Consider the following 56937-nt stretch of genomic DNA (forward strand, 5'->3'; position numbering starts at 1 on the left):
TATGTCGTGTTCCAGGACGCGACGCTGCGCGAGATCGCCAAGGTCAAGCCGGCCTCGCTCGAGCAGCTGCGCGGCGTGTCGGGTGTCGGCGAGAAGAAGCTGGTGTCGTATGGCGCCGAGATTGTCGCCATCATCAACGAGATGGTGTAAGGGCCGCGTTGTCCGTAGGGTAGGCGGCTCCACCCGACAATTGGCATCGACGCAACGCCAACGCCGCCTACGCGTTCAACCGGTACATGCACCACGCCGTCGCGGTTTGCAAACGCTCGTTCATGCACCACGCCTTCGCGATTTGCAAACGTTCGTTGAACGCGTGGGCGGCGCCAGCACCACAGTGCATCCAATCGCGCGGTGTTAGCCGCCCACCCTACGGAACACCAGATCCCACACCCCGTGCCCCAATTTGAGGCCACGGTTCTCGAACTTGGTCAGCGGCCGGTAGGCCGGCTGCGGTGCATAGCCCTCGGCCGTATTGACCAGCATCGGCTCGGCACCGAGCACTTCCAGCATCTGCACCGCGTAATCTTCCCAGTCGGTCGCCAGGTGGATATAGCCACCCGCCTTCAGCTTCCGGCACAGCAGCTGCACGAAGGGCGTCTGGATCAGGCGGCGCTTGTTGTGGCGCGCCTTGTGCCAGGGGTCGGGGAAGAAGATGTGCACGCCGTCGAGCGAGCCGTCGGCGATCATGTGGTTCAGCACCTCGAAGGCATCGTGCTGGATCAGGCGCAAATTCGTGATGCCCTGTTCGCCGATCTGCTTGAGCAGGCTGCCCACGCCCGGCGTGTGCACCTCGACGCCGATAAAGTCTTTCTCCGGCATCTGGCGCGCGATGTGCGCGGTGGTGTCGCCCATGCCGAAACCGATTTCCAGGATGACGGGCGCGGTGCGGCCGAAGGCAGCCGGGTAGTCGAGCATCTCTTTCTTGTACTCGACCAGGAACTGCGGCCCGAATTCCTCGAGCGCGCGCGCCTGCCCGGTCGACAGCCGGCCTGCGCGCGTGACGAAACTGCGGATGCGATGTTCGGTAGGGTCGTACAGCATCGTACGGGCTGGGCCGTTGGTTGGCTTCTCTTCGGACATGGAATCGGGGTGGAGGAAAGAACGGCGGCCATTATAGCCTAGCCCTTCCCCCCATGAGCCTGTTGGAGGGGCGCCGCCGTTGCAGGAAAGCACCGGTGTGTGATCAGAAAAGCAATTGCGCGATAATCGATCCATCCCAGCTTGACCCTGCCGAGGCGCTTCGAATGCATGCAACCAAACACCCGATCGCGATCGAAGACAATGTCGCGACCTTTCAATTGACTTCCTACCACTACGGCCAGCCCGGCAGGGGCAAGAAAGTGTATATCCAGGCCTCCCTGCACGCCGACGAGGTGCCGGCCATGCTGGTCGCGCACTTCCTGCGCCAGGAGCTCGAGCGGCTCGACGCCGAAGGCCGCGTCAAGGGAGAAATCATCCTGGTGCCGGCGGCCAACCCGATCGGCCTGTCGCAAACCATCCACGGTACCCCCTTCGGCCGCTACGATTTATCGAGCGGCGTGAACTTCAACCGCGCCTATAAACACGTGGCCGAAGACCTCAAACAATCGCTCGAAGGCAAGCTGGGGGAGGATGCCGCGGCGAACGTCGCCCTGATTCGCGCCCACGCCCGCCGCTCGCTGGAAACCTGGGAGCCGAAGACGAGTGGCGGTATTCTGAAGAAAACCCTGCTGTCGATGGCGATCGACGCCGACATCATGCTCGACCTGCATTGCGATAACGAAGCGGTGCTGCACATGTACGCCGGCGAGCCGCTGGCCGAACAGGTCGGGCCGCTGGCGGCGCTGCTGCAATCGCACGTGGTACTGCTGGCGCGCGAGTCGGGCGGCGAACCCTTCGACGAGGCCTGCAGCCGTCTGTGGTGGGACCTGGCCGAACACTTCGGACAGGGCGTGGCCATTCCTCCGGCCTGCGTTGCGGTGACGGTGGAACTGCGTGGCGAAAACGATGTCGACTATGGCCTGGCGCGGCCGGATGCCGGCGCCCTGCTGCAATACCTGGCGCGCGAAGGCGTGCTCGACCTGCCGCTGGAACCCCTGCCGGCACCCTTGTGCGCGCCGACGCCGCTGGAAGCGGTGGAACCCTTGTCGGCGCCCCACTCCGGCGTGCTGGTCTTCCTCAAGCGGCTGGGAGACCGGGTCGCGGCCGGTGAAGCGGTGGCCGAGATCGTCAATCCGGTGTCGGGCCAGGTGACGCCGGTCTGCCCGGAACACGCCGGCATCTTCTTCGCCAGCACCGCCCACCGCCACCTGCTGCGCGGCATGCACGTCTGCAAGATTGCGGGCGACACGGCATTCCGGGCCGGCAGTTTATTGAGTGCCCGTTAGCGCGGTGCCGCAGGCCGGCGATGCTGGCTTGCGGAATGCTCAGCCGACATGCTGCGATTCCACGTTCCGTGCGATCTCGGCGGCGCGAAGGCGCGCCAGCGCTTCCCGTTCGGCCAGCTCGGCCTGGCGCTGCTCGCGCGCATCCTTGCGGCGCATGTAGGCCACGTTCGCTATACAACTGACGAGCGCAGTCACGATGCCCGCCAGCACACTCCACTCCGCCAGGGTAAAGGAAGCCATGAGCGATCCGAGGGCGTCGATGGTGCGCGTCATATCAATATCAGGCAGCTTGCTCATGGTTTCCTCTCGCGTTGGCCCGTCAATACCCCCTGTGGGTGTTGACATAAGTTAAACTTAGTATAGTTATTCTATACATTGCGGTCAAGTTTTTCTATACTTTTGCGCTAGCTCCAAGTATGCTTGCGCCATGGAACTTAAGACGATGATTGCCAACTGGCTGAAAGAGGCCAGGAAAGAGGCCGGCCTGTCCGGGGAAGCGTTGGGCTCGAAGCTGGCCTTCGAGCTCGGCACGGCGCGCGGCCATACCAAGGCGAATATTTCCCATTGGGAGACGGAGAAGCACAGCCCCAACCTGCAGCAGTTGCTGGCCATTGCCAGGGTGACCGGCAAAAGCCTGCCGCCCGCCATCATCGCCGGCCTGCAGGGCGCGGACCCGGCCGCCCTCGCCCCTGGCGCGATGCGCGTGGTGGTACTCGATGCGAACGACGAGGCATTCGTGCAGGTGCCGATGGTGAAATTGCGCCTGTCCGCCGGCGTCACCGGCTTCCAGACCGAGCCCGAGCACCACGACGGCGGCACCGTCGGCATGCGCCGCGACTGGATCGAGCGTAAACGCCTCAACCCGACGCACCTGATCGCGATTCTCGTCAAGGGCGCCAGCATGGAGCCGACGCTGTACGAGGACGATATCGTCGTCATCAATACGGCCGACCGCAAGCCGGTGCAGGGCGAAGTGTTCGCCGTGAATTTCAACGGCGAACCGGTCGTCAAGCGCATGCAGAAGGATGGCGGCCGCTGGTGGCTGGCCTCGGACAACCCGGACCAGCGCACCTATTACCGCCGCGCCTGCGAAGGCGACAGCTGCCTCATCATCGGGCGTGTGGTGCGCAAGGAAAGCGACCGTATCTGATGAAAGTGCAGGTTACCGAATTCCCCTTCCATGGATCGTCCGCTGTCGTTGCCATCGTCGAATCGCGCTATACCCTGGGTGAGAACGGCAAGCCGGTATTGCGCCAAGTCGCCGCGCACTTCCCCGGGCGGCCCGTGATGCTGGTGTCGGTCGAGCCGAACGGCTTTCGCGCCTATGCGCCCTTCCAGACCGGGCAGCTGCTGGCCTTGCTGCAGCTGGAGGAGCTGAGGCTGCGCGAGATTGACCTGGCCGAGCCGCCGTCCGGAGACGATACGCCGCTGCCGTTCTGAAGTTTCTGCTGATAGCGGGATGCCAGGGTCGATTGTTTAACGTGAGGAAACTGCTAGACTTGTCATTTTTTTAACACCTCAGACACCATGCCCTTCGCCCGTACACTTGTCCGCTTCGTACCCGCGCTTCCGCTCTTTACAGCGAGCGCGAAGGCACGATTCCGGCCATGGACTGTTCTCGTCCTGGCCAACGCATTCTTCATTCCCCTTGCCAGCGGCGCCGCTGACCTGAAATGGGATCTGTCTTACCAGTCGGCCCTGCGTACGCATCCGATTGCCGAGAAGGAGTTCATGCATCACTGGCCGGCGCAACATCCGCAGCGCCCCATTCACCAGCGGCTGGCCGACTACAGCGGCGAAGCGATCGAGGCCTCCCTGCTCATCGAGAGTCCGGATAGCCATACCGGCGACGCCGTGGCGACCTGGTTCGTCAAGACGAAAACGACTGCCCAAAGCTGCCGGCTCTACAAGCAGCGCAACTGGCCATGCGAGCCGCTCGACCCGGCACGCACGGAAGCATTCATCCGCAAGGTCATGGATTTCGCGCCGCTGCGTTTGCCCGCCTCGATCGACAGCGCGCCCAGGTACGACAACGGCGAACTCCTCTCGTTCAATTACACAGGCTTCCTCAGCATTTACCTGCGCGGCCGAGTACTGCAAAGGCCACTCGCCGCACTGGAAATGAGCGAGACCGTGCTCGCGCCCGATGGCATGCGACAGGCCGATATCGGACGCCTCACCCATGCCATGGCCGAAGTGCTGCTGACCCCGGCCGAGTCCCGGAAACGGCAGGCCGAGATCGACCAGCATCTGCGCAGCATGGCCTATGTCGCGGCAATCCGCGCGGGCGATATCGACAAGGTCCGCCGCTTCCTCAGCCAGGGCGAGCCAATCGAGGACCGCGGGAACAGCGATTCGCCATCGATCGCCATCGCGGCCGAGAGCGGACACAGGGCCCTGGTCGACCTGTTCCTGCAGCGGGGAGCGCGGATCGACGCCAGCGAAAGCGCCGCGCTGAAAGGGGCAATCCGTGCGCGCAATGCCGAGATGGTCGAGTATCTGCTGTCCAGGGGTGCCAAACTCGAGCCGCCCAGGGATTCGCTCAACAGCTACGGCAGCGTGTACGAGACGCCGCTCGCGGTTGCGGTGGGTGTTGGGGACACGCGCATGGCGCAATTGCTGATCGACCGGGGCGCCAACGTGAATCCGCCCGAGGGCAGCAATCCGCTTGCCAAGGCCGCGTTGGGGTTCGACCTGCCGATGCTGGACCTGTTGGTCGCCAAAGGGGCGAAAGTAGACACCGTCCAGCCGGGGCTGGTACCGAGGGACAGCCTCCTGATGCAGTTGATGAGGTACAGCGGCGCGCTAGGCCGCTGGCCCGACGACGAGCAGCGACGGCAAGAGATTCTGGAAAAGGAAGCCAAGCTGGCGCCCGTCGTGCGCAAACTGGTCGCTGCCGGTGCCGATGTCAATTACACGGGGCCCGCCTGCCGCACCGCCTATGAGGAGGCGCGCTTTCGCAACAGCGAAAACATCATGCGCCTGTTGGGGGAGCTGGGTGCGGATCCGAAGATGCAGCAGGAATGCCTGGCCAAGCGCCGCAAGCAGCCTGATGGCGGGTAAGCTGGGGAAGAAGAGATAGCTGCCGTGTGCGGCAAAGGTGTGGAGCGGGTGAAGGGAATCGAACCCTCGTCGTAAGCTTGGGAAGCTTCTGCTCTACCATTGAGCTACACCCGCGACTCGTCGCATTCTACGCGAGTTTTCCCGGCATTGACAACCTTGCATCGGCCTTTGAGGGAGTGCAGGCCGCCCCGCCGGGAAGGCCCTCAGCAGGCCAGTTTCGCGTCGATGACCGGCTTGAAACCCTTCTTGTAGGCCACTTGCAGGATGTCGATGTCGTAGCGCCAGTTGGCCTCCACGATCACCGGGCCGTCCTCCAGCACGGCCACGTCCCAGCCCACCGTATGCAGCCCCTCGATCGAGGTGTGCGCCTTCTTCACCAGCTCGAGCACCTGCGGCCAGTGCGGCACCTGCACGCCGACGATCGAGGCGCCCGACTGCGGGTGGATCGGCACGTCCTTCATCGCCGGCCAGGTGCGCGACCTGGAGCCGATCGCCGTGATCATCTTGCCGGTCTCGACATCGACGCCGGCCACCAGGTTGCCGCTGGCGCCATGCGAGAAATTGTCGACATCGGATTCGCCGACGACGATGCGCACGGCGCCCGCAATGACTTCGATTTGCTCGGCCTTGCGGATGGTGACGACGCGGATGGTCGACAGCCCCTTCGACTGGGTGATGTTCTTGATGATGCCGTGGTTCACCAGCTTGGGCTGCACGATCAGGGCGCGCGTAAATTGCAGCGCCGCTTCGCAATAGCGCGCCAGGTCCTCGAAGGAACCGCTGTTGCCGCCGCTCCAGCGCACACCCGAGGGGGTGACGCTCAGCGAAAAGGTGCCCTTGCCGTGCGAGCCGTGGCTGGGCTTGACGAAGTATTCGCCGGGCACGAGCAGGCGCGCCAGGTCGCCTGGTGCCAGGATGTGGGGGATGCTGCTGCCTTCCGGCGCCGCCTTGGTGATCAGGGCAACGATGTGCGCCGTGGCGATGCCGTGGCCGGTGCAATGCTCGAAGAACTTGATCTTGTCGTCGGCCAGCTGGCGTGCTTCGACCGAAGTAACGGCGGCATAGCGTTTCTTGAGCGGCTCGTTATCGAGATAGTCGGACCAGGTGCGCTTCGGCACCTCGGCCAGGCTGTAGAGGGAAAAGAACTTGGCGCCCAGGCCGAGGTTGCGCCGCGCGTACATCGGGCCCCACAGCAGGTGCACGTCGGACAGGCGCCGGATCGATGAAATGGCATACAACTCCGCGCGCATGTACTGCGAGGCGACATCCAACACGTGTGACAGCTTCATCGTAATCCTTCCATTTCCTTGCATGCGGCGCTTTCCGCCTGATGATTGCTTGCGAGAACTTCGCAGCAGATTCGACGATGATGATAACGCATCAACCCGCTTTCACGTCGCGCGAAATGTTTTTTTGGCAAGGATTGCTAGTGGACGGTGGTGAGGCGGCATGCTGGCCGGGGCGGGCCAGCATGCGCGGTCGTTCGAACGGTGACAATCCGCCCCGGGCAGCATGGCTGCCCGGCCTTATTTCGGCGGCTCGACCGTATAGCCGCGCGCCTGCAGTGTTGCTATGACGCCATGCGGGTGCAGGATTTCCTTGATGTGTACGACCGTGAAGGTGCTGGCGTTCGTGGCGAGCGCCTTTTCCGCAGCCGCCACCCACTGCTCGGCGGCGCGCGCGTGCATGTCCTTCAGCTCGGGTTGCAAGGTCGCGACCGAACTGGTTCCGAGGGCATTGCTGCAGGCCGCAGTGCGGTCGGCAAAGCTCAGCTTGCGGATCTCGTCGAGGTCGCCGACCGCCCAGGCGTTGGCACGGGTACGCATCACGTCGACGTCCGTGTCCAGGCTGTCGATGGTCCTGGCCAGGCAAGGCACGTCGTCCATGCTGGACTTCTTGAACTCGCGCAGCGCCTTGACCGGCTGCTTGATCGTCACGTGGTAGCTGGCATCGGTGAATTTCAGGTGGTGTTTTTCGGCCAGCTCGCCGATTCGTTTGCGTACTTCATCCCCGCGCGACAGGCCGGCGTGGCGCAATGCGCGGCTGTACAGTTCGTCGGCGACAAAGGAAGGCCGTTCACGCTCGACGCCCTGATCGCCCGCGAAATATTTTTCCTTCAGGGGCAGCCAGCGCGCATACAACTCGGGCGGCAGGATGTCCCTGAGCTCGCGGCCATCGGGATTTTTCTTGGCGCCGATCAGGAAAGGCAAGGCCGCCACCCCGCTCCAGCCGACGTCGACGCTCACCTCCGGCGGCTTCAGGTATTCCTGGGAGTGCGCGATGATCCTTTCGACCGCGCGCGATTGCCATTCCATCTTGGCCGGCAAGGGCGAATAGGTGCCGAACACCCATAGCACATGCTCGCCCTTCGACACCTTCCACAAGCCCGGACCCGGGCGGCTGCCCGAGACGAGCACGGTCTGGGGCAGGGCCTCGCCGTTCTCGAGGGTCGGGGCGGCGGCCGGGCTTGCCTGGTTTGCCGCAGGTGCCAGCGCCGCCGGCGTACTGCCGGCCTCGCTCTGCGCCCGGGCCGGCAGGGCCAGCAAGCACAGGACCAGTACGGCCGAGGTGCGTTTCGCCATCGCGGGCCTCATTTCGGCGCCTCCACCGTATAGCCTTTCGCCTGGAGTGTCGCGATGATGCCCTTTGGATCGAGGATATCCTTGATGTGCACCATGGCGAACGTGCTGGTATTGGCCGCCAGCGCTTTCTCGGCGGCGGCAAGCCAGGAGTCCGATGCCTGTTGCGTCAGGGTGTGCAATTCGGGCTGATTCTTTGCCAGGGAACTGCTGAGGACGGCCTGCTTGCAGGCTGCCCGGTCGCCATAGTTCAGCTTGCGAATGTTTTCGATCTCACCCGTCGCCCAGGCATTGGCCAGCTCGCGCGTAGCGCCGAGTTCGCTTTCAAGGCGCTCCATGGTCTTGGCCAGGCAGGGCACGTCGTCCATCGCCGACTTCTTGAAGTCGCGCACGGCCTTGCCCGGATCCTTGATCTTGATTTCGACCGTCGGGTCGCTCACTTTCAGCTTGTGCTTCTTGACGAGCCCCTCGATGGTCTTTTCCACCTCGGTGCCGCGGGTCAGGCCCGCCTCCTTGAGCGCACGGTTCGACAACTCGAAGGCCACGAACGAAGGGCGTTCACGCTCGATGCCGCTGTCGTTGCCAAAATACTTTTGTTTCAGCGGTTGCCAGCGGGCATAGACGTCGGGCGGCAGCAAATCCTTCAGCTCGGCGCCATCGGGATTTTTCTTGACGCCGATCAGGAAGGGCAAGGCCGTGATGGCGCCCCAGCCGACACCGATCTGCGCCAATGGCGGCTTCAGGTATTCCTGGGAACCGGCGATGGCTTTCTCGACATTGCGCGAGCGCCACTCCATTTTCTCGGGCAAGGGCGTGTAGACGCCGAATACCCACATCATGTGATCGCCCTTCGACACCTTCCACAGGCCCGGACCCGGTCGCGCGCCGGAAACGAGCACGGTCTGGGGCGCCTCCTCGACAATCTCGGTCACCGCTGCCGGCGCGGCCCCTACTGGCTCGGGCGCGGCCGTTGCCGTCTGGGGCGCAGTCTCGGCCGTGGCCTGCGACCATGCCGGCAGGCTCAGGGAACAGAGAATCAATGCGGGCAAAACGCGTTGCAACATCGTGACATCCCTTCTGGTAATCGTTGTTGAAGCTATTAGGGGGATTGTCTTTGCATTAAGCAAGATAAGCAAGAAACAAGATGTTACAAGAGCCATATGCATGCCGGGCATCTGCGGAGATCACGGGCGTGCGGGATGCCTGTTGCGTGTCGCCCAAGCGTGTCGCCGCCGCAGAAGCAGCCCTGGGGCAGGTTTGCGATCATGAAGGACCCCGAGGCAATCAGTTCGTGCTGTCCTCGTCCTGACTTGCTGAGCTTGATTCGCGGCAGGCGATGACAGGACGGCCACCAGCGTGATCGAACAGGCATCGCCGGCGTGATGGAGCCGGCAAGAAGCTTGCGATTTTACTGCTTTGCGGCAAAATATTTCCGTACGTCCATCAAGATCCGGCGCAGCCGACCGTTATTCAGACTGATACCGCGCTCATCGCGCCTGCATTTTCCCACCGGATCCGTCATGAAAATCGTCGCTGTCCTCGCCCTCGCCTGCGCTTCGCTGCTGTCCGCCTGCGGCACCCTGCCTTCCATGGCGCACCAGGCGCCCGCTCACCAACCTGTCCTCGTCACGCTGCACGCAACCGGCTACGGCGCCGTCAACACGGCCGCCTGCGAAGGCCAGTGCGACCGTGTGTCGCCGGCCCAGCGCAAGCTGCTGGCCATGCGCGCCGCGCGCCTGGACGCCTACCGCGCCATGGCCGAACAGGTCTATGGCCTGCGCATCGAAGGCGGCAGCACGGTTGGCTCGATGGCGCTCAAGGACGATAGTTTCAAGGTGTATATTGACGCCTTCATCCGTGGCGCGCGCGTGACCAAGGTTACCCAGCGCGAAGACGGCAGCTACGAGACGAGCGTGGAGATGGATTTCGACACCAATGCGGCCCCCTCCCAAGCCCAGGTTGCCAGCCCCGCTCCGGCGGTGGCCAAGGCCGCCCGCACCATGGTGGGAGGCGCCGGCCCCGGCGCCGCCTATGGCGCGTCGTTCTACCATGCCCAGTAAGGCCTTCGCCTTCTTTCGCGCCGCGCTGGCGGCAATCCTCGTGCCCCTGCTGCTGGCCGCGAGCGCACTGCCCGCTTTCTCCGCCCCGATCGAAGCCGAAGGCGTCGCCGCCATCGCCGAAGGCGGCGTGGCGAAAGCTCGCCAGAATGCCATTCGCGACGCCCTCGAGCAGCTCGGGCTGCGCAGTGCCGCGCGCGTGGAAGTCGCCGCCGGCGCCAGCAGCCGCGGCACCTCGTTCGACAGCAGCCGCGTCCAGCCGGCCGCGGAATTCGACCGCTACAGCGTCCTGCGCGAGTGGCAGACGGGCCAGCTGCTGCACGTGCGCATCGCGGTGAAGGAAGAAGACGCGCCCGCGCGGCAGCGTCAACCTCGCCTACAGGAAGAAACTCGTCGTCACGCCCTTCCACTTGCGCAGCTCACCCCAGCTCGACGACATCGACGGCATCGCCACCCGCCTGCCCCAGAGCTGCTGCGCCGCATGACGGCATCGGGCAGGTTCCTCGGCAAGGCCAGTCCCTATGTCGTGTCGCCCGGCGCCAGCGGCCCGGCTGCCGACACGGCGGCGGTGCGCCGCATCGCGACCATGCACGAGAGCCAGTTCGTCATCTCGGGCGAGATCGTCGACGCCAGCCGTTTCGAGCAGCCGGCCTATTACGGCCTGTGGAAGCGCCGCGCGCGCCGCATCGAGATCGCCTTCTTCGTGCACGACGGCCTGACCGGCACCCTGCTGGCGCGCCATACGGCGGTGGTCGAGCAGCCCGGCGAAGGGACGGTCGGGCGCGACAAGCCGTTCGGCAGCGCCAGCTTCGCCGCCACGCCGTTTGGCGGCGCCATCCTGCGCGCGCTCGACGAAGGCATCGCCGCCATCGCCGCCGACCTCGCTCCCCCTGCCCTTCATGGCCAAGGTGGTGCAGGTGCAGGGCGAGCGCATCTTCATCGACGCCGGCAGCACCTCGTCGGTGGCGCCGGGCGACCAGTTGGTCGTCTATCGTGCCGACACGCGCCAGCAGGTGTACGGCGCCGATCCCCTGGTGCCGCTCGGGACCGTGGAAACGCCGGTCGGCACCGTGACGATCGTGCAGGTGCAGCCGGGGTTTGCGATCGGGACGGTGACGCCGCCGGCGGCAGCCAGGCAGGTCAGCGCGGGGGATATGGTGCGCTTCGATGTGGCGGTGATGCCGGGGCGGTAAGCGGTTGCGATGTCTGCCAAACCGCAACGCCGGCTTGACGTAGGGTGGGGTCTTGACCCCACGCGGTATAGCACGCCTGCCCGTCGAAACGGCGGTAACACTGATTCGATCGAACCGACATCACATCTATGCGGCTCGCGATGCGTTCAGGTGGACGCAACCGTGCTATACCGCGTGGGCACAGAGTGCCCACCCTGCGAAGATCGCCAGTGCCATACCGCGTGGGGTCAGGACCCTCGCCGGGCGCCCCCTGTAGGGTGGGCACCTGTGCCCGCGCGGAATGGCACCTTCGCATATCGAGATGCAAGCCCTGGGATGCAACCGTGCCATAGCGGGGGAATCAAGACCCACCCTGGGCCGCCGGCTCTTCCGGCTGCCGCTCCAGCAACTGCTGCGCCAGTTTTAAGCCCTCGACCATCACGTTGAACGCCTGGTGCCGGGTTTCCTCGTCCGGCACGCGCAGGATGTACGAGGGGTGGTAGACCGTGACGACCCAGCGCCCCTCGTGCTCGATTGCCTTGCCGAGCATGTCTCCCAGCTTCGCCTTGCCATCGCGCAGGACCGATTTCAGGGCCGTGGCACCCAGGGCCACGATCACCTTCGGCTTGACGGCCGCCAGTTCCTTCTCCAGCCAGTAATGGCAGGCCTCGACTTCGCGCTGGGCGGGCGTCTTGTGCAGGCGCCGCTTGCCGCGCGGTTCCCACTTGAAGTGTTTCACCGCATTGGTCAGATAAATCGTGCGGCGCTCGAGTTGCGCCGCCTCGAACACACGGTCGAGCAGCTTGCCGGCCGGGCCGACAAAGGCTTCGCCGGCCAGGTCTTCCTGGTCGCCGGGCTGCTCGCCCACCAGCATGATGGGCGCCTTCTTCGGCCCGGCTCCCGGCACGGCCTGGTAGCGAACTGCCACAGCTCGCAGCGCCGGCATTCGTCCAGTTTCGATGGCTGCTGGCGCTCCGGTTGCGCGTCGAGTGGCGCGATCGGGATGGTGGCGCCGCTCTTGCGGCCCACCGCCTGCGCCTGGCCCGTGCTGCGCGCACCCAGTTCGGCATTACTCACCATGGCAGGCACGATCGCGCCCTCCGGCAGGTTCTTCCAGAAACGCGACGGGATATGGCTTTGCAGCAGCTGCGCATTCACGCGCGCGGGATTGAAGATGCTGCGGTAATAGGTGAGCCAGAGCGCTTCGCCGGTATCAATCAGGTCGGCCGCGCTGCTCATCAAGGGACCGGTGTGGTGCAGCGTGGCGCCATCCCACATCACGCTGGCGTCGGGGGTACCGATCATCCAGGTGACGCCGCCCATGCGGTTTTTGAAATGCTCGGCAACCCGCGGCAGGACGTCGTGGCGCGGTTCGAACCAGGCGGCAAATTGCGGCGGGCCCGCATCCAGGGGCCGTTCGCGGAATCGGATGTAAGCATGCATGTCGTGCTCCTCGCGGCGCACCGCCTTTACCATGCCATGCAGGCGTGCGCCGTCGGCATCGGCCGGCGACTGCACGTCGTGCTCGCCGTGGGTCCAGCGCCAGATGACCCGGTACAGGAAGGCCCAGCGGTCGGGCACGCGGCAGCAGGCGGCCGACCCAGCATGTCCATGAAGGCGCGCGGGATGCGTGGTTGATGGGGCGGTGCCGGTTTCGGGGACTGTCCCCGGCAGGAACATTATCGGCAGAAGCGGCCGCGTCCGGCGCACCCGAGGCGTCGTCGCCAGGAAGGTCGGCAAAGAGGTCGGCGGCCGCGCCGCCGGGTTCGCTCCAGGTGACCAGTTCCGGTGCCACGCCGTGCATCAACAGGTCGCGCGCGGCGGCGCGCCATTCGGCAAAATTAGCGACGGTCAGCGGCCGCCCGGCGCTCACCGCGGCAAGCCTTGCAGCTGCGGCGGCGCCCGCCGGGTTCATGCCGCCTGCAGTTCCGGCCACAGGTTCATCTGCTCCTGCGGCGCGCCCAGGTGGCGCCCGCAGCAGGTCGGAACTGGCGAGACCCTGCGCCGGCTTGTAGTCGGCCGTGACGACGAAGGGCGCGATCTTCTTCATGCTGCAACGCAGGCGCGACAGATCTTCCCAGCGCACCCGGCGCAGGCGCCGCAGTTCGACGATGCGCTTGGCGTTGCGCAGGCCGATGCCGGGCACGCGCGCGATCATCTCGGCCTCGGCGCGGTTCAGGTCCATCGGAAAGTGGTCGCGGTTCGACAATGCCCAGGCCAGTTTCGGATCAACATCCAGCGCAAGGTTGCCGGCCTGCGGCATCAACTCGCCGGCGGTAAAGCCATAGCTGCGCAGCAGGAAGTCGGCCTGGTACAGGCGGTGCTCGCGCAAGAGCGGCGGCGGCGCCAGCGGCACGCTTTTCGGGCTCTGCGGGATCGGGCTGAAAGCCGAGTAGTACACGCGTTTCAGTTTATAACTGCCGTACAGGGTTTCGGCCGTGTTCAGGATGGTTTGATCGTCGCTGGCGTCGGCGCCGACGATCATCTGCGTGCTCTGCCCGGCCGGCGCGAACGATGGCGCTTTCGGCTCCTCGGCCTTTTCGTCGAGCTTGCGGCGGATGGAACCCATCGCCAGCTTGATGGTATGCACGTTCTTTTCTGGCGCGAGGCGGGTGACGCTGTCGTGGGTGGGCAGCTCGATGTTCACCGACAGGCGGTCGGCATAGCGGCCGGCCTCGGCGATGAGCAGCGGGTCGGCATCTGGAATGGTTTTCAGGTGAATATAGCCCCTGAAATTGTGCACCTCGCGCAACTGGCGCGCCACGGCGACGAGCTGCTCCATCGTGTAGTCGCTCGACTGGATGATGCCGGAACTGAGGAACAAGCCGTCGATGTAGTTGCGCAGGTAAAAGTCGTGGGTGAGCTTCACCACTTCCTCGACCGAAAAGCGCGCACGCGGCACGTTCGAGGTACGGCGGTTGACGCAGTACTGGCAGTCGTAGATGCAGAAATTGGTGAGCAGGATCTTCAGCAGCGACACGCAGCGGCCATCCGGCGTGTAGCTGTGACAGATGCCCATGCCGGTGGTGGCGCCGATACCGCCGTCGCTGCCGTCGGATGCACGTTTCGGGGCACCGCTGCTGGCGCAGGAGGCGTCGTACTTGGCGGCGTCCGCCAGGATTTCGAGCTTGTCGGAAAGTTTCATCGGAGTGGAGAAACTGTATGGGCGTACAGTATATACCACTCGCTGTACCGACGTCGCGCGGGTGCTTGCAGGTGTTGCGGGGCAGGTACGCGATCGAATTTCCAGACGCCAGCTTTTATTCGCACAGGGTAGCGCGCTCTTTTTCCGGTGATCGTGTTGCAAAAATGAAATTTATAGAAAATAAGCTGCCAATTTGCAATAAAATAACAATAACGAAGTGCAACACGGTTCAAGGACACACATGCACCTTAGGCAAGTTCACCTATTATTTTCGGAGATTCCATGTTTTCAATTCCACGCACCCTGGCCTTCCTTGCTGCGCTGACGATGGCCACGGGCTGCTCGGTCATGCATCCGGTGGCTGACGACTACAGCCAATACCTCGCCAAGAACGCGGGCGAGAGCAAGTTCCAGACGGTCAAGGCGGCCGATCAATACTACCTGCCGCCGGCCACCCAGAACCACCACTACGAGTTCCGCGCGGCGACGACCGGTTATGCCAATGTCTGGGTGATGGAATTCGGCAAGGTGCTCGACGCAACGATGCAATCGAAGGATGCCACCGCCGCCTTCGGCAGCCTGGCCAAGGCCAGCACGGAAACCCAGGGTAGCGGCAACACGCTCGTTTTCGAGCTGCAGAACTACACTTTCGACGACTTCGCCGCCCACGTCACGCTGGCCATCAGCGTAAAGAACGCGCAAGGCGAAGTCTTCAAGCAGACCTATACGGCCCACGGCAAGTCGCAGGGTGGAAAAATGTTCCTGGCCGGCGCCTTCGGCATGAAGAATGCCGTCCAGCAGTCGACCAAGCTGGCGACGGACGAGATCATCGGCAAGTTCATCCGCGACCTGAAGGCATCGGGCAAGCTGGCTGCGGCCACGCAGGGCTGAGCCAAAGACCCGGGAAGGCCGGCCACCCGGCCTTCCCGCACGCACGCCGCACACACGCCTCGCCGGCGGCAGATCCCCAACCTATATCGACGTCAACCATGACATCGAATCAGGCAGCAATTCGACAGGCCAGCACATGATGATCGTCCCCGATTACTGGGCCGAAGCAAGCGCCCACTATCGCCGCAAAGGCAAGCAGGTCACGATCAGGCGTTTCGGCTGGTCCGACGCCAGCTTGGCAGACGCACAACGGAACGCGCAGGCGCGCGTAGCCGAAGCACTTGCCCGCGCCGTCTCCGGCGAACCGTTGCCGCGGCGCGAGCGCAAAGTGCCTTACAACGGCGGCAACGGGCTGCCGATCCGGGAGGAAGTGGTTGAGCGCTTCGGCGAGACCGTCATTACCCGCAATTCGTATGGCGCCCGCTGCCTCAATACCCCCGGAGTACTGTTTGCCGATATCGATTTCTCCGACGCTCCCGGAGGGCGCACGATCAAGGGCACTGCGCTGTTCCTGCTTGCAGCCATTGCCGTCGGGGTGGGACTGCTGGCAGCGGCCGGCAAGAGCCTCGGCACCCTCTGCGCAGCGGGTGTGCTCGGTGCGCTGCTGGCCCTGTTGCTTGCGTACCCGGTTGCGCAGCTTATCCACCGCACAGTGGTTCGGGCCAAGGGGGGACCGGAGGCAATCGCCCGCGCGAATGTCGTGCGCTTCCTGGGCACGCGTCCCGACTGGCTGGTGCATCTCTACCGCACGCCCGCCGGCTTGCGCCTGCTCGCCACCCACCGGCTGTTCGATCCGCTGGAAGCCGAAGTCGCCGAATGCTTTCGGGCATTGGGCACCGACCCGGTGTACGTGTCCATGTGTCTGAACCAGCACTGCTTCCGGGCACGTGTATCGGCCAAACCATGGCGCATCGGCATCGGGGGCCATCTCAAGCCACGGCCCGGCACCTGGCCGGTCGCGCCCGAGCGGCTGCCGCAGCGACGCGAATGGCTGGAACGCTACGACCGCGCCGCCGCGGGCTTTGCCGCCTGCCGCTTCATCGAGTCGATCGGCAAGGGCGTGAGCCTACCTGCCGCGCAAGCGGTGCAAGCGCTGCACGATGAACTGTGCCAGGCCCGTTCCAAGCTGCCCATTGCCTGAACCGGGCTATTGCATCGGCTGGCGCAACAGGTGCCGGAGGCGGCCGGACTGACGCTGCCGCCCAGGCGCTTCTGCCGCCCCCGTGCCGCATGCGGCTTCCCTTCTTCGCATCCACAGGTTCGCCACCGGGCGCGGCATCGTTCCAGGCTAGCCGGCCTGCCCCAGGCGCTCCTGTACCCGCTCCCACTCCTGCACAGCCATCCGCGCCACGACCCGCTTCAGGTAGGCTCCCGCCCCGGCACGCCTGCATCAGCCGCACTTGCCAGCCAGCCGTAAGCCTCGACCGGGTCGCGCGCCGTGCCCTGCCCCGTCGCACACATCACCCCGACATTGAACCGGGCACGCGCATGGCCCGGCGCGCGGCGCATGCGTACCAGTGAAAGGCGGCCACGTAATCGCGCGCCACGCCATGGGCGCTGTCGTAACGCAGGCCAAGCGCGAACTGGGCCGGCGCATGGCCGCCCTCGGCCGCGCGCAGGTACCAGCGCACCGCCTCGAACGGATCGGCGGTCCCGTCGCGTTCGAGCAGCACGCCCACCATGTGCTGCGCCGGCGCGTAGTCCTGCTCGGCCGCGCGCCGGTACCAGTGCAAGGCCTGCACCGCGTCCACGGGCACGCCGCTGCCGGATTCGAAACGCAGGCCGAGGTCGAACTGGGCGCGCAGGTGGCCCTGTTCGGCCGCGCGCAGGTAGCAGGCGGCCGCCTGGGCCGGATCGTGCGCGACGCCCTTGCCGGCATCGTGGAGCTGGCCCGGTGGTAATGCGCGGCCGGCAAATCCTGGGCCGCGGCCCGGCGATACCAGTGCGCTGCCTGCGCCGCGTCGCGTTCGACGCCCTGCCCGTGCTCGTAGCGCAGGCCCAGGTTGTCCCGGGCCGCCGCATGGCCCTGTTCGGCCGCGCGCCGGTACCAGCGCAGCGCCGCCGCCTCGTCGCGTGGCACGCCGCTGCCGCTGTCGTGGATCAGCGCAAGGTTGAACTGCGAGCTGGCATGTCCCTGTTCGGCGGCGCGTTCGTACCAATGAATCGCCTGCAGGCTGTCCTGCGCCAGGTCTTGCCCCTTGTCGTAGCGCAGCGCGAGGTTGAACTGGGCCGGGGCATGGCCCTGGCCGGCGGCGCGGCGCAGCCATTCGATCGCCTGGGCGGGATCCCGGGCCATGCCCTGGCCGCTGTCGTAGCGCAGCGCCAGCGCGAACTGCGCACGCGCATAACCCTGCTCGGCGGCGCGCCGGTACCAGCCCAGTGCCACATCGAGGTCCTGGGCCACGCCCTTGCCGCCTTCGTACATCATGCCCGGGTTGTGCTGGGCGCCGGCGTCGCCGCGCGCGGCCGCCTGGCCGAACCAGTGCAGCGCCTGCTGGATGTCGACGCGGGTGCCCTGGCCCTTGGCGTGCATCCAGCCCAGGTTGTACTGGGCCTGCACATAGCCCTGCTCGGCCGCGCAGCCATACCAGTAGCGCGCCTGCTCCAGGTCCTGCGGCACGCCCTGTCCCTTCTGGTACATGAGGCCGAGGTTGTACTGGGCCTGCTCGAAGCCCGCGCTGGCCGCCATGCGGTACCAGGCGACCGCCAGTTCGTCGCTCCGCTCGACGCCCTGGCCATTCACGTACATGAAGCCCAGGCTGTGCTGGGCGCTGGCGACGCCGCGTTCGGCCAGGGCCTTCAGGCGTGCGAACTCGGCGCGCTGGAAGGCGGCCTTGTCACGGTTCCCGGCGCCTGTGTCAGGCACGGTGGCGGCGTCCATCGACGGCTCAGGCGCTCAGTGCGCGGACTTCCGCGGCGCCGGCGTTCGCCCCTTGCGCGCGCAGCACGCCGATGAAACTGGTCAGCGAGATCGGGCGGTGGAACAGGTAGCCCTGCATGGTCTCGCAGCCGTTGGCGCGCAGGTAGTCGGCCTGGATTTCGGTCTCGACGCCCTCGGCGATCAGGTGCAGGCCGAGCCCGCGCGCGATCGAGATGATCGCCAGGATCACCGGATAGTGGCCGTCCGCGTCATGGATCTCCTTGACGAAGGACTGGTCGATCTTCATCGTGTGGATCGGGAAGCGGTGCAGGTAGGACAGCGAGGAATATCCCGTGCCGAAGTCGTCGATCGCCACCGACACGCCCAGCTGGCACAGTTTGTTCAGCTGCTCGATCGCGTACTGCGGGTTGCGGATGCAGATGTTCTCGGTGATCTCGACCTCGATCTGGCCAGGGGAAATCCCGTAGCGCACCAGCGCATCGCGCATCTTCTCGAAAAAGTCGCCGCGATCGAGGTATTGCGGCGACAGGTTCAGCGACAGGCGCACCGCCTGGCCACTCACCAGATTCCATTGCAGCATGTCGCGGCACAGGGCGACGATCATCCAGTCCGAGATCGGCAGCATCAGGCCGTTCTCTTCGGCGAAGGGTAAAAATTCGCCGGCCGACAGCAGGCCGCGGGTCGGGTGGTTCCAGCGCATCAGCGCCTCGGCGCCGATGATGCGGCCGCTGCCCGAGTCGATCTGCGGCTGGTAGTACATCTCCAGTTCGCCATGCTCGAGCGCGCGGCGCAGCGACTGCTCGAGCGCGATCTTCTGGTGCGACACGTCGAGCATCGAGTCGTGATAGAAGCTGTGACCGTTCTTGCCCAGCGCCTTGACCTGGTACATGGCGATGTCGGCGTGGCGCAGCAGCTCGTCGATCGATTCGCCGTCGCCGGGATAGATGGCGATGCCGATCGAGGCCGAGATGTGCACCTCGTGGCCATCGAGATCGAACGGACGCTGCAGGCTTTCCAGGAATTTGTCGGCGATGATGCGGGCGTCGTCGCGGTCGCGCAGTTCCGGCAGCACGATGGTGAATTCGTCGCCGCCCTGGCGCGCGATGGTATCGCCCTTGCGCAGGCATCCCTTCAGGCGCAGCGCGGCCTGCTGCAGCAGCTCGTCGCCTTTGACATGGCCGAGGGTGTCGTTCACCAGCTTGAAGCGGTCGAGGTCGATGAACATGACCGCGAGCTCGGTCTGCTTGCGCTTGGCCTGGATTACGGCCAGGCCCAGGCGGTCCTTGAACAGGATGCGGTTCGGCAGGTCGGTCAGGATGTCGTGGTAGGCCTGGTAGGAGATGACTTCCTCGGCGCGCTTCCTGTCGGTGATGTCGCGCGCCACGCCATAGGTGCCGAAGAACTCGAGCTTCTTCACCTCGCTGTCGGGCACGTGCATGCCGATCGAGTTCAGCGAGATCGTCATCAGCGTGTTGTTGAAGGTGCGGTCACCGCCGCTACTGCGGGCACCGCGGCACTTCAGGCGCAGCTCGACGTTGCGCGAGGCGCGTTCGTCGACCCTTCTCTCGTTGAACACGTAGCGCGCGCGCTCCAGGTCTTCCTCGTGCACCAGGATCGAGTAGTGCTTGCCGATCAGTTCATCGCGCGTAAAGCCCAGCAGCTGGTAGGCGCGGTCGTTCACGAAGGTGAAGCGGCCTTCGTGGTTCAGCGTGTAGATGATGTCCGGCGAGCTGTCCACCAGGTAGCGGTACATCTTTTCGGAGTTCTCGAGCTGCTGCGCGATGCGGGTGTTGTCAAGGGCCAGGCGGCGCTGCCGCAGCGCGTTGCCGACCGTTTTGAGCAGTTCCTCGCGGCTGTAGGGCTTGCGCAGGTAGTCGTAGGCACCGCGTTTCAGGGCGCCGATGGCAGCGTCGATGCCGACTTCGCCGCTCATGACGATGACGTCGGCGCCGACGCCGCGCTCGTTCATGAAGTCCATGATCTCGTGGCCGCCGATGTCGGGCAGGCGCAGGTCGAGCAGGACCAGGTCGAAACGGCTGCGCGACAGGTGGGCGATCGCCTCGGTACCGGAGCCGGCGGTCGTCAGGTGGAAGCCGCGGCCCTTCAGCAGTTCGTGGAGCGAGGCGAGCAGGCGCGGCTCGTCGTCGACCAGCAGCAGGCGTGCTTCGTTTCCGGAATCAAGCTGCCCGCTGGCGCTACCCGGGTCGCCGCTGGCGGAATAAACGTTCATCATGACCTTATACAGAACCCAGCGCGCGCGTGGACAGGGCCGGCGCGCCGCTTGCGCCGGACGGTGCCGGCAGCAGAATGTCAAATGCAGTGCCGTTCCTGCCGCTGCGGCAGGCAATATGGCCGTTCAGTTTCGTGACCAGGCCGTGCACGATCGCCAGGCCGCGGCCGCGGTGCGCGCCCTCCTTGGTGCTTTGCACCGCCGAGAACAGCTTGGCCATCACCTCGGGCGGCAAGCCCGGCCCCGTGTCGGTGACGGCCAGTTCCACGTACAGCTTGCGCTCGCGGTGCACCTGGCCGCGGTTGACGATGGCGATGCGTCCGCCGCCGGGCGCCAGCGCCTCGACCGCGTTCTTCACCAGGTTCACCAGATCTGCTTGAGCAGGTCGGGATCGCCCTCGGCCAGGCGCGCGCCTTCATCCAACTCGGTGGCGATATCGACATTGGCCGGCACGAACTGGCCGGCACGGAACAGGCGCACGACATCGCCGGCGACGGTCGCCACGTCGATGACGCGCGTTGGCCGCTTGCGGCTTCAGTTCCGCCAGGCCCTGGACCAGCTGGTCGACGCGGTCGATTTCCTCGTTCAGCACCGACATCTCGGTGGCTACCGGTTCTGGCGTTCCAGCTTGCTGTCGAGGACACTGAGGTAGTTCTTGATGATCGCCAGCGGGTTGTTCACCTCGTGCAGCAGGCGGCGCGAGGCTTCGCGGTATTCCTCGGCCACGCTGGCCAGCTGGCGCCGCGCCTGGCCGTGTTCCAGCAGCGCCGTCTCGAGCGCGCTGGCGGCCTGCACGCCGAAGGACTGCAGGAAGCGTTCGCGCTTCTGGCAGACCGGCACCTGCCAGGCGGCCACGCCGCCCACCATCACGCCCAGGCAGCGCCCTCCCGCCACCAGCGGCAGGCACACCATGCTGTCGGTGCCGAGCATGCGCAGCAGCTGTTCCTCGGCCAGGCCGAGCGGCGCGCCCTCGCGTCCGATGTACGCGATGCGGCGTGCCTGCGCCGCCGCGGCGATCTGGCCGCCCTTGGCCAGCGCCAGCGGAATGGCGAATTCGGCGATGCGCGCATTGTGGCCGCCTGGCGCGCCGACCAGCATCTGCCCGGTCGGATCCTGCAGCAGGACGACGGTATTGTCGAAGTCGAACAGGACGCGCGCCGAACGCACCATCGCCTCCAGCAGGCCCGCCTCGCTTTCCTGGCGCGCCAGGGTCCGGCCCACTTCCGACACCAGCATCATGCTCTGCATCTCGTCAAGCAGGCGCTGCTGGACCGGGTCCGGCGCCGGCGCCAGCGCCTGCGGCGCGGGAATATCGTCGGCGCCAAGCAGGTCGATGCCCGGGTGGGCGGCCGCCTTGTCGACCTGGCGCGCGGCGGTGGCCAGCACCTCGTCGATCTCGCCGGCAGGAAGGCCGCACAGCGCCGCGCCATCGCGCAGCGCCTCGAGGTCGTCCGGATGGCTCGACATCAGGTGCGCCAGGCGCACGATGCGGATCAGGGGATGGGCCGCTTCCAGGCGCTCGCTCGACTCGTGGTGGTACAGCACGGCGTCGGCCAGGAAGGAATCGAGCTGCCAGCGTTCGATCAGCCAGGCGCCGGCTTCGGCATGGGTGATCTGCAGCGTGCGCTGCTCGACGGCGCACAGGTCTTCGTCGTCGAGCGCGGTGAAGTTGAAAGCGTATTCCCTGGGCGCCGTGGCCAGCAGGGCCAGGCGGCCGACGTTGTGCAGCAGGCCGCCAAGATAGGCTTCTTCCAGGTGGGGGTAGCCGATGCGGCGCGCGAGCTCGCGCGCGATCACCGCCGCGCCCAGCGAGCGCTTCCAGAAGGCGCGCAGGTCGGTGCTGTCCGAATGCGGGAAACTGCCGAAGGTCTGGAACACGGAATCGCTGATCACCAGCGTCTTGATCATGTCGGTGCCGAGCGCGGCCAGCGCCTGCTCCAGGCTGGCCCCGCGCCCGTTGCGTTGATAGGCAGAGCTGCCGGCGACGGCCAGCAGCTTGGCGGTCATGCCGGCGTCATTCGCGATCAGGGCCGCCAGTTCCTGCATGCCCAGGTCGTCGGCCTGCAGATGCTCGATCAGCTTGATGAGTATCTGCGGCATGGCCGGCAGCCGGGCAATCAGCAGGCGATTGCGGATATCCTGGTCTGGTTGGTGCATTGTCTGAGCAGGCCACTGAACGGGTTTCGGGGTGGCGCTCCCGGACGGGGCGACCACGACATGACATGGGTGCATCCTCGGAGCAGTGTGCTGTGCGCGCAGCTACTCCCGAGCTGAAGGGTCCTTAGCATATATACATTTCTGCTTGGGAACAATACTTTCCATGAAAAGTGTCTTTTTTTGCGTGGCAAATGATGCAATTTAAGGCGTTTTGTTTTCGCCTTGACAAGAGATATGCATGCCAGGGCGGTAGCGGCCTGTTTCGCCTCTGGAGGCACAGACGCATCCCGCCTTTTACGCGGGCGGGACGTTCTCAGACAGGGCTATGTCCGCGCAGGCGGCGGTAGCGCTGCGCCGTCATCCAGCAAGTCAGCGAGAGCAGGACGAAGCCGGCCTGGCCGAGTGCGAGCGTCAGCACCGAGTGCGACAGCATCGGCGAAATCACGCCCGCCACGACGGCCCCGAGCAGGGTCGAAATAAACGACTGGCAGGACGCGACGGTGCCGCGGATGTGCGGGAACAGGTCGAGCGCGAGCAGGGTCGCGCCGGGGGCGATCAGGGAACTGCCGAAGGTGAAGAAGAACATCGGCAGCACGGTCCAGGGCAGCGCCGGCGGCAGCAACAGGTGGTAGCCGACATTGAACGCCACCGCACTGAGCATGAAGCCGAAGCCGATCCAGATCTGGCGCGAAAAACTCCTCTTGCCGGCCATGCGGTTGGCCGCCATCGAACCCAGGAAAATGCCGCTCACGGTCGGCACGAACAGCCAGGCGAATTCCGAGGGCCCGAGGTGCAGGTGCACGGGAATGAGCACCGGCGCGGCCGAGATGTAAAGGAACAGCCCGGCGAAGTTCAGGGCCGCGATACCGGCCTTCATGTGGAACAGGAAGGAGCTGAAGATGGCGCCGTAGCTTTGTGCCAGGAAGCGCGGGTTGAAGGGCTGGCGCTGCGTGCGCGGCACGGTTTCCGGCAAGTGCTGCCAGCACACCCAGCCCAGGATCACGGTATAGCCGCACAGCGCGAGGAAGATCGCGCGCCAGTCGAACCAGGTCACGATCCAGCCGCCCATCACGGGCGCCATGGCCGGTGCGATCGAGAAGATCATCGTCACCATCGACAGCAAGCGCGCGGCCGGCGCATCCGAATACAGGTCGCGGATGATGGCACGCCCGACCACGACGCCGGCCCCGGCCGACACCCCCTGCAGGATGCGGAAGACCCACAGGTAGTGCACGGTGGACGCCGCCGCGCAGCCGAAGGTGCCGATTGCGAACACGACCAGCGCCACCAGGATCACGTTGCGCCGGCCAAAGGCATCCGACAGCGCGCCATGCCAGAGCACCATGCCGGCAAAGGCCAGCATGTAGGCCGTCAGCGTCTGCTGGACCTCGATGGCGGATGCGTGCAGGTCGGCGCGGATCAGCGGAAAGGCCGGCAAATAGGCGTCGATCGAGAACGGTCCCAGCATCGACAACGCGGCCAGCAGCGTGGCCAGGCCGCCGGCCGAGAGCATGACGATCTTGTGCGGCGTCGGCAATGGCACCGGGATGACCGGATCCTTGGGCAGTTGGTCGGGGTCGGTCGGTGGCAGCATTGCTTCTTCTCGCTTGTCTTGTCGCTTGTTACTCGTCTATTGCGCGTTGGCGTCCGGCTTCGGCTTGGCTTCTTCGCGGCGGTTGTAGCCGGCCACCATGTCGAAGCGGAACAGGCGGCATTCGAGGGCGCCGTTGAAGAACGGGGTCTTGCGCGCTTCCTTCAGGCGCAGCAGCTTGGGCAGCGACAGGTCGGCCGTGAACAGGAACACGGTCCAGCCGGCGAAGCGCTGCTTGAGCGTGGTGCCGAGCGCGGAATAGAAACTCACCGCCATCTCGTCCGGCGCCATGGTGGAGTCGCCGCGCACGCCGATCCGTTCGCCGTAGGGCGGGTTGGTCAGCAGGATGCCGGGGCCATCGACCGGCGGGCTGACATGCTGGGCCTCGATCTGCTTCAGTGGCACGTCGAACAGGATGCCGGCAATCTTGAGGTTATGGCGCGTCATTTCCACCATGTCGCCCGAGATGTCGGAGCCGAAGATGGTGGGTTCCGTCGGCAGTGGATTGGCCTTGATGGCCGCTTTCATCTCTTGCCAGGCCGCGCGGTCGAAGTCGGCGAATTTCTCGAAGGCGAAGCGGCGGCGCGCACCGGCCGGGATGCCCTGCACCATCTGCGCCGCTTCGATGAGGATGGTGCCGGAGCCGCACATCGGGTCGAACAGGGGCACGCCCGGCTTCCAGCCCGACACGCGCAGCATGCCGGCGGCCAGGTTCTCGCGCAGGGGCGCATCGCCCGTTTCTTCGCGCCAGCCGCGCTTGAACAGCGCCTCGCCCGAGGTGTCGAGGTAGATGATGAAATTGCGCTGGTCGAGGAAACCGACGATACGCATGTCCGGCTCGCGCGTGTCGACCGAAGGACGCTTGTTGAACATGTCGCGGAAGCGGTCGCAGATCGCGTCCTTGATTTTCAGCGTCGTGAATTCCAGGCTTTTCAGGGGCGACTTCACGGCCGTGACGTCGACGCGGATCGTGTGGTCGACGCCGAACCAGTCTTCCCAGGGCTGCTCGAGCACGAGGTCGTAGATGTCGTTTTCGTTGTTGTAGCTGCGCTGTCCCATGCGCATCAAGACGCGCGAAGCGATGCGCGAATGCAGGTTGACGCGGTAGGAGTCGACCAGCGTACCCGAGCAGTGCACGCCGCCGGGGACCTGGTTATGGACTTTCAGCGTCGGGCTGTGGGCCTGGGCGATCTCGAGGAGTTCTTCGGCCAGCGCCGCTTCCATGCCGCGGGGGCAGGGGCAAAAATAGGAGGTCATGGGGGTACCCTTTGTCCGTTGAGTGAAAAATGATGTGGTGGCAGCGCCGCCGCTGCCGGCCACCAAAATGCCTGTGTTTGCGGCTTCCGGTCGAGCCGCCGATGATCAGCCGATGATACCGCGTGGGCAGAGCCCACCCTACGTTACTGGTTGTTCATGTTGTCGATTCTTCGGTCGAGCCGCCGATGATCAGCTGGTGAGACCGCGTGGGCAGAGCCCACCCTACGGTGCACAGCAGATCGTAGGGTGGGCTCCGCCCACGCGGTCGTACCGCGGAATACCGCAAAGCTGGTTCAAACCACGACAATCAGTTCGTAGGGTGGGCACGTCCTTGAAGTCCTCGACTTCAAGGACCCCACGCGGTCGTGCTTACGCAAACCGCAAAGCCCGCGCTCGCCTAAAAGTCAGAACGGCTTGACCACCACCAGAATCACGATCAGCGCCAGCAACACCACCGGCACCTCATTGAAGTACCGGAACCAGGTATGGCTGCGCTTGTTGGTACCGGCCTCGAATTTCTTCAGGATCGATCCACAGGCATGATGGTAGCCGATCGTCAGCACCACCAGCGCCAGTTTCGCGTGCAGCCAGCCATGCTTGAAGCCGAACTCCCAGCCCAGCCACAGCCCCAGCAGCACCGCCGGCACCGACAGGATCAGGCTGAAACGGTAGAGCCGGCGCGCCATGCCGAGCAGGCGGGTGGTGGCGGCCGGGTCGGTTTCCTGTGCCAGGTTCACGAAGATGCGCGGCAGGTAGAACAGGCCGGCGAACCAGGAGGCGATGAAGACGATGTGAAAGGCTTTGATCCAGAGGTACATGCGGGTCCTTGTTATTAGTATGTCAGCTGCGTACTTCGCCGTGGCCGAACACCACGTATTTGAGGGAAGTCAGCCCTTCCAGCCCGACCGGTCCGCGCGCATGCAGCTTGTCGTTCGAGATGCCGATCTCGGCGCCGAGGCCATATTCAAAACCATCGGCAAAACGCGTCGAGGCGTTGACCATCACCGAGCTCGAATCGACTTCGCGCAAGAAGCGCAGCGCGGCGCTGTAGTCCTCGGTGACGATGGCTTCCGTGTGCTTGGACGAGTAGCGGTCGATGTGGTCCATCGCTTCCTCGATGCCGGCGACGATCTTCACTGCCAGGACAGGCGCCAGGTATTCAAGACTCCAGTCTTCCTCGGTCGCCTCGACCAGGTGCGGATAGCCGGCCAGGATCGCAAGCGCTTCAGGGTCGGCGCGCAGCTCGACTTCCTTCGCCTTGTAGCGCTGGGCCAGTTGCGGCAGCACGCTTGGGGCGATCGCGCGTGCCACCAGCAGGGTTTCCATGGTGTTGCAGGTACCGTAGCGGTGGCATTTCGCATTGAAGGCGATCGCGAGCGCTTTGTCGACGTCGGCCTTGTCGTCGATGTAGACGTGGCAGATGCCGTCCAGGTGCTTGATCATCGGGACCGTCGCTTCCTCGATCAGGCGCGCGATCAGGCCCTTGCCGCCGCGCGGGACGATCACGTCGACGTATTGCGGCATGGTGATGAGCGTCCCGACGGCGGCGCGGTCGACCGTATCGACCACCTGCACGGCGTCCTGCGGCAGCCCGGCTTTCTGCACGCCCTCCGTGACCAGCCTGGCCAGCGCGCGGTTGCAGTGGATCGCTTCCGAGCCGCCGCGCAGGATGGCCGCGTTGCCGCTCTTGATGCACAGGCCGGCCGCATCGACCGTCACGTTGGGGCGCGCTTCGTAGATGATGCCGATCACGCCCAGCGGCACGCGCATCTGGCCGACCTGGATGCCCGACGGACGCGACTTCATGTTCGAGATCTCGCCGATCGGGTCGGGCAGCGCGGCGATCTGGCGCAGGCCTTCGACCATGGTAGCGATCGCGTTCGGCGACAGCACCAGGCGCTCCAGCAGCGCCGGCGCCAGGCCCGCGGCACGCGCCGCGTCGAGGTCGCGTTCGTTCGCGGCGGTGAGCACGGCCGCCTCGCGTTCGATCGCCTCGGCGATCAGGAGCAGCGCGCGATTGCGGGTAGCGCCATCGGCCCGCGCCATCGCGCGCGACGCAGCGCGGGCATTGCGGCCCAGCGTGTGCATGTAGTCGGTGATGTCCATGGTTGATTCCAGTGTGCGTTGAGCGGCCAAAACGATGTTGATGGAAGTGCCGGGGTGACGAGGCGTAGGTGATGTGGTCAGCGTCGCACCGCGTAGGCACGGAGTGCCCACCCTACGAAATTCGATACAGTGCACGGGCCAAGCGGAGAGCATCCGGTGCACGCGAATCGTTGACGCGTCCCGTAGGGTGGGCTCTTGAGCCCACGCGGATCGTGAACATCGATAACGGCGCACCTGCAGGTCCATGGCAGGGCGCACACCACAAACGGCCAACGATCGAAACTACCTGGCCACCTTCAACGCCAGCTGCAGCATCGCATCCCACGCATCCCCCGCGAACGCCTTGGCCCGTAAACCCTTGACCATCCTGTCGACCTGCGCCGCCTCCTGCAGCGCGCCTTCCAGCACGGGCAGCGACACGCGCCGCAGCGCCGGCTCCATCATGCGTTCGCGCGGGCCCCAGATGCGGTATTCCTTCAGCAGCGCGCCCAGCGGACGCCCCTGCGCCATCCCGGCTTTCAATTTTAACAGCGTGCGGATTTCTTCGGAGACGGCCCACAAGACCAGCGGCAGCGCCTCGCCCTCGCCCTTCAAGCCCTCGAGCATGCGGGCGAGGCGTGCCGGGTCGCCCGCCAGCATCGCCTCGGACAACTTGAACACGTCGTAGCGCGCCACGTTCAGGACGGCGTCCATCACCTGCTCGTAGGTCAGCTTGCCCGGCTCGTGCAGCAGTCCCAGCTTCTGGATTTCCTGGTGCGCCGCGAGCAGGTTGCCCTCGACGCGGTCGGCGATGAAATCCAGGCTCTGGCGGTCGGCGCTCTGGCCCTGGCTGGACAGGCGCATGCCGATCCAGGCGGGCAGCTGGGCGCGTTCCACGTTCGGGATCTCGATGTAGATGGCGGCCTGCTGCAGGCTCGCCACCCAGGACGCCTTCGCCGTCTGCCAGTCGAGCTTCGGCAGCGTGATCAGGGTCAGGTTGTCCGGACTGAGGTCTTTCGCATAGGCCTGCAGCGCCGCACTGCCGTCCTTGCCGGGTTTACCCGTGGGGATGCGCAGTTCGATTAGCTTCTTGTCGCCGAACAGCGACATGGCCTGGTTCGCGGCCAGCAGTTCGCCCCACTTGAAGCTGCGCTCGACGGTGAGCACGTCGCGTTCGGTGTGGCCGGCCGCGCGCGCGGCGCGGCGGATCTTGTCGGCCGCCTCCAGCGCCAGCAGGTGCTCGTCGCTGGTGATGACGTACAGCGGCGCCAGGCCTTTGGCGAGGTGGGCGTCGAGCGCGTCAGGGCGCAGTTGCATCGGTCTTGCTCATGGATTCAGCGGGCCCTCACGGCGCCGGCTTGATGGCAGCCAGGCGGCGCATGATCTGCTGCACCAGGTCGGACTGCATGTCGCGGTACAGCAGCGCTTCCTCGCCCTCTTTCGCCAGCACGGCCTCTTCGCTGAAGGCGAGATTGCGGCGCAGCGTGATCTCGGTCGGGCCGAGCAGCAGGTTGCCGGCACGGTCGCGCACCTGGAACACCAGCGTGTAGCCCAGCAAATACTCGCGCACGCGGCCGAGGTTATTCAGCGACAGGATGGTCTTGTTGCGGGTTTCCGTCAGCACCTCGAACTGCGCCTCGGCTTCCTTCGGCGTGCCGGCGATGACGACACGGTCGCCCGCACGCAGGTTGCGCTTGAGCTCATTGCCGAGCGGGGAGGTGTCGGCAAAGGCGAGATAGATGCTCGAGAACGGCATGTTGTAGGCACCGTTCGATCCGCGCAGCTGGAAGCCGCAGGCCGAAACGATCGTCGCCAGCAGCAGGGCCGCCAGCGCGCGCGAAATCAGGGAAGAGAAAGCGCGCATGAATTACACCACGATGTTGACGAGTTTGCCGGGCACGACGATGACCTTCTTCGGCGTGCCTTCGATGAACTTCTGGACCGCCTCGGAAGCCAGCGCCGCCGCTTCGATGGCCGCCTTGTCGGCATCCTTGGCCACTTTGACGGAACCGCGCAGCTTGCCGTTCACCTGGATCATCATCTCGATCTCGGATTGCTCCAGCGCGGCTGGGTCGACCTGCGGCCACTGCACGTTCAGGATGTCGCCGTGGACCGCGGCATAGCCCAGGTCCTGCCACAGCGCGTGGGTGATGTGCGGCGCCACCGGGTTCAGCAAACGCAGGAAGATCGAGAAGCCTTCGGCGATCACCGCGCTTGATGCGGCGCCGTCGGCCAGCTTGGCGGATTCCAGGGTATTCAACATCTTCATGCAGGCCGAGACGACCGTGTTGTACTGGATGCGTTTCAGGTCGTAGTCGGCCTGCTGCAGCACCTTGTGCACTTCGCGGCGCAGGGTCTTCTGGGCGTCGTCCGTCGCCGCCGCCGATCCGCCTGCCGCCAGCGCCACGGCAATGCGCTCGCGCTGGGCGTAGCCATAGGCCCAGACGCGGCGCAGGAAGCGGCTGGCGCCTTCGACGCCGCTGTTCGACCACTCCAGGGTCTGCTCCGGCGGCGAGGCGAACATCGTGAACAGGCGCGCGGTGTCGGCGCCGTATTGCTCGATCTGCGCTGCCGGGTCGATGCCGTTGTTCTTCGACTTCGACATCTTCTCGGTGCCGCCGATCGTGACCGGCTGTCCGTCGGCCTTGAGCACCGCGTTCTGCGGACGGCCCTTGTCATCAAAAGTGAGTTCGACATCGGCCGGGTTGTACCAGGTTTTTTTACCAGCCGCGTCTTCGCGATAATAGGTTTCGTTCAGCACCATGCCCTGGGTGAGCAGGTTCACGAAAGGCTCGTCGAATTTCACCAGGCCGAAGTCGCGCATGACTTTCGTCCAGAAGCGCGCGTACAGCAGGTGCATGACCGCGTGCTCGATGCCGCCGATGTACTGGTCCATCGGCATCCAGTAATCGTTGCGCGCGTCGACCATGGCCTCGTTCGAGCCCGGCGAGGTATAGCGCATGTAGTACCAGGACGAATCGATGAAAGTATCCATCGTGTCGGTCTCGCGGCGCGCTGGTTTACCGCACTTCGGGCAGTCGCATTTGAGGAAGGCTTCGTCCTTGTTCAGCGGATTGCCGGTGCCGTCCGGGACCAGGTGCTCGGGCAGCACGACCGGCAGGTCCTTCTCGGGCACGGGCACCGCGCCGCAGTCGCCGCAGTGGATCATCGGGATCGGGGTGCCCCAGTAGCGCTGGCGCGAGATGCCCCAGTCGCGCAGGCGGAAGGTAATCTTCTTGTCGCCCAGTCCTTGCGCGGCGAGGTCGCCCGAGACGGCGTTCACCGCGGCGGTGTAGTCCAGGCCATCGTACTTGCCGGAGTTGATGGTGCGGCCGTTTTCTTTATCGCCATACCACTCCTGCCAGCCGTCCAGCGAATACTCCTGGCCTTCGACGGCGACGACCTGCTTGATGGGTAAATCGTATTTTTTGGCGAACTCGAAATCGCGCTCGTCGTGGCCCGGCACGCCCATCACGGCGCCGTCGCCGTAGGTGATCAGGACGTAGTTGCCGACCCAGACCGGCACCTGCTCGCCGGTCACCGGATGCGTCACGGACAGGCCGGTCGGCATGCCCTTCTTCTCCATCGTCGCCATGTCGGCTTCGATGACGGAACCCTTCTTGCACTCGGCGATGAAGGTCTGCAGTTCCGGGTTGTTCTTCGCGGCGTGCTGGGCCAGCGGATGCTCGGCGGCGACGGCGCAGAAGGTCACGCCCATGATGGTGTCGGCGCGGGTGGTGAAGACGTAGAGCTTGCCGTCGTTGATCAGCTCACCGGCTTCATCCATGATCACGTGCGGGAAGGCGAAGCGCACGCCGACCGACTTGCCGATCCAGTTGGTCTGCATGGTGCGTACGCGCTCCGGCCAGCCCGGCAGCTTGTTGTCGACATGGTCGAGCAGCTCGTCGGCGTAGTCGGTAATGCGCACGTAGTACATCGGGATTTCGCGCTTCTCGATCGGCGCGCCCGAACGCCAGCCCTTACCGTCGACGACCTGCTCGTTGGCGAGCACGGTCTGGTCGACCGGGTCCCAGTTCACGGTGCCGGTCTTCTGGTAAATGATGCCCTTCTCGAGCATTTTGAGGAACATCCACTGGTTCCACTTGTAGTACTCGGGCTTGCAGGCGGTCATCTCACGCGACCAGTCGATGGCGAGACCCATCGATTCCATCTGCCCGCGCATGTGGGCGATGTTCGAATACGTCCATTCCGCCGGCGGCACGTTGTTCGCCATCGCCGCGTTTTCCGCCGGCATGCCGAAGGCGTCCCAGCCCATCGGCATCAGCACGTTGTAGCCATTCATCCGCAGGTAGCGGTACATCACGTCATTGATCGTATAGTTGCGCACGTGACCCATGTGCAGCTTGCCGGATGGGTAAGGCAGCATCGAGCAGGCGTAGTATTTTCCCTTGGGGAAACGCGGGTCGTTCTCGACGGCCTTATAGGCGTCGATCGACTTCCAGTACGCCTGGGCGGCCTGTTCAACTTCGGCTGGACTATATTTATCTTGCATGATGTTCTGCGGACGAAATTTTAGAGGTGGAACAAAACATTATACTGGTTCATCTTGCACTGCGGCGAAGCGTGACCGGAGCAAACCACGCGGAAAGACCTAGGGTGGGCGGCTATACCGGGATGGCCGCGAGTCGACGGTGCAAGCCCCGCCCACGCGTTCAACCGACGGGCGAAATGCCGCGCCCCAATGGCTGGGGTCAGGTCTGACATTTGGACACGGGCTCAGGCACAGTTCAACCGGCGGCTGAACTGTCGCGACGTTTTACGAGCCTGTTGAACGCGTGGGCGGCGCTGGCGTCAACTGCTTGCAGGCGCCAGGGTAGAGCCGCTCACCCTACGGCAGAGGTCGTGTCCGAATGTCAGACCTGACCCCAGGGGTAGTATTCTACGGCAGAGGTCGTGTCCGAATGTCAGACCTGACCCCAGGGGTAGTATTCAAGGGGCGCAGTGTGCGTAGGTGGTGTCGAACCAGCCCGCCGGCTTGCAGCGTCCCGACAGCACGGCCCGTACCCGCAGCAGGCGCAGTTCGTAGGCTTCATGGTTGCGCAGCGGATGCAGCTCGTTCGGGGCGCGGATCATGGCAACCAGGGCGGCCATCTCGTCGTCGCCGAGCGCGGCCAGCGGTTTGCCGAGATAAGCCTGCGCCGCTCCCTCCAGGCCGCGCACCTGCTTCCCGTCCTGGCGCCCCATGTAGACGGTGGCGGCGTAGATCGCCAGCTGGCGCTCCTTCGACACCTTCGCGTCGAGCACCAGCGCCATGACGTCGCGGCCGAAGTCGACCCGCTTGCAGCAGGCGTAGACGCCGCGGTACAGCCCTTGCAACTGTCCTGCGGCGCCGTCGAGCGTGGCGCCATCGAGGAAGGTTTCGCGGGCGACGGCGGAGGAAATCGTGGCCACGCCCTGGCCGTTTGCCAGGCTCAACCCATGGTGGGAAAGGAAGGTCGGGTCTTCGATCGCCAGCAGGATGGCGCGCTGGCTGTGCGACAGGTGCGGCAGCGACGGCTTGGCGGGATACTGCGCGAGCAGTGTGTCGACCGAGGCGCTCGCCCACCAGGCGACGACGGCCAGGTAGACCAGCAACAGTGCAACCAGCGCCAGCAGCGGCTTGAGGAGGCGTTTCACGGTGCGCTGCTCAAGACGGGATACGATGGGTGGACAGCGTGCATCCGTCGTGGAGCTGCTGCTGTGCTGGTGCGGGTGCGCCTGGTCTGCGTGGGGCATTGAAGCTGGGGGGGCTTCAATGCGTGCCCACCCTACGAGTACAGCCTCGGGCCGTTTTCAAATAGAAGGCCACCGACGGCTTAACGCAGCACGAGTTCCAGGGCCGGCTTCTCGCCGTAGTCCTCGTAGCGCTCGTTGATGCCGCCGACGCAGAAGACGATCTCGTCGAGCAGGTCGGGCAGGCGGGCGCGCAGGGCGGCGCTGTCGGTGATGACGATTTCCAGGGTTTCCTCAGGCTGAAGGCGGAACTTGGTCATGTTCTCGTCGTCGCGCAGGTAGCTCAGGCAATCGACCCAGGTATCGATGGTGTCGCCATTGGCCGTGTGGAAGCCGAAGGCGCGGCTGCTCTCGGCGAAGAAGCTCGCTTCGTTGACGATGGCGGCGCCATTCAGTTCTGCTACTGCCATGTTCAGCCTTTCAGGGACAAGACGTCCTGCATGTCGTAGAGGCCCGTCGCCTTGTCGGCAATGAAGCGCGCACCGCGCAGGGCGCCGTGGGCGTAGGTGACGCGGCTGCTCGATTTGTGGCTGATTTCGATGCGCTCGCCGGTGCCGGCGAAGAGCACCGTGTGGTCGCCGACAATGTCGCCGCCGCGCACGGTGGCAAAGCCGATCGTCGACGGATCGCGCTCGCCGGTCACGCCTTCGCGGCCATAGACGGCGCAGTCTTTCAAATCGCGCCCCAGCGCGTCGGCGATGACCTCGCCCATCTTGAGGGCGGTGCCGGAGGGCGCATCGACCTTGTGGCGGTGGTGGGCTTCGACGATCTCGATGTCGTAGCCTTCGGCGAAACTCTTTGCCGCCATTTCCAGCAATTTCAGCGTGACGTTCACGCCGACGCTCATGTTCGGTGCGAAGACGACGGCCACCTTTTCCGCAGCGGCGGCGATCGCGGCCTTGCCGGCCTCGTCGAAACCAGTGGTGCCGATGACCATCTTGATGCCATGGGCCGCGCAATACGCCAGGTGCGCCAGCGTGCCTTCCGGACGCGTGAAATCGATCAGGCAGTCGGCGCCCGCCAGGGCACGCGCCAGGTCGGCTTCGATGGCCACGCCGCTGACCTGGCCGGCAAACGCGCCGGCATCCTGGCCGAGGAAGGGGAGCCCGCGACGTCGAGCGCGCCGGCCAGTTGCACGTCGGGCGAGGCGGCGATCGCCTCGACCAGCATGCGGCCCATGCGCCCGCTGGCGCCGGCAACCGCGATTTTGATTTGCTTCATGACTGGCTTACTGGATTTGTTGGCCGTTCGCCGGGGTGACGACCGAAGGGGCTGCGGCAGGCTTGGTGTGCTGGGCAGCGTCTTCTTTTTTCAGCGACTTGATCGGACCGGCGATGCGTTCGATGTATTCGCGTTCGGTCGGCAGGTTGGCGCCGTCGAAGCGTTCGACCACGTCGCCCTTGAAATAGACGGTGACGCGGCTGGTGGTCAGCTCGCCATTGCCGCGGGCCAGGTAGAACGGGTAGTCCCAGCGGTCGGCGTGGAACATGTCCATCAGCAGCGGCGTGCCGAGCAGGAAGCGTACCTGCTCGCGGGTCTGGCCGACTTTCAGCTGCGCCAGCATTTCCTGCGACACGAAGTTGCCTTGCTGGATGTCCGGGCGATACGGCGAGAACACCCACAGGAATTTCTGCAGCTTGGTGGCCTGGGTCGTCTGCGCACCGGCATTGGCCAGCGCGGCCGACTTGCTGGCATCGGCTTCCACGGCGGCCGGGGCGGTGCTCACCGGCGCGGCCGGCTTGGTCTGGTTGCGCCAGGATGCACAGCCCGACAGCAGCAGCGTGCATGCAAGGCCGGCGGCCAGCGCAGCGCGGGCATGGAAACGATGAACAACGGCATCAAAGACGCGCATAAGTAACCTCAAAACGTTTAAGCGGGAGCTTCCAAAACGCTATATCATAAAGCACTCCGCCCATCTACGAGTAACAAACATGAGTAACAAACCCACCGACCTGAAGGCGAGCGGCCTGAAGGCCACTTTGCCGCGCCTGAAAATCCTGGAAATTTTCCAGAACAGCGAAGTGCGGCACCTGACGGCGGAAGACGTCTACAAGATCCTGCTGGCCGAGAACATGGACGTCGGCCTGGCCACGGTTTACCGGGTGCTGACCCAGTTCGAACAGGCCGGCCTGCTCAACCGCAATCACTTCGAGACCGGCAAGGCCATCTACGAACTGAACGCCGGTTCGCACCACGACCACCTGGTCTGCCTCGACTGCGGACATGTCGAGGAATTCTTCGACGAGGAAATCGAATCGCGCCAGAACAGGGTCGCGAGCGAGCGCGGTTTTAAAATCGCCGAACATGCGCTGGCGATCTACGGCAATTGCATCAAGCCGGCTTGCCCGCATCGCAGCGGCGGTTGAGGCGTTTCGATGTGCAATGAAGGACGGCGCCGAGGGCGCCGTTTTTTGTTGACCGTAGGGTGGGGTCATTGAGGCGGGGCCTCAATGACGTACCCACCTGAACGCTGGCACTGCGCAATGTTCCCGTTCCGCGTGGGCGCAGAGTGCCCACTTACGGATGACTCAACGCATTCGACAGCAGCTTGGCCGTGATATCGACAATTGGAATCACCCGCTCGTAGGCCATGCGCGTCGGGCCGATCACGCCGAGCGTCCCGACGATCTTGCCGTTGACCTCATAGGGCGCAGTCACCACGCTCATCTCGTCCATCGGCACCAGCTTCGATTCGCCGCCAATAAAAATCTGCACGCCGCCGGCCTTGCTCGAGACATCGAGCAGCTGCATCAGGCCGGTCTTTTGCTCGAACATCTCGAACAGCTGGCGCAGCGAACTCATGTTCGACGACAGGTCGGACACCGACAGCAGGTTGCGCTCCCCTGAAATGACCATGTCGTCGTGGTTGTCGGCCATGGCTTCGCTGCCCGCTTCCACCGCAGTCTGCATCAGGCCGCCGATATCGTCGCGCAGCTGCTTCAGTTCGCCCGCGAGGCGGCGCCGGACGTCGTCGAAGGTGAGGCCGGCAAAGTTCTGGTTCAGGTAATTGGCCGACTGGATCAGCTGGCTCGGCGTGTAGTCGACCTCGGTCAGCAGCAGGCGGTTCTGGACGTCGCCGCGCGGGTCGACGATGACGAGCAGGATGCGCTTTTCCGACAGGCGCAAGAATTCGATCTGCTGAAATACCGATTCGCGGCGCGGACTCTGTACCACGCCGGCAAATTGCGTCAGCGACGACAGCATTTGCGCCGCACTGGCGATCACCTTCTGCGGCTGGTGGGCGGGCAGCCGCATCTGCTGCTGATGGACCCCGTGTTCGTCGAGCTGCTGCACCGTGAGCAGGGTGTCGACGAAGAGGCGGTAGCCGCGCGGGGTCGGCACGCGGCCGGCCGAGGTATGGGGGCTGGCGACATACCCCATTTCCTCGAGGTCGGCCATGATGTTGCGGATCGTCGCCGGCGACAGGTCGAGGCCGGAGATTTTCGAGAGCGCACGCGACCCGACCGGTTGGCCGTCGGCGATGTAGCGCTCGACCAGGGCTTTCAGCAGGGTTTGGGCACGGGGTTCAAGTTGCATGGGGCGAGAGGATAGATGCGATATGCGCAATGGTTGCATACATATTATGCACCTTCGTCCGCTCCCTGTGGGCTCCGCGCACTCAACAAAACGGCCATGGCCGCGTAGCGGCTCCTTGCCGTACGGGCGTACTGTCGTCGCCGCCGCGCTTCGCCCTGGCCGTCTTGTTGGGCGCTCTCAAGCGTGCTCGCGCTCCAGCCAGTCGAGCAATTCGTCGAAGTCGCCGACGATGGCGTCCGGCTGCACGCCCTCTTCCGGTGGCGCCGGCTGGCGGTCCGGTTCATCCACACACGGCGCGCATGCCGGCGCGCCCGGCGCCCTCGACGTCGAGCAGCAGGTCGTCGCCGACATACACCGCTTCGCCAGGTGCCACGCCCGGCGCGCGCAGCCTTCCGAAAATGGCCGGATCCGGCTTCGCGCGGCCGAACTGCGGCGCCGAGACCGAGGCCTGGAAATGGTGGGCCAGCCCGATCGTCTGCAGGTCGGCATTGCCGTTCGTGATCGATCCCAGCAGCACGCGGCCCTTCAGGCGCAACAGGCCCGGCAGCACGTCGTCGTAGGGAATCACGGCGTTGCGGGCGGCGAAGAATACCGCCATCGCCAATTCGACCTTGGAGGCGTCCTCGCCGGCCTGCTCAAAGGCGGCAACCAGCCCGGCGCGGCGCAGCGCACCCAGGTCGAGCTGGAATTCGGGCCGGCGCGCCAGCAGCTCGAGCCTGGCCTGGCGCAGCGAATCGATGGAGAAGCGTTGCGCCACGCGCGGCGCGTGCGTGGCCAGCCAGGCAAACAGGGTCTGCTCGGCCTGCACGATGACGGGGGCGATCGGCCACAGGGTGTCGTCGAGGTCGAACAGGACGGCCTTGGGCCAGCGGCGGCGGTGCGAATCGGTCATGGAAAGCGCGCCATCGAAGACGCGTCGGAGGAACACTGCAGGGTCAAGCGGAGCATAGCGAGGCCAGCGGTGATTTGCAAACGCAGCTGTGCGCAAGGGCGCGCGCCCCGAAAAATGCATGGCGGCAGAGGCCGGGTGGCGTCGCCGTTACACGGTGATACAAAGTCTCATGCATGGCCAATGAGCCCGGTGCTTGCCAAATGCTCTAAAATGATGGGCAAAATTCCACCTCGCGGCGCTGCGCAGTCTTTTGCGCGCCCTGCTCTTCCCTATTTTATTGGAGAAATGATGATTCGTTCCCACCTGCGTGCCGGCTTCGCGCTGGCATGCGCGCTCAGCCTGTCCGCCTGCGGCGGCAGCGACGGCGAAATTTATCTCAGCGGCAAAGTGAGCGGCGTAACCAAGCCTGGCCTGGTGCTGACGAACAATGGCGGCTCGGACCTCCCGATCACGGCGGGGTCTGCTTCCTACCGTTTCCCGCCGGTCGAAACCGATTCCAACTACAACATCGAAGTCAAGTCGCAGCCGGAAAACGTCGAGAAAAAGACCGACTGCGTTGTCAGCAATGGCATCGGCCGCGCGGTATTCAACATGAGCAACATCGACGTCACCTGCACCATCTGGCGCCGCGCACTCGGCGGCAAGATCGAGGGGCTGGGTAACCGCAGCGGCCTCGTGCTGGTGAACGGCGCCGACCGCGTGGCCATCCCGGCCAACGCCACCGAATTCCAGATGGCGGCGGTATCGCAGGACGCGCCGTATGGCATCACCGTGCTGCCTCAGGCAGGCGCCCCGCAGTGCACCGTGGAGAACGGCAGCGGCATCATGCCGGCCGCCCCCGTCACAACCGTCGTCGTGCGTTGCACCCCTTGATTCTGGAGACTAACTTGAAGAAATCGATCCTGGCGCTGTCGGCGCTGACCCTGGCGCTCGGTGTTGGCCTGAGCGCCTGCGGCGGTGGCAAATCGACCTATACCGTCGGCGGCACCGTCCTCAACCTGACCTATGGTCCGCTCGTTCTGGTGACCAACGGCATGACAATCGAGGTCAATCCGACCAAACAGGGCGTCTCCGAGGATGTGAAGTATTCGTTCAAGGACCAGCTCGAATATGGCGAAGTCTACGATGTCAATCTGGTGCAGATCGGCACGCAAGACAACGCCGAAAAGACGCCGATCTACAAACAGCCCGACCACCAGACCTGCGCGGCGTACAGCGGCACGAAGGACACCGCCGGTCGCCTGACGACCATCAATGCCGTCATCACCTGCGTGCTGAACGCCTACCCGGTCAGCGGCAAGGTCTACGGCCTGACGTCCACGGGCCTGGAACTGGGCAACGGCAGTACCGTTGCCTCGATCGCGATCACCAAGAAGGAGGACGGCAGCGCGGTCGACTTTGCCTTCCCGACGGTGGCCTACGGCTATACCTACGGCATTACGGTCGTGAAACAACCTGCTACCCAGATCTGCACGGTCGATAATGGCACTGGCGTCATGGGCGATGCCGCGGTCACCACGGTGTCGGTGAACTGCGTCAACAAACCTACCTGAGACAATGGAGCTGAAACAGATATTCACCACAACGATGTCGATCATTTCGAAAGAAAATTAGACGTATATGTTGTAGTGCAGCATAATGCTTCTGTCTCCTCCAACTCTCCTCAGAAAAGAATTGGATTCAGCCCGCCCGCAACGGCGGGCTTTTTTTTGCCCGCAGCCCGGGCAAGTCCTGCTTAGCCGAGCTTGGTCTCGCCCACGAGGCGCTTGCCGCTGACCTTCACCACCGCCATCTGCTGGTTGCCGACCGACACCATCTCGTCGGCGCGCACCTGCGCCTTGTAGCTCTCGGCACTGGCGTAGGTGGCGACGCCCGCGACGAGGGCAGCGACCAGGAACAGCGTTTCCATGTGTTTGAGGACGTTCATTTCAGTACTCCCTTCGGTTGGTGGTTGCCCTCTTTCGTATGCAAGCGGGCTGTCGATGGGAGTACTTTAACCATGGCCCCTCCCCGCTTCCATCGGCGTGCGACGAACTGCGAAAAGGGCGCGATGAAGCGCGCAAAAGGGCGATATACCGTGTTCCAGGCGCTTGTGCGGCGCACCACGGATGAGCCAATCGGCTTGTTTCGTAGGGTGGGCGGCTATACCAGGAAGGTGGCTTGCCGCCGGCGTGTGCGCCGCCCACGCGTTCAACGCACGTGTGAAGTACCGCGAGAGGGAGCGAAGCCGGTTTGAACACGTGGACGGCACCTTGGCCGCGCCGGTGCACGGCACCAGGTGGCGCCATCCACCCACGCAGGGGTCAGGCCGGCTTGAGAATATTCGCCAGCGCCACGTACTGCTCCAGGCTCACCGTTTCCGGACGGGTGCCCGGGTCGATGCCGGCGTCGGTCAATTGCTGTTCGGTGAACATGCCCGCCACGCAGTTGCGGATCACCTTGCGGCGCTGGGAGAACGCCTTCTGCACCACCGCTTCCAGGGTGGGGCCATCGGCGGCCAGCTTGCGCCGGGTCGGCACCATGCGCACGATGGCCGAGTCCACCTGGGGCGGCGGATCGAAAGCGGTGGGGGGCACGATGAACATCAGGGCCATGTCGTAGCGCCATTGCAGCATCACCGACAGGCGGCCGTAGGCCTTGGTGCCGGGCTCGGCCACCATGCGCTCGACCACTTCCTTTTGCAGCATGAAATGCTGGTCCTCGATCAGGTGGGCGAACTCGGCCAGGTGGAACAGCAGCGGGCTCGAGATGTTGTACGGCAGGTTGCCGACCACGCGCAGCTTCTGCCCTTCCGGTACCGGAATCGAGGCGAAATCGAATTTCAGGGCGTCGCCCGAGTGGATGGTCAGCTTTTCGCGTGGATAGGCTTTTTCCAGGCGTGCCACCAGGTCGCGGTCGAGTTCGACCACGTGCATGTGGTCGAGCTGCTTGAGCAGCAGCGCCGTCATTGCCGCCAGGCCCGGCCCGATCTCGACCATCGTCTCGCCGCGGCGCGGGCCGATGGCATCGATGATATCGGAGAGGACCTGGTTATCGGTCAGGAAGTTCTGGCCGAAGCGCTTGCGTGCGACGTGTTTCATTGGTGCTTTCGTGATTTTTCAGATGGTGCGGCCAGCGCCCTTGCTCGCCACGCCTTTGCTGGCCGCGACCATGTGCATGGCGGCGCGGATCGCCTCGACCATGCTGCCGCAGTCGGCCAGGCCGGGTCCCTGCGCCGCCAAATCGAGCGCGGTGCCGTGGTCGACCGAGGTGCGGATCAGCGGCAGGCCGAGCGTGACGTTGATGCCGCGCCCGAAGGTCGCGTGCTTGAGCACAGGCAGGCCCCGGTCGTGGTACATCGCCAGCACGCAGTCGGCGTCCTGCAGATATTTCGGCTGGAACAGGGTGTCGGCCGGATAGGGTCCGCGCGCGTCGATGCCGCGGGCGCGCGCCGCCGCCGGGGCCGGTGCGATGACATCGATTTCCTCGCGCCCGAGGTAGCCGTTCTCGCCCGCGTGCGGGTTCAGGCCCGTGACCAGGATGCGCGGCGCGGCGATGCCGAATTTGTCGCGCAGGTCGCGGTGCAGGATGTCGAGCACCCGGGCCAGGCCCTCCTCGGTGATCGCGCCCGGCACGTCTTTCAAGGGCAGGTGGGTGGTGGCCAGCGCGACGCGCAGGTAAGCTTGGTCATTCGCCGGCTGCCCCGCCAGCATCATGACCACCACAGGGGTGCCGGTCTGCTCGGCCAGGTATTCGGTGTGGCCGGAAAAGGCGATGCCGGCCTCGTTGATGGTGCTTTTCTGCAGGGCGCGGTGACCATGCCCTCGAACCAGCCCGCCCTGACGCCTTCGATGGCCAGGTCGAGCGTGGCCAGCACGGCGCGGCCGTTCCCGGCGTCGAGGGTGCCGGGCACCACGTGGGCGGCGAGCGGCACGTCGACGACGGCCACGCGCTCGCGGCCGAAGTGCGGCAGGCCGCCATTGCGCAGCGCCTGGATCGACAGGGCCGACAGGCGGATGCCTGGGTCGATCAGGCTGGCCGTGAGCGACAGGAAGGCGGCGTCGCCCACCAGCACGCAATTGGCCTCTTCGCGCAGCGCCCAGGCTGCGCGGATGGCGATCTCGGGACCGATCCCGGCCGGCTCGCCGACGGTGAGCGCCAGGGTCGGGCGCACGGTCAGCGGTGCGGCCATGGGATCAGCCCTCCTCGCGGTACTCGACGTAGGCGCGGTCGCGCACTTCGCGCGCCCAGTTTTCCATGGCTTCGCCGAGTTTGCGTTCGCGGATCACCTGGCGTGCCTGCAGACGCTCCTTCTCCTTCGTCACGTCCTCGGTCTTGCGCTCGAGCACTTCGATCAGGTGCAGGCCGATCGGGGTTTCGACCACGTCGGAGATCTTGCCCGTCGGCAGGGCATTCATCGCGGTGGCGAATTCCGGCATCACGTCTTCCTCGGTCAGCCAGCCGAGTTCACCGCCCTTGACCGCGGTACTGTCCTGGCTGTTCTGGCGTGCCATGTCCTCGAAGCTCGCGGCCTTGCTCTCGATCCTGGCCTTGATCTCGGCCAGCTTGCGGCGGGCTTCCGCCGCCGGCAGCGTCGGCGAGGGCTTGATCAGGATGTGGCGGGCGTGGACCTGCTGGGCCGTCGCCTGCTCGGGCTCCTTGGCCAGGTTGCGCTTGTCGACCAGCTTGATGATGTGGAAGCCGGCAGTGCCCTTGAGGACGGGCGTGACCTGGCCGGGGCTGAGTTTGCGCAGTTCGTTGGAGATCGCCGGCGGCAGGCGGTCCGGGTCGCGCCAGCCGATGGCGCCGCCCTTGAGGGCATCGGGCGCGTCGGAATAGGTGGCGGCCATTTTCGCGAAGTCGGCGCCGGCGCGCAGCTGGCGCGCCACTTCATCGGCACGGGCACGGCGCGCGGCGATCTGCTCGGGCGTGGCATTCGCAGGAATGCCCACCAGGATCTGCGCAATGTCCATCTCGACGCGTTCGGCGGCGGCCGCCTTCACAGCGGCCAGGTAGGTGTCGACTTCCGCGTCGGACACCTGGATCTTGGCGTCGACCTCGTGCTCGCGCAGGCGCTGCATCATGATCTCGTTGCGGATCTCTTCGCGGAACTGGACGAAGGTCATGCCTTCCTTTTCCATCTGGTTGCGCATTTCCTGGACCGACATCTTCTGGCCCTCGGCAATGCGGCCGATCGCCGCGTCGAGCATGCGGTCGTCGACGCGCACGCCCATTTCCTTGGCCAGCTGCAGCTGGGCGCGCTCGACGACCATGGCTTCGATCACCTGGCGTTCGAGGTCGGCCTGGGAAGGCAGCTGCGCGTTCTGCGCGCGCAGGCGCGCGGCGATCTGGGCCACGCGCTTGTCGACCTCGTTGCGGGTGATGACCTCGTCGTTGACGACGACGCGGATGGCGTCGACGACGTTCGCGTTGCTCGAGGCCGGCGGCAGGAAACCGCTACCGGGCTTGGCTTCCGCCTTGGCTTCCGCCTTGGCGGCGGCCTGTGCAGGAGCGGCGGCGGGCCTGGGGCCCCGGGCCAGGGCCGCATTGGCCGTGAGCGCGCACAGCAGCGCCGCTGCGAGCTTAAGGTGATGCAAACGGATAGTACGCATAATCTGGGAAGCACTCATTCAGGTCAAAAAACATCCAGGGTCCAGCTCGGGGCCCGGTCAAGGACGGCCGACGTTGGTGTTCAGCCGGGTATAGCCGGGAATAGACTTATAAAACGAATCGAGCGGATTGCCAAGCCCCAGGCGCGACAGGCCGTTCAGCTCGAGCTGGAAGAACATGCGCGTCGAGGTGGCTTGCGCCGCCGTCACGAAGCGCTGCGCCCCCATCCGGAAGACCCAGCAATCGGCCTTGTATTCCAGGCCGCCCAGGCTTTCCAGCACCTTGTGGTCGCGCAGCGAGTAGCTGACGCGCCCGACGCCGTACCAGCGCATCGACAGCGGCCACTGCGCCGAGATGTCGGCATTGCGGAAGCTGTCGCGCACGAAACGGTATTCGGCGTTGAGCACTTTCATCGGCCCCGGGGTGAAGCGTACGCCATGGCTCTGGCTGTACACGCTCTTGCCGGTCGCATCGTATTGTACGCTGCTGTCGAAGTTCCAGTTATCGATGATGCGGCCCGACGCCGCCAGCAGCAGGTCGGACTTGCCCTGGCCGTTCGGCGAACGGCCCACGCGCGGCTCGGTGAGATAGAAGCGCTGGCCGATGGCCATGCGCAGGCGCTCGGCGCCGTCCGGCTCGATAAAGCGCGACACCACGGCCGCGGTCAGCTGGTTGGCGTCCGACACCCGGTCGGCACCGACGAAGCGGTTTTCGCTGAACAGCTGGGCGTAGCTGAAACCGGCCTCGCCGGTATCGAAGCTCGGGAATTCGTCCTGGTTCTTGTAGGGCGTGCGCACGTAGAACAGGCGCGGCTCGAGGGTCTGGGTGACGGCGGTGCCGAACAGCTTGGCGTCGCGCTCGAACACCATGCCGCTGTCGATCGAGAACATCGGCAGCGTGCGCGACAGGCTGGTGCGGTTGGTCGGGCTGCGCGAATTCTCGTCCATCGCGTACTTGGTCGCGTGCAGCATCAGCTTCGGCGTGATGAAGTAGCCAGGCTGGATCCAGGGGTAGCTGACCTGCGACACGGCCACCAGGCGGTTGCCGGTGTCGAAGGTCGGATGCGCGAAGCGCGTCGCCTCGGCATCGAAGGCCCAGTCGAAGCCTTTCACGTCGTAGCGCCCGGTGTGGAAATTAATTTGCGGCAGGCGGTCGTAAGGACGCGGAATCGTCAGGCGCGGGTCGGCTTTCGACGCCGGCTCCTGCAGGATCTGGAAGTTCTGGGCGCGCGCGGAGAGGCTCCAGTACTGGGTGCCGTAGCTGGTATAGAGCTCGCGCACCAACTGGCGCTCGGCGCTGGTCGAGACCGTGCGCGAAAAGTCGCTCGGGTATTCGTCGTCGGAGGCGGCGTTCAGGTTCCAGCCGGCGCCCCAGCCCGGTGCCAGGGTCTGGTTATGTACCGAATTGACCAGCCAGCGGTCGGTCTTGGTGATGCGGTCGTTCGGCAGGACTTCGATGTGGGTTTCGCCGCCATACGTGCCACGCTTGGTCTCGCCGATGTAGCGTGCCGTGGCGCCGAGCTGCAGGCCGCGGTCGAACATCATGCGCGGGAACACCGTCAAATCGCGGTTCGGCGCGATGTTGAAGTAATACGGCACCATGATCTCGGACTTGCCCTTGGCGCCGAAGTCGAGCGTCGGCGGCAGCCAGCCGGAACGGCGCGCGCCCGAGAGCGAGAACGACAGCGCCGGCGTCGCCAGGATCGGCACGTCCTTGAAATAGATGACGGTCTTGCCAGCGGTGCCGACGTCGCGCCCGGAATCGAGGCGCAGCGTGCTCGACTTCAGGTACCAGTCGGGATTCGGGCCTTCGCAGGTGCTGTAGGTGCCGTCGACCACCAGGGCCTGGTCTTCGCTGAGGAAGTCGATGCGGTCCGCCCCCCCTTGCGCATTGTTCATCTGCAGGTGGTATTTCGGGTTGAGCACCCAGCCCCGCCCCGTGGACATGTTCATCTGCAGCGAATCGCCCTGGTAGCGGTCGCCGAAACGCCACATCTGGACGTTGCCGCTGGCCGTGACCTCGTCCTCGACCAGGCGATAGCAGGCCGTATCGGCCTTCAGTTTCGACTGGCCGCGGGTGATTTCGACGTCGCGGCTGAGGTTGATCTCGCGGTCAGGACGGCCGCCGATCTCCTCGGCGCGCACGGTAACGGGAAGGTCTTGTTCGTCTGCATGGGACGCGGCCGGAGCGACCTGCGCATGCAAGGGCCCCGAGGCCACGGTGACGAGAGCGGACAAGGCAAATGCCCGCCGCTGCGGGAATGGTAGGGCCGTAAACCAGCTCATGGAATCTTGGGCTGCACCATAAAGGGCGATTTTTTGGATTGAATCCCTTATTATATGGGAATTGCCTCCCTCAACCGGTTTTACCTGGACGTTTCATGTCTTCTCTGTATCAAAACACCCCCAATTCCGCCGAGCAGGACGCGCGCCTGGCACTGCTGACCGAATGGCTGGGCACGACGGGCCTGGTGGACACCGGTTCGCGCCGGCCGGCCTCGTCGGATGCGAGTTTCCGCCGCTACTTCCGCCTCGATGTGGCGCCCGCGCTACGCGCGAAACTGGGCGACACGCTGATCGCCATGGACGCCCCGCCGGAGCGCGAAAACGTGCCCGCCTTCATCCACGTGCAAGGCTTGCTGCAGGACGCCGGCGTCACCGTGCCGGCCATCGTCGCACGCGACGTCGAGCGCGGTTTCCTGCTGCTGTCGGACCTCGGCACCACGACTTACCTGCAGCGTCTCGATGCCGACAATGCCGCCTTCATGTACTCGGATGCGGTCGATGCCCTGATCAAGTTCCAGATGGCCAGCCGCCCGGGCGTGCTGCCCGAGTTCGACCGTGCCTTCGTGCTGCGCGAAATGAACCTGTTCCCCGAGTGGTACATCGGGCGCCACCTGGGCGTGACCCTGGACGAGAAACAGCAGGCGCAACTCGATAAAGTGTTCGAGGCGATCACGTCGAACGTGCTGGCCCAGCAGCAGGTGTTCATGCACCGCGATTTCCACTCGCGCAACCTGATGTTCCTCGACAGTGGCAACCCGGGCGTGCTCGACTTCCAGGACGCCGTCTACGGCCCCGTCACCTACGACCTCGGCTCGCTGCTGCGCGACGCCTACATCCAGTGGGACGAAGAGATCGTGCTCGACTGGGTCGTCCGTTACTGGCAAAGCGCCAAGCAGGTCGGCCTGCCGGTGAACCCGGACATCGACGCCTTCTACCGCGACTTCGAGTTCATGGCCCTGCAGCGCCACCTGAAGATCCTCGGTATCTTCTGCCGCCTGAACTACCGCGACGGCAAGGCGATCTACATGGGCGACTTGCCGACCGTGCTCGACTACGTGCGCAAGACCGCCAACCGCTACACTGAACTCAAGCCGCTGCTGCGCCTGCTCGACGCGTTCGAGGACAAGGCACCGCAGGTCGGCTACACCTTCTGATTTTCCGGATAGCCCCATGAAAGCCATGATCCTCGCTGCCGGCCGCGGCGAACGCATGCGTCCGCTGACGGACGCCTGCCCGAAACCCCTGCTGGAAGTGCGCGGCCGTCCGCTCATCGTCTGGCACATCCTGAACCTGGTGCGCGCAGGTATCCACGACATCGTCATCAACCACTCCTACCTCGGCCACATGCTCGAGGAGGCGCTGGGCGACGGCAGCCAGTACGGCGCGCGCATCCAGTATTCGCACGAACCGACCCCGCTGGAAACGGCGGGTGGCATCGCCAACGCCCTGCACCTGCTTGGCGACGAGCCTTTCGTGGCGCTGTCGGGCGACATCTACGCACCCTATTTCGATTTCACGCAGGTGTTCGACGCGCTGCCGGACAAGGACGCGGTCGGCCAGCCTATCCCCGCGGATAAACGCGACATCGCCTGGCTGTACCTGACACCGAACCCGTGGCACAACCCTGAAGGCGACTTCGGCATCGACATGTATACGCTCTCGAACGAGGGCGATCCGAAGTGGAATTTCGGGAACATCGGCGTGTATCGCCGCGAAATGTTCGACGGCATCGCCCCGGGCGAATTCGTCAAGTTCGGCCCGCTGATGCGCAAGTTCATCGCGCAAGGCCGCGTCGGCGGCGAAATCTACCACGGTCCCTGGGTCAACGTCGGCACCGTGCGCCAGCTCGAGGAACTCAACGCGCCGCTGGCGAAGAGGTCGGGCCAGTGACCCCGTTTGCCGCCCGCCGCGCGCGCCCGGTCGAGGCCATGGAGCCAGGCGCCGTGGCGGTGCTGGCCACTGCGCCGGGAACCGTGCGCAACGGCGACGCCGACTACCCGTACCGGCACGACAGCTATTTCTATTACCTCAGCGGTTTCACCGAGCCGGAAAGCGTGCTGGTACTGGTGGCCGCGCAGGGAAGTACGCCCGCGCGTTCGATCCTGTTCTGCCGTCCGAAGGATGTCGAGCGCGAGATCTGGGACGGTTTCCGCCACGGCCCCGAGGCCGCGCGCACGGCCTTCGGCTTCGACGAGGCCTGGCCTGTGTCGGAACTCGATGCGCAGATGGCCTGCCTGCTGGCCAACGCCCCTGCCCTGTACTACGCGATCGCGCAGAATGCGGCGCTCGATGCGCAAGTGGCTGGCTGGCTGAAAGCCGTACGCGCGCAGTCGCGCAGCGGCGTGACGGCGCCAGGCCGCAGCCACCACCTGTTGGCGCTGCTCGACGAGATGCGCCTGGTAAAAGACGAGAGCGAGCAGGCGCTGATGGCGCGCGCGGCCGCCATCTCGGGCGGCGCCCACGCGCGCGCCATGCGTGCTGCCCGTCCCGGCATGTTCGAGTACGAACTCGAGGCCGAGCTGCTCCACGAATTCCGCCGCCATGGCGCCCAGGCCCCGGCCTATACCCCGATCGTCGCCAGCGGCGCCAACGCCTGCATCCTGCACTACAGCGCCAACAACACGCAGACCCGGGACGGCGACCTGGTGCTGATCGACGCCGGCTGCGAATTCGACAGCTATGCCGCCGACATCACGCGCACCTTCCCGGTGAACGGGCGTTTCAGCGAACCACAAAAGCGCTTGTATGAACTGGTGCTGCGCGCCCAGGAAGCGGCACTTGCCGCCATCGTCCCCGGCCGGCCCTACAGCGACGTGCACGACGCGGCGGTGAATGTGCTGGTCGAGGGCATGCTCGAACACGGCCTGCTCGATCGCGCGAAATATGGCAGCGTCGACAACGTGCTGGCCGAGCGCGCCCATACCCGCTTCTACATGCACGGCACCGGCCACTGGCTGGGACTGGACGTGCACGACACCGGCAGCTACCGCGACCTGGCGCGCGAAGGCAAGCCTTCGCGGCCTCTCGTGCCGGGCATGGCGCTGACAGTGGAGCCGGGCATTTATGTGCGTCCTGGGCCGGACGTGCCCGAGCAGTTCTGGCACATCGGCATCCGCATCGAGGACGATGTGATCGTCGGCGATGCGGGGGCGCGGGTGCTCTCGGACGCGGCACCGAAAACGGTGCCTGACATCGAAGCGGCAATGAAGGGAGCGTGAAGATGGAGCAGCACCAGGACAATGTCGATATCGCCATCTGCGGCGCCGGGCCGGTCGGCCTGGTTCTGGCGGCGCTGCTGGCGCGGCGCGGCATCGAGGGCAAGCGCATCGCCCTCATTGATGCGCGCGCGCTCGGCCAGTCAATTTCCGACCCGCGCTCGATCGCGCTGGCCTGGGGCAGCCGCCTGCTGCTCGAGGAAGTCGGCGCCTGGCCGCTGTCGTCCACAAACGCATCCACGCCCATCCACAGCATCCACGTCTCGCGCCGCGGCCACTTCGGGCGCAGCCTGATGGACCGCAGCGAACACGACCTGGAGGCGCTCGGCTACGTCACCCGCTACGGCGAGGTCGTCGATGCGCTGGCCCGTGCGGTCGACCGCGCCGGCGTGCAGGTGATCCGTCCGGCCCGCGTTGCCGCGCTCGACGAAGGCGGCGAACACGTCACCTTGAGGCTCGACGACGGCCGTACCGTGACTGCGCAGGTGGCGGTCGGTGCCGAAGGCGGCGTGTTCGGCCAGCAGGAAGACAAATCGCAGACGCGCGATTATGGCCAGAGCGCCGTCATCGCCCGCGTCACGGCCGCCAGCCCGATCCCGCATCGCGCCTTCGAGCGTTTTACCGACGAAGGCCCGCTGGCGCTGCTGCCGCAGGACGGCGCTGACGGCCATGGCTACGCGCTGGTCTGGTGCGTCGCTCCGGCGCGCGCCGAGCAGTTGCAGGCGATGGAGGAAGCGCGCTTCGGATGAATTGAAAGAGGCCTTTGGCGGCCGCCTTGGGCGTTTTACCCGGGTATCGCCACGGATCACCTATCCGCTCGGCCTGAACGCCGAAGCGCGCGCTACCACGCGCACGGTCGCCATTGGCAACGCGGCGCAGACCCTGCACCCGGTGGCCGGACAAGGCCTGAACCTCGGCCTGCGCGACGCCGCCGTGCTGGCACGCCTGCTGGCACGCTGTCCCGGACCGGAAGCCGTGCAGCGTTTCCTCGACGAGCGCGCGCAAGACCGCAAGCTCACCATCGCCCTGACCGACACGATGGCGCGCGCCTTTGTCGGCAGCGGGCCGCTGCAATCGGTGCTCGGCCTGGGCCTGGCGGCGCTCGACGCCGTGCAGCCGGCGCGCACGCTGCTGGCCGAACTCATGATGTACGGGCGGCGCGGCGGGTCGTCGTTCATGCCGCACCGGCAAGGGTAGTTCGCAGTACAGCGGCAGCGTATGCAAGGGGACGCCAGCAGCCATCGTTCGTAGGGTGGACTCCCGAGTCCACGCGTTGCAGCGCGTGAACGTCGAAACGATGGTTCGATCGGCAAAGCGTGCCCACCCTGCGACTTGAGGTCCGTCCATCGAAATACCGTTTCGATCCGCATGCGCCGCACCGCGTGGGCACGGAGTGCCCACCCTACGCCGCAGCAGCCCAAGCCACCGTAGGGTGGGCTCTTGAGCCCACGCGGTGTCATCGTCAGTTCATCGGCGTCGCGGACAAGGTATCGCAGACCCAACCTGGTCTCGCCTGGTCGCGACATGAATGCATTTCCACTGTCGTTCACGGCGCCTCTCATTCACTGGTAAGACAGCGTGGGGTCATTGAAGCCGGGGGCTTCAATGACAAGCCCACCCTACGACAAGTACGCCTACCCTCCCGTCACCAAAGATTGCGTCAATTTTTCTTGACACGGTTTGCGCTGTCAATTAATCTTGACACGTCAAGAAGTCTTGACAAGCTGCTCGACCAGGGAGACCCATGACCACCACCGCCACACCCACCGAACTGTCTGCCACCCAGCGCGCCAGCCTGCATCGCGCCATTGAATCGGCCGTGATCGACCATGCGTCGCTCAGCAAGGACCCAGGTGACGAGGCGCTCAATGCCTCGCGCCTGGTTGCCGCCAGCAGCGCGGGTTTGCAGATCTGCGAGGGCTTGCAGAAGGAAGCCGTGCAGCGTGCACGTGGCGCCGGGCGCTCGTGGGCCGAACTCGGGGCGCTGATGGGCATCACGCGCCAGGCCGCGCAGCAGCGCTTCGCCCCGTCGGCATCGAAAGAGTGGTTCACCAAGGAGTGGGTGGCCGTGCATGAAGGACACGAAATCATCGTGCGCAATTCGTGGACGGGCGGCGCCAGGCTGTTCGTCGACGGCGTACAGGTCGCCGAAAACCGCGAGTTCCTCGCGCTCGACAAGCGCCGCGTGATGATGTCGGCGCAGGTCCCGCGCAAGGACGGCTCGGCCTTCCTGGTCGAGATCCATGCGTATGCGCTGCTCACCGTCAGCGTCAAGATTGTCGTGGACGGGAAACAGATCGGGGGAGAGGTGTTCTAAGGGGCGGGTGACCGGGTGTGGCCGATCACCATCGGGCGGCACAGCCGCACGGCCTACGCCGTCGAATAAGCGCGCAGCGCGTGAATGAGACCCCCGGCCTCATTCACTCCACGGCCTTCACCATCGACTCGATCACCTTCTTCGCGTCGCCAAACACCATCATCGTGTTCGGCTGGTAGAACAGGTCGTTGTCCAGGCCTGCGTAACCCGATGCCATCGAGCGCTTGTTGACGATAATGCTTTTCGCTTTATAGGCTTCGAGGATCGGCATGCCGGCGATCGGCGATTTCGGATCCTTTGCCGCCGGGTTGACGACGTCGTTCGCGCCCAGCACCAGCACCACGTCGGTCTGGCCGAATTCTCCGTTGATGTCTTCCATCTCGGCGACCTGGTCGTAGGGCACCTCGGCTTCGGCCAGCAGCACGTTCATGTGGCCCGGCATGCGCCCGGCCACCGGGTGGATGGCGTAGCGCACCGTCACGCCGTGGGCGGTGAGTTTATCCACCAGTTCCTTCACCGTGTGCTGGGCGCGCGCCACGGCCAGGCCGTAGCCCGGCACGATGATCACGGATTCGGCGTTCTGCAGGATGAAGGCGGCATCCTCGGCCGAGCCGGACTTCACCGGGCGCTGCTCTTTCGCGCCGCCGGTATCGACGGCCGCCTCGCCGCCGAAGCCGCCCAGGATGACGTTGAAGAAGGAGCGGTTCATCGCCTTGCACATGATGTACGAGAGGATGGCCCCGCTCGAGCCCACCAGCGAGCCGGCGATGATCAGCATCGAATTATTCAGCGAAAACCCGATGCCTGCCGCCGCCCAGCCCGAGTACGAGTTCAGCATCGACACCACCACCGGCATGTCGGCGCCGCCGATCGGGATGATGATCAACACGCCCAGCAAAAACGAGAGCGCGGCCATGATGGCGAACGGCGTCCAGGCCGGCGCCACCGCCTCGTCGAAGCAGAACACGAGGCCGAGGGCGACGATGGCAATCGCGATGACGAGGTTCAGGATGTGCTGGCCGCCAAAGCGCACCGGCGCGCCCTGGAACAGGCGGAACTTGTATTTGCCCGACAGCTTGCCGAAAGCGATCACGGAACCCGAGAAGGTGACGGCACCGACGAAGGTGCCGATGAAGAGCTCCAGGCGGTTGCCGAAGGGGAGCGCCTGGCCGCGGGTGGCGATGTTGAAGGCCCAGGGCTCGGACACGGCGGCAATCGCGATGCAGACGGCCGCAAGACCGATCAGGGAGTGCATGGCCGCGACCAGTTCCGGCATCTTCGTCATCTCGACCCGCTTGGCAGCCAGCGCGCCGATCGCGCCGCCGCCGGCCACGCCGAGGAGCACCAGCGGGAAGCCCATGCGTCCGCCGGTCACCGCGCCATAGGCGAATTCGGCCTGCAGCTTGAAGATCAGGGCGACCGTGGTGGCCACCGCGATGGCCATGCCGGCCATGCCGAAGGTGTTACCGAGGCGTGCGGACGAAGGCGAGGACAGGCCTTTGAGCGCCTGGATGAAACATACCGAGGCCACCAGGTAGAACAGCGTGACCATGTTCATGCTGATGTGATTCATGCGCCCTCCTTCGCGGCCTGGATCTTCTGCGCCGTGCCCGCGTCAAGCGCGCGCTTCGGTTCCTTCTTCTTGAACATCTCCAGCATGCGCTGGGTGACGAGGAAGCCGCCGAACACGTTGACGGCCGCCAGCGCGACGGCGATCGTGCCCATGGTCTGGCCCAGCGCGCCTTCGGTCAGGCCTGCCGCCAGCATGGCGCCGACGATGATGATGGCGGAGATGGCGTTGGTGACGGCCATCAGCGGCGTGTGCAGCGCGGGCGTGACGGTCCAGACGACGTGGTAGCCGACGTAGATGGCCAGCACGAAGATGATCAGGTTGATGATGGTGTGGCTGATTTCCATGGGGGTTCCTTTTCCTATACCTTATTTGCGCAACACTTCGCCGTCGAGGCAGAGCAGCGTGGCGCGAACGATCTCGTCCTCGCGGTCGATCACCAGCTTGTCTTCCTTGTCGATGACGAGCTTCAGGAAGTCGAGCACGTTGCGCGCGTACAGGGCCGAGGCGTCGGCCGCCACCAGCGCCGCCAGGTTCGGCTCGCCGATGATGTGCACGCCATGTTTTACCACCGTCTTGCCCGCTTCCGTCAGCGGGCAGTTGCCGCCCTGCTCGATCGCCATGTCGACGATGACGGAGCCCGGCTTCATCGCCTGTACCGTTTCTTCGCGAATCAGGATCGGCGCGGCGCGGCCGGGGATCAGCGCGGTGGTGATGATGATATCGGCCAGTTTCGCCCGCTCGTGCACCAGCTCCGCCTGGCGCCGCATCCAGTCCGCCGGCATCGAGCGCGCATAGCCGCCCACGCCTTGCGCGATCTCGCGCTCTTCGTCGGTCAGAAAAGGCACGTCGATGAATTTCGCGCCCAGCGACTCGACCTGCTCTTTGACTGGTGGACGGACGTCCGAGGCTTCGATCACGGCGCCCAGGCGTTTCGCCGTGGCGATCGCCTGCAGGCCGGCGACACCCACGCCCATGATCAGCACGCGCGCCGCTTTCACGGTGCCGGCGGCCGTCATCAGCATCGGCATGAAGCGCTGATAGGTGTTCGCCGCCAGCATCACGGCCTTGTAGCCGGCGATGTTTGCCTGGGAGGACAGCACGTCCATCGACTGCGCGCGGGTGATGCGCGGCGCCGCTTCCAGCGCGAACGCGGTCAGGCGGCTCGCTGCCATGGCGGCGATGTTCTCGCTGTCGAAAGGATTGAGCATGCCGACGACCACGGTGCCGGGACGCATGCGCGCGTTCGGCCTCGTTCGGGGCGCGTACTTTCAGGACCAGGTCGGCCGCGAAGGCCTCGTCGGCGCCGCCGATGCTGGCCCCGGCCGCGGCATAGGCCTCGTCCGTGACCGCCGCATGCAGCCCGGCGCCGCTTTGTACGACGACCTGGTGTTTCCCCGTCAGTTTCTTGACTGTTTCCGGAGTTGCCGCTACGCGGGTCTCGCCCGGCCGTGTTTCGGCCGGAATGCCGATTCTCATGCATTCCTCCTTGCTGTTGATGTTATCTTCACAATCTAACACGTAAACACAGCCATTCTCACCACCAGAAGTGACAGGCTGGAACCTATTTCAGTAGAGAGGAGGAAGTTGATGACAGTGCATGGCGAGCGAGGGCAAGGCGCGAGGAGGCCGCATGGCGAGCCATGCAACGACGAGCAACGCAGCACCCGCTTGTCAGGCGCGTCAGCAACGACTCATTCTCTACTGAGATAGGTTCCGGGCAAGACGGGTAGTTTGCGCCCGAAAGCGATACAGCCTGGCGGCAAGGTCGCGTTTTTTTGTATCAAATCAAGGCTTTTGGCGTATTTTTGCTGCACTGCACACGTACTGGCGAGCAACGGTTTGCGCCGCGCTGTAGAATATCGGCTCATTTGTCGAGGACGCGCATGACCCATACCTTCAGACCGTCAGTCACCGTTGCCGCCATCATCGAACGCGATGGCCGTTTCCTGCTGATCGAGGAAGAGACGAGCGAAGGCATCAAGCTGAACCAGCCGGCCGGCCACCTCGATCCGTATGAATCGCTCGAACAGGCGGTCGTGCGCGAAGCGCTGGAAGAAACAGCGCACGAATTCATCCCGAACGGGCTGGTGGGCATGTACATGTCGCGCTATTACTCGAAATCGCGCAATGCCGACGTCACCTATTTGCGCTTCACCTTCTGCGGCAGCGCCGGCAAACAGTACGACCAGCCGCTCGACGAAGGCATCCTGCGTACACTGTGGATGACGCGCGACGAAATCGCGGCCTCCAGCCATCGCCACCGCAGCCCCATCGTGCTGCAATGCGTGGACGATTACCTGGCTGGCAAGCGCACCGACCTGGGCCTGCTCTACACCCATCCCTCGGTATTTGCAGAAGAGTTAACAACGGACCGGACGTAACATGAGCAAGAAAAAAGTCGTGATCGGGATGTCGGGCGGCGTCGACTCCTCGGTCGCGGCCTGGATGCTGAAGGAACAGGGCTACGATGTCGTCGGCCTGTTCATGAAGAACTGGGAAGACGACGACGATTCCGAATACTGCTCGACGCGCCAGGACTGGATCGACGCGGCCAGCGTGGCCGACGTGGTCGGCGTCGACATCGAGGCGGTCAATTTCGCCGCCGAATACAAGGACCGCGTGTTCGCCGAATTCCTGCGCGAATACCAGGCCGGCCGCACGCCGAACCCGGACGTCCTCTGCAACGCCGAAATCAAGTTCAAGGCCTTTCTCGACCACGCGATGAAGCTCGGTGCCGATTTGATCGCCACCGGCCACTACGCACGCGTGCGCGAAAACCCGCTTGGACAATTCGAGCTGCTCAAAGCCTTCGACCACACCAAGGACCAGAGCTATTTCCTGCACCGCCTGAACCAGGCGCAGTTGTCGAAGTCGCTCTTCCCGCTTGGCGAAATCCCGAAGACGGAAGTGCGCAAGATCGCCGAAAAGCTCAAACTCCCGAACGCGGCGAAAAAGGATTCGACCGGCATCTGCTTTATCGGCGAGCGCCCTTTCCGCGAATTCCTGAACCGCTACCTGCAGCACAAGCCGGGCCCGATGAAGCTCGATAACGGGCAGACCGTCGGCGAACATATCGGCCTGTCCTTCTATACGCTCGGCCAGCGCAAGGGCATTGGCATCGGCGGCCTGAAGTCGCACAAGAATGCGGATGGCACCAGCGAGCCGTGGTTCGTCGCGCGCAAGGACGTGGCGACCAATACGCTGTACATCGTGCAGGGTCACGACCACCCGTGGCTGTTATCAAGCAGGCTGGAAGCCGGCCAGGCCAGCTGGGTCGCAGGCGAAGCGCCGGCCCGCGGCATGCTGTCGGCCAAGACGCGCTACCGCCAGGCCGACGTGCCCTGCGAAGTGCTGGCCGATGGGCCGGACCGTTTCGCGCTCGATTTCCTTGAGCCGCAATGGGCGGTCACGCCGGGCCAGTCCGCCGTGCTCTACGACGGCGACATCTGCCTCGGCGGCGGCATCATCGACGGCGCCCTCGGCGCCTGAACACCGGTGGGGCCGCCCGGTCCCGCCTCTCTCCTCTCTCCGTTCCCTGCCCGCGCTGCCGCAGGCGCCTGCTTTTGCACGTCTGGCAACTTGCACGCCCTGTTTTGGTGCCGACGCAACACATTTTGTACATTCAAGGGATATTTCGCAGTCTCGCCTTGAGTTTCCACTGGGCAAGCCGTTACTCTTCATTGCCATCCGGCAAAATCGAAACCGGCCACCCTCTGACGGGACGTTTTTACTGGTTTTGAGAAAATCATAGAAAACGTCAATAACATGAACATTGCAAACTTGCGTGTCCGCACGCGCCTCTTCGCCGGCTTCGGCATCCTCTGCGCCTTCCTTCTCGTCATCGTCCTGTTCAGCACGGCCATGCTCGCCCGCATCAACCAGGACACCAGCGACATCGCCAACGACCGCATGCCGAAGATCGCGGCTTCGCATGCCGTCCTGACGGAGGTGAACACGATTTCGATCGCCTTGCGCAACATGATGCTCAACGCCGACCCGGCCGACCGTGCCGCACAAACCGCGGACATCCAGAAAGCGCGCGCCGCGATCGATGCCACCCTGGCCGAACTGCAGCAGACCATCGCCAGCGTCGAAGGCAAGGCTCTGATGAGCACCAGCCTCGACTACAACGCGAAGGCGGTCACCGCGCAGGATGCCCTGCTGCGCCATATCAGCGCCGGCGAGCTCGACCAGGCCGCCGCCTTCCTGAAGGATCAGTACCGCCCGCTGCTGGGCGAATACCGCAAGGCCCTGAACGCGCAGATCACGCTGCAAAGCAGCCTGGCTACCAAGGCCGTCGCCGAAGCGGGGCGTACCTATGA

The 56937-nt window shown here is 65.0% G+C and carries 48 protein-coding genes, 1 tRNA gene and 8 pseudogenes (2 of these 57 cut by a window edge); 21 read left to right on the forward strand and 36 right to left on the reverse strand.

What is annotated here, in order from left to right; all coding sequences use genetic code 11:
- Positions 1–150: the end of a DNA helicase RecQ gene (gene recQ, locus G4G28_RS22850; protein ID WP_182990070.1), read on the forward strand. Its footprint begins 1686 nt before the window's first position; the window shows 150 of its 1836 coding nt (coding positions 1687–1836); its start codon lies off the left edge, out of view; the stop codon is at positions 148–150.
- 204 nt (positions 151–354) lie between these two features.
- On the opposite strand, the gene trmB is transcribed toward recQ, so the two are convergent.
- The gene (trmB, locus tag G4G28_RS22855; RefSeq protein WP_182991643.1) at positions 355–1041 is read right to left on the reverse strand and encodes a tRNA (guanosine(46)-N7)-methyltransferase TrmB; all 687 of its coding nucleotides are present in this window, start codon (positions 1039–1041) and stop codon (positions 355–357) included.
- A 203-nt stretch (positions 1042–1244) separates the two neighbouring features.
- Between trmB and G4G28_RS22860 the strand changes: the two genes are divergently transcribed.
- On the forward strand, positions 1245–2366 hold the full coding sequence (locus G4G28_RS22860) for a succinylglutamate desuccinylase/aspartoacylase family protein (protein ID WP_182990071.1): 1122 nt from the start codon (positions 1245–1247) through the stop codon (positions 2364–2366).
- A gap of 39 nt (positions 2367–2405) precedes the next feature.
- Here the strand turns inward: G4G28_RS22860 and G4G28_RS22865 are convergent, their stop codons facing one another.
- Positions 2406–2663, reverse strand: coding sequence for an HP1 family phage holin (locus G4G28_RS22865; protein ID WP_182990072.1), 258 nt, complete (start codon positions 2661–2663; stop codon positions 2406–2408).
- A 130-nt stretch (positions 2664–2793) separates the two neighbouring features.
- Here G4G28_RS22865 and G4G28_RS22870 point away from each other — a divergent pair, with 130 nt between their 5' ends.
- From G4G28_RS22870 to G4G28_RS22880, 3 genes are all read left to right on the forward strand, one after another.
- Entirely contained in the window at positions 2794–3516 is a 723-nt protein-coding gene (locus tag G4G28_RS22870; RefSeq protein ID WP_182990073.1) for an XRE family transcriptional regulator, read from the forward strand.
- Positions 3516–3806, forward strand: a complete 291-nt coding sequence (locus G4G28_RS22875; protein ID WP_182990074.1) for a hypothetical protein — start codon at positions 3516–3518, stop codon at positions 3804–3806. Before G4G28_RS22870 ends, G4G28_RS22875 begins: the two co-directional genes overlap by 1 nt.
- Before the next feature lie 87 nt (positions 3807–3893).
- Positions 3894–5429, forward strand: coding sequence for an ankyrin repeat domain-containing protein (locus tag G4G28_RS22880; protein ID WP_182990075.1), 1536 nt, complete (start codon positions 3894–3896; stop codon positions 5427–5429).
- A 40-nt stretch (positions 5430–5469) separates the two neighbouring features.
- Here the strand turns inward: G4G28_RS22880 and G4G28_RS22885 are convergent.
- The 4 genes from G4G28_RS22885 to G4G28_RS22900 form a co-directional block, all read right to left on the reverse strand.
- Positions 5470–5543: transfer RNA gene (locus G4G28_RS22885), tRNA-Gly, on the reverse strand.
- Between the two features lie 89 nt (positions 5544–5632).
- Positions 5633–6718 carry a sugar-transfer associated ATP-grasp domain-containing protein gene (locus G4G28_RS22890; protein ID WP_182990076.1) on the reverse strand — a complete coding sequence of 362 codons (1086 nt, stop codon included), beginning with the start codon at positions 6716–6718 and terminating at the stop codon, positions 5633–5635.
- Positions 6719–6955: 237 nt separating this feature from the next.
- Complete coding sequence (locus G4G28_RS22895; protein ID WP_183107857.1) at positions 6956–8011, reverse strand: TraB/GumN family protein; 1056 nt, start codon at positions 8009–8011, stop codon at positions 6956–6958.
- Between the two features lie 8 nt (positions 8012–8019).
- Positions 8020–9072, reverse strand: a complete 1053-nt coding sequence (locus tag G4G28_RS22900; RefSeq protein ID WP_182990078.1) for a TraB/GumN family protein — start codon at positions 9070–9072, stop codon at positions 8020–8022.
- Between the two features lie 456 nt (positions 9073–9528).
- Here G4G28_RS22900 and G4G28_RS22905 point away from each other — a divergent pair, with 456 nt between their 5' ends.
- The 3 genes and pseudogenes from G4G28_RS22905 (at position 9529) to G4G28_RS29535 (ending at position 11258) form a co-directional block, all read left to right on the forward strand.
- Positions 9529–10068, forward strand: a complete 540-nt coding sequence (locus tag G4G28_RS22905; RefSeq protein WP_183107858.1) for an LPP20 family lipoprotein — start codon at positions 9529–9531, stop codon at positions 10066–10068.
- Positions 10058–10750 (forward strand): annotated as a pseudogene (locus G4G28_RS29530) (flagellar assembly protein T N-terminal domain-containing protein); the annotation flags it as partial. The gene G4G28_RS22905 and the pseudogene G4G28_RS29530, both read left to right, overlap by 11 nt.
- Before the next feature lie 214 nt (positions 10751–10964).
- A complete protein-coding gene (locus G4G28_RS29535; RefSeq protein ID WP_374039809.1) occupies positions 10965–11258 on the forward strand; it encodes a FlgT C-terminal domain-containing protein in 294 nt (97 codons plus the stop codon).
- Between the two features lie 340 nt (positions 11259–11598).
- On the opposite strand, the gene G4G28_RS27105 is transcribed toward G4G28_RS29535, so the two are convergent.
- The 3 genes and pseudogenes from G4G28_RS27105 to G4G28_RS22920 all read right to left on the reverse strand — a co-directional run bounded on the left by G4G28_RS27105 (position 11599) and on the right by G4G28_RS22920 (position 14382).
- Positions 11599–12183, reverse strand: coding sequence for a UdgX family uracil-DNA binding protein (locus G4G28_RS27105; protein WP_308601387.1), 585 nt, complete (start codon positions 12181–12183; stop codon positions 11599–11601).
- A 212-nt stretch (positions 12184–12395) separates the two neighbouring features.
- Positions 12396–12917 (reverse strand): annotated as a pseudogene (locus G4G28_RS27110) (TIGR03915 family putative DNA repair protein); the annotation flags it as partial.
- 231 nt (positions 12918–13148) lie between these two features.
- Positions 13149–14382 (reverse strand): annotated as a pseudogene (locus tag G4G28_RS22920) (putative DNA modification/repair radical SAM protein).
- Positions 14383–14664: 282 nt separating this feature from the next.
- Between G4G28_RS22920 and G4G28_RS22925 the strand changes: the two are divergent.
- On the forward strand, positions 14665–15273 hold the full coding sequence (locus G4G28_RS22925) for a hypothetical protein (RefSeq protein ID WP_202033703.1): 609 nt from the start codon (positions 14665–14667) through the stop codon (positions 15271–15273).
- 136 nt (positions 15274–15409) lie between these two features.
- Positions 15410–16414, forward strand: coding sequence for a hypothetical protein (locus tag G4G28_RS22930; protein WP_229425277.1), 1005 nt, complete (start codon positions 15410–15412; stop codon positions 16412–16414).
- 319 nt (positions 16415–16733) lie between these two features.
- Here G4G28_RS22930 and G4G28_RS27115 read toward each other — a convergent pair whose 3' ends face one another.
- From G4G28_RS27115 to G4G28_RS23000, 17 genes and pseudogenes are all read right to left on the reverse strand, one after another.
- Positions 16734–17324 carry a tetratricopeptide repeat protein gene (locus tag G4G28_RS27115; RefSeq protein ID WP_229508118.1) on the reverse strand — a complete coding sequence of 197 codons (591 nt, stop codon included), beginning with the start codon at positions 17322–17324 and terminating at the stop codon, positions 16734–16736.
- Positions 17234–18154: pseudogene (locus tag G4G28_RS27120) on the reverse strand (tetratricopeptide repeat protein); the annotation flags it as partial. The gene G4G28_RS27115 and the pseudogene G4G28_RS27120, both read right to left, overlap by 91 nt.
- A 7-nt stretch (positions 18155–18161) precedes the next feature.
- Positions 18162–20384: an EAL domain-containing protein gene (locus G4G28_RS22940; RefSeq protein WP_183107860.1), complete on the reverse strand. Its 2223-nt coding sequence runs from the start codon at positions 20382–20384 to the stop codon at positions 18162–18164.
- Positions 20385–20391: 7 nt separating this feature from the next.
- Positions 20392–20751 carry an ATP-binding protein gene (locus G4G28_RS28690; protein WP_308601390.1) on the reverse strand — a complete coding sequence of 120 codons (360 nt, stop codon included), beginning with the start codon at positions 20749–20751 and terminating at the stop codon, positions 20392–20394.
- Positions 20748–20888, reverse strand: coding sequence for a hypothetical protein (locus G4G28_RS28695; protein WP_308601392.1), 141 nt, complete (start codon positions 20886–20888; stop codon positions 20748–20750). Before G4G28_RS28695 ends, G4G28_RS28690 begins: the two co-directional genes overlap by 4 nt.
- Before the next feature lie 102 nt (positions 20889–20990).
- Complete coding sequence (locus tag G4G28_RS22945) at positions 20991–22541, reverse strand: HDOD domain-containing protein (protein WP_308601393.1); 1551 nt, start codon at positions 22539–22541, stop codon at positions 20991–20993.
- Positions 22542–22854: 313 nt separating this feature from the next.
- Complete coding sequence (locus G4G28_RS22950; protein WP_182990083.1) at positions 22855–24135, reverse strand: multidrug effflux MFS transporter; 1281 nt, start codon at positions 24133–24135, stop codon at positions 22855–22857.
- Between the two features lie 36 nt (positions 24136–24171).
- Complete coding sequence (locus G4G28_RS22955; protein ID WP_182991646.1) at positions 24172–25356, reverse strand: class I SAM-dependent RNA methyltransferase; 1185 nt, start codon at positions 25354–25356, stop codon at positions 24172–24174.
- A 437-nt stretch (positions 25357–25793) separates the two neighbouring features.
- Positions 25794–26207, reverse strand: a complete 414-nt coding sequence (locus G4G28_RS22960; RefSeq protein ID WP_182990084.1) for a CopD family protein — start codon at positions 26205–26207, stop codon at positions 25794–25796.
- A gap of 22 nt (positions 26208–26229) precedes the next feature.
- Positions 26230–27495 (reverse strand): glutamate-5-semialdehyde dehydrogenase, encoded by a 1266-nt coding sequence (locus G4G28_RS22965; protein WP_182990085.1) that lies wholly within the window; start codon positions 27493–27495, stop codon positions 26230–26232.
- 282 nt (positions 27496–27777) lie between these two features.
- A complete protein-coding gene (gene holA, locus G4G28_RS22970) occupies positions 27778–28791 on the reverse strand; it encodes a DNA polymerase III subunit delta (protein ID WP_182990086.1) in 1014 nt (337 codons plus the stop codon).
- Positions 28792–28819: 28 nt separating this feature from the next.
- Positions 28820–29338: an LPS assembly lipoprotein LptE gene (lptE, locus tag G4G28_RS22975; RefSeq protein WP_182990087.1), complete on the reverse strand. Its 519-nt coding sequence runs from the start codon at positions 29336–29338 to the stop codon at positions 28820–28822.
- A 3-nt stretch (positions 29339–29341) separates the two neighbouring features.
- Complete coding sequence (gene leuS, locus G4G28_RS22980) at positions 29342–31987, reverse strand: leucine--tRNA ligase (protein WP_182990088.1); 2646 nt, start codon at positions 31985–31987, stop codon at positions 29342–29344.
- Positions 31988–32424: 437 nt separating this feature from the next.
- Positions 32425–33111 (reverse strand): transglycosylase domain-containing protein, encoded by a 687-nt coding sequence (locus G4G28_RS22985; RefSeq protein ID WP_182990089.1) that lies wholly within the window; start codon positions 33109–33111, stop codon positions 32425–32427.
- A gap of 179 nt (positions 33112–33290) precedes the next feature.
- Positions 33291–33617 (reverse strand): barstar family protein, encoded by a 327-nt coding sequence (locus G4G28_RS22990; RefSeq protein WP_182990090.1) that lies wholly within the window; start codon positions 33615–33617, stop codon positions 33291–33293.
- 2 nt (positions 33618–33619) lie between these two features.
- A pseudogene (gene dapB, locus G4G28_RS22995) lies at positions 33620–34428 on the reverse strand (4-hydroxy-tetrahydrodipicolinate reductase).
- 7 nt (positions 34429–34435) lie between these two features.
- Complete coding sequence (locus tag G4G28_RS23000; protein ID WP_229425279.1) at positions 34436–35059, reverse strand: outer membrane protein assembly factor BamE; 624 nt, start codon at positions 35057–35059, stop codon at positions 34436–34438.
- Positions 35060–35138: 79 nt separating this feature from the next.
- Here G4G28_RS23000 and fur point away from each other — a divergent pair, with 79 nt between their 5' ends.
- Positions 35139–35573 (forward strand): ferric iron uptake transcriptional regulator, encoded by a 435-nt coding sequence (gene fur / locus G4G28_RS23005; RefSeq protein ID WP_182990092.1) that lies wholly within the window; start codon positions 35139–35141, stop codon positions 35571–35573.
- 151 nt (positions 35574–35724) lie between these two features.
- Here fur and hrcA read toward each other — a convergent pair whose 3' ends face one another.
- The gene (hrcA, locus tag G4G28_RS23010) at positions 35725–36744 is read right to left on the reverse strand and encodes a heat-inducible transcriptional repressor HrcA (RefSeq protein ID WP_182990093.1); all 1020 of its coding nucleotides are present in this window, start codon (positions 36742–36744) and stop codon (positions 35725–35727) included.
- A gap of 280 nt (positions 36745–37024) precedes the next feature.
- A complete protein-coding gene (locus G4G28_RS23015) occupies positions 37025–37636 on the reverse strand; it encodes an HAD family hydrolase (protein WP_229507786.1) in 612 nt (203 codons plus the stop codon).
- A gap of 288 nt (positions 37637–37924) precedes the next feature.
- Here G4G28_RS23015 and G4G28_RS23020 point away from each other — a divergent pair, with 288 nt between their 5' ends.
- Both G4G28_RS23020 and G4G28_RS23025 read left to right on the forward strand, forming a co-directional pair.
- Complete coding sequence (locus G4G28_RS23020; protein WP_182990094.1) at positions 37925–38509, forward strand: hypothetical protein; 585 nt, start codon at positions 37925–37927, stop codon at positions 38507–38509.
- Between the two features lie 14 nt (positions 38510–38523).
- Positions 38524–39189 carry a hypothetical protein gene (locus G4G28_RS23025; protein WP_182990095.1) on the forward strand — a complete coding sequence of 222 codons (666 nt, stop codon included), beginning with the start codon at positions 38524–38526 and terminating at the stop codon, positions 39187–39189.
- A gap of 182 nt (positions 39190–39371) precedes the next feature.
- On the opposite strand, the gene G4G28_RS23030 is transcribed toward G4G28_RS23025, so the two are convergent.
- The 5 genes and pseudogenes from G4G28_RS23030 to G4G28_RS23050 all read right to left on the reverse strand — a co-directional run bounded on the left by G4G28_RS23030 (position 39372) and on the right by G4G28_RS23050 (position 45510).
- Positions 39372–39563: a hypothetical protein gene (locus tag G4G28_RS23030; protein WP_182990096.1), complete on the reverse strand. Its 192-nt coding sequence runs from the start codon at positions 39561–39563 to the stop codon at positions 39372–39374.
- A 376-nt stretch (positions 39564–39939) separates the two neighbouring features.
- Positions 39940–40716, reverse strand: coding sequence for a 16S rRNA (adenine(1518)-N(6)/adenine(1519)-N(6))-dimethyltransferase RsmA (gene rsmA / locus G4G28_RS23035; RefSeq protein ID WP_182990097.1), 777 nt, complete (start codon positions 40714–40716; stop codon positions 39940–39942).
- Between the two features lie 18 nt (positions 40717–40734).
- Positions 40735–41807, reverse strand: a pseudogene (pdxA, locus tag G4G28_RS23040) (4-hydroxythreonine-4-phosphate dehydrogenase PdxA).
- A 4-nt stretch (positions 41808–41811) separates the two neighbouring features.
- The gene (locus G4G28_RS23045; RefSeq protein WP_182990098.1) at positions 41812–43227 is read right to left on the reverse strand and encodes a peptidylprolyl isomerase; all 1416 of its coding nucleotides are present in this window, start codon (positions 43225–43227) and stop codon (positions 41812–41814) included.
- A 57-nt stretch (positions 43228–43284) separates the two neighbouring features.
- Positions 43285–45510 carry an LPS-assembly protein LptD gene (locus G4G28_RS23050; RefSeq protein WP_182990099.1) on the reverse strand — a complete coding sequence of 742 codons (2226 nt, stop codon included), beginning with the start codon at positions 45508–45510 and terminating at the stop codon, positions 43285–43287.
- Positions 45511–45605: 95 nt separating this feature from the next.
- Between G4G28_RS23050 and G4G28_RS23055 the strand changes: the two genes are divergently transcribed.
- From G4G28_RS23055 to G4G28_RS23075, 5 genes and pseudogenes are all read left to right on the forward strand, one after another.
- Positions 45606–46664, forward strand: a complete 1059-nt coding sequence (locus G4G28_RS23055) for an aminoglycoside phosphotransferase family protein (RefSeq protein ID WP_182990100.1) — start codon at positions 45606–45608, stop codon at positions 46662–46664.
- 16 nt (positions 46665–46680) lie between these two features.
- The gene (gene murU, locus G4G28_RS23060) at positions 46681–47400 is read left to right on the forward strand and encodes an N-acetylmuramate alpha-1-phosphate uridylyltransferase MurU (protein ID WP_182990101.1); all 720 of its coding nucleotides are present in this window, start codon (positions 46681–46683) and stop codon (positions 47398–47400) included.
- Entirely contained in the window at positions 47397–48728 is a 1332-nt protein-coding gene (pepP, locus tag G4G28_RS23065) for a Xaa-Pro aminopeptidase (RefSeq protein ID WP_183107861.1), read from the forward strand. The genes murU and pepP overlap by 4 nt, the downstream gene beginning before the upstream one ends.
- Positions 48729–48730: 2 nt before the next feature.
- A pseudogene (locus tag G4G28_RS23070) lies at positions 48731–49922 on the forward strand (FAD-dependent monooxygenase).
- A gap of 547 nt (positions 49923–50469) precedes the next feature.
- Positions 50470–51042, forward strand: a complete 573-nt coding sequence (locus tag G4G28_RS23075; protein ID WP_182990103.1) for a hypothetical protein — start codon at positions 50470–50472, stop codon at positions 51040–51042.
- 103 nt (positions 51043–51145) lie between these two features.
- Here the strand turns inward: G4G28_RS23075 and G4G28_RS23080 are convergent, their stop codons facing one another.
- The 3 genes and pseudogenes from G4G28_RS23080 to G4G28_RS23090 all read right to left on the reverse strand — a co-directional run bounded on the left by G4G28_RS23080 (position 51146) and on the right by G4G28_RS23090 (position 54091).
- Positions 51146–52615: an NAD(P)(+) transhydrogenase (Re/Si-specific) subunit beta gene (locus G4G28_RS23080; protein ID WP_182990104.1), complete on the reverse strand. Its 1470-nt coding sequence runs from the start codon at positions 52613–52615 to the stop codon at positions 51146–51148.
- Positions 52612–52959 (reverse strand): NAD(P) transhydrogenase subunit alpha, encoded by a 348-nt coding sequence (locus tag G4G28_RS23085; protein WP_182990105.1) that lies wholly within the window; start codon positions 52957–52959, stop codon positions 52612–52614. Before G4G28_RS23085 ends, G4G28_RS23080 begins: the two co-directional genes overlap by 4 nt.
- A gap of 21 nt (positions 52960–52980) precedes the next feature.
- Positions 52981–54091: pseudogene (locus tag G4G28_RS23090) on the reverse strand (Re/Si-specific NAD(P)(+) transhydrogenase subunit alpha).
- A 407-nt stretch (positions 54092–54498) separates the two neighbouring features.
- On the opposite strand from G4G28_RS23090, the gene G4G28_RS23095 reads away from it, so the two are divergent.
- From G4G28_RS23095 to G4G28_RS27800, 3 genes are all read left to right on the forward strand, one after another.
- A complete protein-coding gene (locus G4G28_RS23095; protein WP_182990107.1) occupies positions 54499–54996 on the forward strand; it encodes an NUDIX hydrolase in 498 nt (165 codons plus the stop codon).
- Position 54997: 1 nt separating this feature from the next.
- A complete protein-coding gene (mnmA, locus tag G4G28_RS23100; protein ID WP_182990108.1) occupies positions 54998–56104 on the forward strand; it encodes a tRNA 2-thiouridine(34) synthase MnmA in 1107 nt (368 codons plus the stop codon).
- 276 nt (positions 56105–56380) lie between these two features.
- A protein-coding gene (locus G4G28_RS27800; protein ID WP_183107862.1) for a methyl-accepting chemotaxis protein crosses the window boundary here: on the forward strand, positions 56381–56937 show its 5' portion. 1168 nt of this gene lie beyond the right edge of the window; 557 of the gene's 1725 nt are visible here — the first part of the coding sequence; it begins with the start codon at positions 56381–56383; its stop codon lies beyond the right edge, outside the window.

It is taken from the genome of Massilia sp. Dwa41.01b, from assembly GCF_014171775.1.
Classification (GTDB): Bacteria; Pseudomonadota; Gammaproteobacteria; order Burkholderiales; family Burkholderiaceae_D; genus Telluria.

Bases quoted from the DNA above. Each gene is read 5' to 3' on its own strand.
- G4G28_RS22965 (WP_182990085.1), bottom strand. From the start codon at position 27,495: ATGGACATCACCGACTACATGCACACGCTGGGCCGCAATGCCCGCGCT.
- G4G28_RS23030 (WP_182990096.1), bottom strand. From the start codon at position 39,563: ATGAACGTCCTCAAACACATGGAAACGCTGTTCCTGGTCGCTGCCCTC.
- trmB (WP_182991643.1), bottom strand. From the start codon at position 1,041: ATGCTGTACGACCCTACCGAACATCGCATCCGCAGTTTCGTCACGCGC.
- G4G28_RS22945 (WP_308601393.1), bottom strand. From the start codon at position 22,541: ATGCACCAACCAGACCAGGATATCCGCAATCGCCTGCTGATTGCCCGG.
- hrcA (WP_182990093.1), bottom strand. From the start codon at position 36,744: ATGCAACTTGAACCCCGTGCCCAAACCCTGCTGAAAGCCCTGGTCGAG.
- G4G28_RS22875 (WP_182990074.1), top strand. From the start codon at position 3,516: ATGAAAGTGCAGGTTACCGAATTCCCCTTCCATGGATCGTCCGCTGTC.
- G4G28_RS22990 (WP_182990090.1), bottom strand. From the start codon at position 33,617: ATGGCAGTAGCAGAACTGAATGGCGCCGCCATCGTCAACGAAGCGAGC.
- G4G28_RS22905 (WP_183107858.1), top strand. From the start codon at position 9,529: ATGAAAATCGTCGCTGTCCTCGCCCTCGCCTGCGCTTCGCTGCTGTCC.
- rsmA (WP_182990097.1), bottom strand. From the start codon at position 40,716: ATGAAACACGTCGCACGCAAGCGCTTCGGCCAGAACTTCCTGACCGAT.
- G4G28_RS22940 (WP_183107860.1), bottom strand. From the start codon at position 20,384: ATGAACGTTTATTCCGCCAGCGGCGACCCGGGTAGCGCCAGCGGGCAG.
- G4G28_RS23085 (WP_182990105.1), bottom strand. From the start codon at position 52,959: ATGGAAATCAGCCACACCATCATCAACCTGATCATCTTCGTGCTGGCC.
- lptE (WP_182990087.1), bottom strand. From the start codon at position 29,338: ATGCGCGCTTTCTCTTCCCTGATTTCGCGCGCGCTGGCGGCCCTGCTG.
- G4G28_RS23045 (WP_182990098.1), bottom strand. From the start codon at position 43,227: ATGCGTACTATCCGTTTGCATCACCTTAAGCTCGCAGCGGCGCTGCTG.
- G4G28_RS27105 (WP_308601387.1), bottom strand. From the start codon at position 12,183: ATGCCGGCGCTGCGAGCTGTGGCAGTTCGCTACCAGGCCGTGCCGGGA.
- G4G28_RS23050 (WP_182990099.1), bottom strand. From the start codon at position 45,510: ATGAGCTGGTTTACGGCCCTACCATTCCCGCAGCGGCGGGCATTTGCC.
- holA (WP_182990086.1), bottom strand. From the start codon at position 28,791: ATGCAACTGCGCCCTGACGCGCTCGACGCCCACCTCGCCAAAGGCCTG.
- fur (WP_182990092.1), top strand. From the start codon at position 35,139: ATGAGTAACAAACCCACCGACCTGAAGGCGAGCGGCCTGAAGGCCACT.
- G4G28_RS22860 (WP_182990071.1), top strand. From the start codon at position 1,245: ATGCATGCAACCAAACACCCGATCGCGATCGAAGACAATGTCGCGACC.
- G4G28_RS23075 (WP_182990103.1), top strand. From the start codon at position 50,470: ATGACCACCACCGCCACACCCACCGAACTGTCTGCCACCCAGCGCGCC.
- G4G28_RS22955 (WP_182991646.1), bottom strand. From the start codon at position 25,356: ATGGAAGCGGCGCTGGCCGAAGAACTCCTCGAGATCGCCCAGGCCCAC.
- G4G28_RS22960 (WP_182990084.1), bottom strand. From the start codon at position 26,207: ATGTACCTCTGGATCAAAGCCTTTCACATCGTCTTCATCGCCTCCTGG.
- G4G28_RS22865 (WP_182990072.1), bottom strand. From the start codon at position 2,663: ATGAGCAAGCTGCCTGATATTGATATGACGCGCACCATCGACGCCCTC.
- G4G28_RS23055 (WP_182990100.1), top strand. From the start codon at position 45,606: ATGTCTTCTCTGTATCAAAACACCCCCAATTCCGCCGAGCAGGACGCG.
- G4G28_RS22880 (WP_182990075.1), top strand. From the start codon at position 3,894: ATGCCCTTCGCCCGTACACTTGTCCGCTTCGTACCCGCGCTTCCGCTC.
- G4G28_RS23095 (WP_182990107.1), top strand. From the start codon at position 54,499: ATGACCCATACCTTCAGACCGTCAGTCACCGTTGCCGCCATCATCGAA.
- G4G28_RS23020 (WP_182990094.1), top strand. From the start codon at position 37,925: ATGATTCGTTCCCACCTGCGTGCCGGCTTCGCGCTGGCATGCGCGCTC.
- G4G28_RS29535 (WP_374039809.1), top strand. From the start codon at position 10,965: ATGGCCAAGGTGGTGCAGGTGCAGGGCGAGCGCATCTTCATCGACGCC.
- G4G28_RS22890 (WP_182990076.1), bottom strand. From the start codon at position 6,718: ATGAAGCTGTCACACGTGTTGGATGTCGCCTCGCAGTACATGCGCGCG.
- murU (WP_182990101.1), top strand. From the start codon at position 46,681: ATGAAAGCCATGATCCTCGCTGCCGGCCGCGGCGAACGCATGCGTCCG.
- G4G28_RS22950 (WP_182990083.1), bottom strand. From the start codon at position 24,135: ATGCTGCCACCGACCGACCCCGACCAACTGCCCAAGGATCCGGTCATC.
- G4G28_RS22930 (WP_229425277.1), top strand. From the start codon at position 15,410: ATGATGATCGTCCCCGATTACTGGGCCGAAGCAAGCGCCCACTATCGC.
- G4G28_RS22925 (WP_202033703.1), top strand. From the start codon at position 14,665: ATGTTTTCAATTCCACGCACCCTGGCCTTCCTTGCTGCGCTGACGATG.
- G4G28_RS22900 (WP_182990078.1), bottom strand. From the start codon at position 9,072: ATGTTGCAACGCGTTTTGCCCGCATTGATTCTCTGTTCCCTGAGCCTG.
- mnmA (WP_182990108.1), top strand. From the start codon at position 54,998: ATGAGCAAGAAAAAAGTCGTGATCGGGATGTCGGGCGGCGTCGACTCC.
- leuS (WP_182990088.1), bottom strand. From the start codon at position 31,987: ATGCAAGATAAATATAGTCCAGCCGAAGTTGAACAGGCCGCCCAGGCG.
- G4G28_RS22870 (WP_182990073.1), top strand. From the start codon at position 2,794: ATGGAACTTAAGACGATGATTGCCAACTGGCTGAAAGAGGCCAGGAAA.
- G4G28_RS23000 (WP_229425279.1), bottom strand. From the start codon at position 35,059: ATGCGCGTCTTTGATGCCGTTGTTCATCGTTTCCATGCCCGCGCTGCG.
- G4G28_RS23080 (WP_182990104.1), bottom strand. From the start codon at position 52,615: ATGAATCACATCAGCATGAACATGGTCACGCTGTTCTACCTGGTGGCC.
- G4G28_RS23015 (WP_229507786.1), bottom strand. From the start codon at position 37,636: ATGACCGATTCGCACCGCCGCCGCTGGCCCAAGGCCGTCCTGTTCGAC.
- G4G28_RS22895 (WP_183107857.1), bottom strand. From the start codon at position 8,011: ATGGCGAAACGCACCTCGGCCGTACTGGTCCTGTGCTTGCTGGCCCTG.